This is a genomic window from Microbacterium sp. Au-Mic1, assembly GCF_021341785.1.
Lineage (GTDB): Bacteria > Actinomycetota > Actinomycetes > Actinomycetales > Microbacteriaceae > Microbacterium.
The window spans coordinates 226,893-282,954 of sequence record NZ_JAJTTF010000002.1; the positions used below are offsets into that span (position 1 = coordinate 226,893).

General features: G+C 70.2%; 56 protein-coding genes, 2 tRNA genes and 1 pseudogene (1 of these 59 running past the window's edge). 33 read left to right on the forward strand and 26 right to left on the reverse strand.

Translation table 11 applies throughout. From position 1 onward, the window contains the following. Together mnmA and LXM50_RS03595 are read left to right on the forward strand one after the other, a co-directional pair. Positions 1-302, forward strand: partial view of a tRNA 2-thiouridine(34) synthase MnmA gene (gene mnmA, locus LXM50_RS03590; protein ID WP_233309897.1) — the end only. The gene continues 796 nt to the left of window position 1, outside the view; the window shows 302 of its 1,098 coding nt (coding positions 797-1,098); its start codon lies off the left edge, out of view; it ends in the stop codon at positions 300-302. A 101-nt stretch (positions 303-403) separates the two neighbouring features. Next, positions 404-1,675 (forward strand): ATP-binding protein, encoded by a 1,272-nt coding sequence (locus LXM50_RS03595; RefSeq protein ID WP_233309898.1) that lies wholly within the window; start codon positions 404-406, stop codon positions 1,673-1,675. Between the two features lie 30 nt (positions 1,676-1,705). On the opposite strand, the gene LXM50_RS03600 is transcribed toward LXM50_RS03595, so the two are convergent. Together LXM50_RS03600 and LXM50_RS03605 are read right to left on the reverse strand one after the other, a co-directional pair. Then, positions 1,706-2,350, reverse strand: a complete 645-nt coding sequence (locus LXM50_RS03600; protein WP_233309900.1) for a response regulator transcription factor — start codon at positions 2,348-2,350, stop codon at positions 1,706-1,708. Next, a complete protein-coding gene (locus LXM50_RS03605; protein ID WP_233309902.1) occupies positions 2,331-3,665 on the reverse strand; it encodes a histidine kinase in 1,335 nt (444 codons plus the stop codon). The genes LXM50_RS03600 and LXM50_RS03605 overlap by 20 nt, the downstream gene beginning before the upstream one ends. Before the next feature lie 124 nt (positions 3,666-3,789). On the opposite strand from LXM50_RS03605, the gene LXM50_RS03610 reads away from it, so the two are divergent. From LXM50_RS03610 to LXM50_RS03635, 6 genes are all read left to right on the forward strand, one after another. After that, positions 3,790-4,536 carry an ABC transporter ATP-binding protein gene (locus LXM50_RS03610; RefSeq protein ID WP_233309904.1) on the forward strand — a complete coding sequence of 249 codons (747 nt, stop codon included), beginning with the start codon at positions 3,790-3,792 and terminating at the stop codon, positions 4,534-4,536. Continuing rightward, positions 4,533-5,903: a hypothetical protein gene (locus LXM50_RS03615; protein WP_233309906.1), complete on the forward strand. Its 1,371-nt coding sequence runs from the start codon at positions 4,533-4,535 to the stop codon at positions 5,901-5,903. The genes LXM50_RS03610 and LXM50_RS03615 overlap by 4 nt, the downstream gene beginning before the upstream one ends. Before the next feature lie 46 nt (positions 5,904-5,949). Next, entirely contained in the window at positions 5,950-8,265 is a 2,316-nt protein-coding gene (gene ligA, locus LXM50_RS03620; RefSeq protein WP_233309908.1) for an NAD-dependent DNA ligase LigA, read from the forward strand. Between the two features lie 132 nt (positions 8,266-8,397). Beyond that, positions 8,398-8,769 carry a cupin domain-containing protein gene (locus LXM50_RS03625; protein WP_233309909.1) on the forward strand — a complete coding sequence of 124 codons (372 nt, stop codon included), beginning with the start codon at positions 8,398-8,400 and terminating at the stop codon, positions 8,767-8,769. Then, the gene (locus LXM50_RS03630; protein WP_233309910.1) at positions 8,766-9,515 is read left to right on the forward strand and encodes an ABC transporter permease; all 750 of its coding nucleotides are present in this window, start codon (positions 8,766-8,768) and stop codon (positions 9,513-9,515) included. Before LXM50_RS03625 ends, LXM50_RS03630 begins: the two co-directional genes overlap by 4 nt. Before the next feature lie 52 nt (positions 9,516-9,567). Then, the gene (locus tag LXM50_RS03635; RefSeq protein ID WP_233309911.1) at positions 9,568-9,981 is read left to right on the forward strand and encodes a nuclear transport factor 2 family protein; all 414 of its coding nucleotides are present in this window, start codon (positions 9,568-9,570) and stop codon (positions 9,979-9,981) included. Between the two features lie 65 nt (positions 9,982-10,046). Here LXM50_RS03635 and LXM50_RS03640 read toward each other — a convergent pair whose 3' ends face one another. The 6 genes from LXM50_RS03640 to LXM50_RS03665 all read right to left on the reverse strand — a co-directional run bounded on the left by LXM50_RS03640 (position 10,047) and on the right by LXM50_RS03665 (position 17,993). Further along, positions 10,047-11,966, reverse strand: a complete 1,920-nt coding sequence (locus LXM50_RS03640) for a DEAD/DEAH box helicase (RefSeq protein ID WP_233310084.1) — start codon at positions 11,964-11,966, stop codon at positions 10,047-10,049. A 144-nt stretch (positions 11,967-12,110) separates the two neighbouring features. After that, entirely contained in the window at positions 12,111-13,811 is a 1,701-nt protein-coding gene (locus tag LXM50_RS03645; RefSeq protein ID WP_233309912.1) for a long-chain-fatty-acid--CoA ligase, read from the reverse strand. Positions 13,812-13,887: 76 nt separating this feature from the next. Then, positions 13,888-14,688 carry an ABC transporter permease gene (locus LXM50_RS03650; protein WP_233309913.1) on the reverse strand — a complete coding sequence of 267 codons (801 nt, stop codon included), beginning with the start codon at positions 14,686-14,688 and terminating at the stop codon, positions 13,888-13,890. A gap of 8 nt (positions 14,689-14,696) precedes the next feature. Next, entirely contained in the window at positions 14,697-15,623 is a 927-nt protein-coding gene (locus LXM50_RS03655) for an ABC transporter permease (protein WP_233309914.1), read from the reverse strand. Between the two features lie 64 nt (positions 15,624-15,687). Next, positions 15,688-16,863 carry an ABC transporter substrate-binding protein gene (locus LXM50_RS03660; protein ID WP_233309915.1) on the reverse strand — a complete coding sequence of 392 codons (1,176 nt, stop codon included), beginning with the start codon at positions 16,861-16,863 and terminating at the stop codon, positions 15,688-15,690. Between the two features lie 47 nt (positions 16,864-16,910). Beyond that, positions 16,911-17,993, reverse strand: a complete 1,083-nt coding sequence (locus LXM50_RS03665) for an ABC transporter ATP-binding protein (RefSeq protein WP_233309916.1) — start codon at positions 17,991-17,993, stop codon at positions 16,911-16,913. 120 nt (positions 17,994-18,113) lie between these two features. Between LXM50_RS03665 and LXM50_RS03670 the strand changes: the two genes are divergently transcribed. The 5 genes from LXM50_RS03670 (at position 18,114) to gatB (ending at position 23,111) form a co-directional block, all read left to right on the forward strand. Beyond that, the gene (locus LXM50_RS03670) at positions 18,114-18,890 is read left to right on the forward strand and encodes a FadR/GntR family transcriptional regulator (RefSeq protein ID WP_233309917.1); all 777 of its coding nucleotides are present in this window, start codon (positions 18,114-18,116) and stop codon (positions 18,888-18,890) included. Positions 18,891-18,919: 29 nt separating this feature from the next. Beyond that, positions 18,920-19,717, forward strand: coding sequence for a hypothetical protein (locus tag LXM50_RS03675; protein ID WP_233309918.1), 798 nt, complete (start codon positions 18,920-18,922; stop codon positions 19,715-19,717). A gap of 69 nt (positions 19,718-19,786) precedes the next feature. Further along, positions 19,787-20,086 (forward strand): Asp-tRNA(Asn)/Glu-tRNA(Gln) amidotransferase subunit GatC, encoded by a 300-nt coding sequence (gene gatC / locus LXM50_RS03680; protein ID WP_233309919.1) that lies wholly within the window; start codon positions 19,787-19,789, stop codon positions 20,084-20,086. Then, the gene (gatA, locus tag LXM50_RS03685; RefSeq protein WP_233309920.1) at positions 20,083-21,597 is read left to right on the forward strand and encodes an Asp-tRNA(Asn)/Glu-tRNA(Gln) amidotransferase subunit GatA; all 1,515 of its coding nucleotides are present in this window, start codon (positions 20,083-20,085) and stop codon (positions 21,595-21,597) included. Before gatC ends, gatA begins: the two co-directional genes overlap by 4 nt. Then, on the forward strand, positions 21,597-23,111 hold the full coding sequence (gene gatB / locus LXM50_RS03690) for an Asp-tRNA(Asn)/Glu-tRNA(Gln) amidotransferase subunit GatB (RefSeq protein WP_233309921.1): 1,515 nt from the start codon (positions 21,597-21,599) through the stop codon (positions 23,109-23,111). Before gatA ends, gatB begins: the two co-directional genes overlap by 1 nt. Positions 23,112-23,153: 42 nt before the next feature. Here the strand turns inward: gatB and LXM50_RS03695 are convergent, their stop codons facing one another. Both LXM50_RS03695 and LXM50_RS03700 read right to left on the reverse strand, forming a co-directional pair. Then, on the reverse strand, positions 23,154-23,771 hold the full coding sequence (locus LXM50_RS03695; protein WP_233309922.1) for a TetR/AcrR family transcriptional regulator: 618 nt from the start codon (positions 23,769-23,771) through the stop codon (positions 23,154-23,156). Between the two features lie 67 nt (positions 23,772-23,838). Next, complete coding sequence (locus LXM50_RS03700; protein ID WP_233309923.1) at positions 23,839-24,213, reverse strand: SPW repeat protein; 375 nt, start codon at positions 24,211-24,213, stop codon at positions 23,839-23,841. A gap of 124 nt (positions 24,214-24,337) precedes the next feature. Here LXM50_RS03700 and dinB point away from each other — a divergent pair, with 124 nt between their 5' ends. The 3 genes from dinB (at position 24,338) to LXM50_RS03715 (ending at position 26,565) form a co-directional block, all read left to right on the forward strand. Beyond that, positions 24,338-25,591 carry a DNA polymerase IV gene (gene dinB / locus LXM50_RS03705; RefSeq protein ID WP_233309924.1) on the forward strand — a complete coding sequence of 418 codons (1,254 nt, stop codon included), beginning with the start codon at positions 24,338-24,340 and terminating at the stop codon, positions 25,589-25,591. A 76-nt stretch (positions 25,592-25,667) separates the two neighbouring features. Next, complete coding sequence (locus LXM50_RS03710) at positions 25,668-26,000, forward strand: hypothetical protein (RefSeq protein WP_233309925.1); 333 nt, start codon at positions 25,668-25,670, stop codon at positions 25,998-26,000. After that, positions 25,984-26,565, forward strand: a complete 582-nt coding sequence (locus LXM50_RS03715) for a hypothetical protein (protein ID WP_233309926.1) — start codon at positions 25,984-25,986, stop codon at positions 26,563-26,565. Before LXM50_RS03710 ends, LXM50_RS03715 begins: the two co-directional genes overlap by 17 nt. Before the next feature lie 4 nt (positions 26,566-26,569). Here the strand turns inward: LXM50_RS03715 and LXM50_RS03720 are convergent, their stop codons facing one another. The 5 genes and pseudogenes from LXM50_RS03720 to LXM50_RS03740 form a co-directional block, all read right to left on the reverse strand. Continuing rightward, a complete protein-coding gene (locus LXM50_RS03720; RefSeq protein WP_233309927.1) occupies positions 26,570-27,043 on the reverse strand; it encodes a DUF2017 family protein in 474 nt (157 codons plus the stop codon). Positions 27,044-27,048: 5 nt separating this feature from the next. Beyond that, positions 27,049-27,345: an ATP-dependent Clp protease adapter ClpS gene (gene clpS, locus LXM50_RS03725; protein WP_233309928.1), complete on the reverse strand. Its 297-nt coding sequence runs from the start codon at positions 27,343-27,345 to the stop codon at positions 27,049-27,051. Beyond that, entirely contained in the window at positions 27,342-27,689 is a 348-nt protein-coding gene (locus tag LXM50_RS03730; RefSeq protein WP_233310085.1) for a metallopeptidase family protein, read from the reverse strand. Before LXM50_RS03730 ends, clpS begins: the two co-directional genes overlap by 4 nt. A 114-nt stretch (positions 27,690-27,803) precedes the next feature. Beyond that, positions 27,804-28,202: pseudogene (locus LXM50_RS03735) on the reverse strand (GNAT family N-acetyltransferase); the annotation flags it as partial. Positions 28,203-28,275: 73 nt separating this feature from the next. Beyond that, complete coding sequence (locus LXM50_RS03740; protein ID WP_233309929.1) at positions 28,276-28,872, reverse strand: TetR/AcrR family transcriptional regulator C-terminal domain-containing protein; 597 nt, start codon at positions 28,870-28,872, stop codon at positions 28,276-28,278. A 169-nt stretch (positions 28,873-29,041) separates the two neighbouring features. Between LXM50_RS03740 and pdhA the strand changes: the two genes are divergently transcribed. The 4 genes from pdhA to LXM50_RS03760 all read left to right on the forward strand — a co-directional run bounded on the left by pdhA (position 29,042) and on the right by LXM50_RS03760 (position 33,246). After that, on the forward strand, positions 29,042-30,169 hold the full coding sequence (pdhA, locus tag LXM50_RS03745) for a pyruvate dehydrogenase (acetyl-transferring) E1 component subunit alpha (RefSeq protein ID WP_233309930.1): 1,128 nt from the start codon (positions 29,042-29,044) through the stop codon (positions 30,167-30,169). Next, positions 30,166-31,158: an alpha-ketoacid dehydrogenase subunit beta gene (locus tag LXM50_RS03750; RefSeq protein ID WP_233309931.1), complete on the forward strand. Its 993-nt coding sequence runs from the start codon at positions 30,166-30,168 to the stop codon at positions 31,156-31,158. The genes pdhA and LXM50_RS03750 overlap by 4 nt, the downstream gene beginning before the upstream one ends. 11 nt (positions 31,159-31,169) lie before the next feature. Next, complete coding sequence (locus tag LXM50_RS03755; RefSeq protein ID WP_233309932.1) at positions 31,170-32,438, forward strand: dihydrolipoamide acetyltransferase family protein; 1,269 nt, start codon at positions 31,170-31,172, stop codon at positions 32,436-32,438. A 178-nt stretch (positions 32,439-32,616) separates the two neighbouring features. Next, a complete protein-coding gene (locus tag LXM50_RS03760; RefSeq protein ID WP_233309933.1) occupies positions 32,617-33,246 on the forward strand; it encodes a LysE family translocator in 630 nt (209 codons plus the stop codon). 19 nt (positions 33,247-33,265) lie between these two features. Here LXM50_RS03760 and LXM50_RS03765 read toward each other — a convergent pair whose 3' ends face one another. The 3 genes from LXM50_RS03765 to orn form a co-directional block, all read right to left on the reverse strand. Next, positions 33,266-34,642, reverse strand: a complete 1,377-nt coding sequence (locus LXM50_RS03765; protein WP_233309934.1) for a PLP-dependent aminotransferase family protein — start codon at positions 34,640-34,642, stop codon at positions 33,266-33,268. 112 nt (positions 34,643-34,754) lie between these two features. After that, positions 34,755-34,830: transfer RNA gene (locus LXM50_RS03770), tRNA-His, on the reverse strand. 36 nt (positions 34,831-34,866) lie between these two features. Beyond that, entirely contained in the window at positions 34,867-35,493 is a 627-nt protein-coding gene (orn, locus tag LXM50_RS03775) for an oligoribonuclease (RefSeq protein ID WP_233309935.1), read from the reverse strand. 45 nt (positions 35,494-35,538) lie between these two features. Here orn and LXM50_RS03780 point away from each other — a divergent pair. Beyond that, positions 35,539-35,611 (forward strand) — tRNA-Arg (locus LXM50_RS03780). An 8-nt stretch (positions 35,612-35,619) separates the two neighbouring features. Here LXM50_RS03780 and LXM50_RS03785 read toward each other — a convergent pair. Together LXM50_RS03785 and LXM50_RS03790 are read right to left on the reverse strand one after the other, a co-directional pair. Then, positions 35,620-36,324, reverse strand: a complete 705-nt coding sequence (locus tag LXM50_RS03785; RefSeq protein ID WP_233309936.1) for a phosphatase PAP2 family protein — start codon at positions 36,322-36,324, stop codon at positions 35,620-35,622. 148 nt (positions 36,325-36,472) lie between these two features. Then, positions 36,473-36,736: a hypothetical protein gene (locus tag LXM50_RS03790; RefSeq protein WP_233309937.1), complete on the reverse strand. Its 264-nt coding sequence runs from the start codon at positions 36,734-36,736 to the stop codon at positions 36,473-36,475. 93 nt (positions 36,737-36,829) lie between these two features. Here LXM50_RS03790 and LXM50_RS03795 point away from each other — a divergent pair, with 93 nt between their 5' ends. The 5 genes from LXM50_RS03795 to LXM50_RS03815 all read left to right on the forward strand — a co-directional run bounded on the left by LXM50_RS03795 (position 36,830) and on the right by LXM50_RS03815 (position 41,025). Continuing rightward, a complete protein-coding gene (locus tag LXM50_RS03795) occupies positions 36,830-37,456 on the forward strand; it encodes a LysE family transporter (RefSeq protein WP_233309938.1) in 627 nt (208 codons plus the stop codon). A 151-nt stretch (positions 37,457-37,607) separates the two neighbouring features. Further along, positions 37,608-38,105, forward strand: a complete 498-nt coding sequence (locus tag LXM50_RS03800) for a single-stranded DNA-binding protein (protein ID WP_233309939.1) — start codon at positions 37,608-37,610, stop codon at positions 38,103-38,105. 68 nt (positions 38,106-38,173) lie between these two features. Then, complete coding sequence (locus LXM50_RS03805; protein ID WP_233309940.1) at positions 38,174-38,683, forward strand: hypothetical protein; 510 nt, start codon at positions 38,174-38,176, stop codon at positions 38,681-38,683. A gap of 124 nt (positions 38,684-38,807) precedes the next feature. After that, a complete protein-coding gene (gene ettA, locus LXM50_RS03810; RefSeq protein ID WP_233309941.1) occupies positions 38,808-40,487 on the forward strand; it encodes an energy-dependent translational throttle protein EttA in 1,680 nt (559 codons plus the stop codon). Between the two features lie 76 nt (positions 40,488-40,563). Next, complete coding sequence (locus tag LXM50_RS03815; protein WP_233310086.1) at positions 40,564-41,025, forward strand: thioesterase family protein; 462 nt, start codon at positions 40,564-40,566, stop codon at positions 41,023-41,025. Between the two features lie 66 nt (positions 41,026-41,091). Here the strand turns inward: LXM50_RS03815 and LXM50_RS03820 are convergent, their stop codons facing one another. After that, positions 41,092-41,976, reverse strand: coding sequence for an acyl-CoA thioesterase II (locus tag LXM50_RS03820; protein WP_233309942.1), 885 nt, complete (start codon positions 41,974-41,976; stop codon positions 41,092-41,094). Positions 41,977-42,041: 65 nt separating this feature from the next. Here LXM50_RS03820 and LXM50_RS03825 point away from each other — a divergent pair, with 65 nt between their 5' ends. After that, the gene (locus LXM50_RS03825) at positions 42,042-42,707 is read left to right on the forward strand and encodes a hypothetical protein (RefSeq protein ID WP_233309943.1); all 666 of its coding nucleotides are present in this window, start codon (positions 42,042-42,044) and stop codon (positions 42,705-42,707) included. A 45-nt stretch (positions 42,708-42,752) separates the two neighbouring features. Here the strand turns inward: LXM50_RS03825 and LXM50_RS03830 are convergent, their stop codons facing one another. The 5 genes from LXM50_RS03830 to pepN form a co-directional block, all read right to left on the reverse strand. Beyond that, positions 42,753-43,256 (reverse strand): OsmC family protein, encoded by a 504-nt coding sequence (locus LXM50_RS03830; RefSeq protein WP_233309944.1) that lies wholly within the window; start codon positions 43,254-43,256, stop codon positions 42,753-42,755. A 50-nt stretch (positions 43,257-43,306) separates the two neighbouring features. Beyond that, positions 43,307-44,977: an FAD-binding dehydrogenase gene (locus LXM50_RS03835; RefSeq protein ID WP_233309945.1), complete on the reverse strand. Its 1,671-nt coding sequence runs from the start codon at positions 44,975-44,977 to the stop codon at positions 43,307-43,309. Between the two features lie 37 nt (positions 44,978-45,014). Next, positions 45,015-45,452: a globin gene (locus LXM50_RS03840; protein WP_233309946.1), complete on the reverse strand. Its 438-nt coding sequence runs from the start codon at positions 45,450-45,452 to the stop codon at positions 45,015-45,017. Then, the gene (locus LXM50_RS03845) at positions 45,449-46,669 is read right to left on the reverse strand and encodes a mechanosensitive ion channel family protein (RefSeq protein ID WP_374107796.1); all 1,221 of its coding nucleotides are present in this window, start codon (positions 46,667-46,669) and stop codon (positions 45,449-45,451) included. The genes LXM50_RS03840 and LXM50_RS03845 overlap by 4 nt, the downstream gene beginning before the upstream one ends. A 159-nt stretch (positions 46,670-46,828) precedes the next feature. Next, the gene (gene pepN / locus LXM50_RS03850) at positions 46,829-49,441 is read right to left on the reverse strand and encodes an aminopeptidase N (RefSeq protein WP_233309947.1); all 2,613 of its coding nucleotides are present in this window, start codon (positions 49,439-49,441) and stop codon (positions 46,829-46,831) included. A 196-nt stretch (positions 49,442-49,637) separates the two neighbouring features. Here pepN and LXM50_RS03855 point away from each other — a divergent pair, with 196 nt between their 5' ends. The 6 genes from LXM50_RS03855 to LXM50_RS03880 all read left to right on the forward strand — a co-directional run bounded on the left by LXM50_RS03855 (position 49,638) and on the right by LXM50_RS03880 (position 56,060). Continuing rightward, positions 49,638-50,813, forward strand: coding sequence for a ferrochelatase (locus LXM50_RS03855; RefSeq protein ID WP_233309948.1), 1,176 nt, complete (start codon positions 49,638-49,640; stop codon positions 50,811-50,813). 62 nt (positions 50,814-50,875) lie between these two features. Beyond that, positions 50,876-51,361 carry a ribose-5-phosphate isomerase gene (locus tag LXM50_RS03860; protein WP_233309949.1) on the forward strand — a complete coding sequence of 162 codons (486 nt, stop codon included), beginning with the start codon at positions 50,876-50,878 and terminating at the stop codon, positions 51,359-51,361. Then, on the forward strand, positions 51,361-52,377 hold the full coding sequence (locus LXM50_RS03865; protein WP_233309950.1) for an Fpg/Nei family DNA glycosylase: 1,017 nt from the start codon (positions 51,361-51,363) through the stop codon (positions 52,375-52,377). The genes LXM50_RS03860 and LXM50_RS03865 overlap by 1 nt, the downstream gene beginning before the upstream one ends. A gap of 53 nt (positions 52,378-52,430) precedes the next feature. Further along, on the forward strand, positions 52,431-53,081 hold the full coding sequence (locus tag LXM50_RS03870) for an FMN-binding negative transcriptional regulator (RefSeq protein WP_233309951.1): 651 nt from the start codon (positions 52,431-52,433) through the stop codon (positions 53,079-53,081). After that, positions 53,078-54,586 carry an amidohydrolase gene (locus LXM50_RS03875; RefSeq protein ID WP_233309952.1) on the forward strand — a complete coding sequence of 503 codons (1,509 nt, stop codon included), beginning with the start codon at positions 53,078-53,080 and terminating at the stop codon, positions 54,584-54,586. Before LXM50_RS03870 ends, LXM50_RS03875 begins: the two co-directional genes overlap by 4 nt. Before the next feature lie 109 nt (positions 54,587-54,695). Continuing rightward, on the forward strand, positions 54,696-56,060 hold the full coding sequence (locus LXM50_RS03880; protein ID WP_233309953.1) for a sensor histidine kinase: 1,365 nt from the start codon (positions 54,696-54,698) through the stop codon (positions 56,058-56,060). The last annotated feature ends 2 nt before the right edge of the window (positions 56,061-56,062 follow it).

The following is a 56,062-nucleotide window of genomic DNA, read 5'->3' on the forward strand; positions in this document are numbered from 1 at the left end:
CGAACACCGTCGTGGTCGGCCCGAAGGAAGCACTCGCGATCGCCGAGATCTCGGGCGAGCGGCGCTCCTGGGCAGGAGCTGCGCCGGTCGCGGAGGAGTTCCTCTGCGAGGTGCAGATCCGGGCGCACGCGGATCCGGTGCCTGCGCGCGCGTTCGTCGCGGAGGATGCGATCCGGGTCGTTCCCGACGAGCCGCTCGACGGCGTGGCGCCCGGTCAGAGCGCCGTGCTGTATGTCGGAACACGGGTGCTCGGCCAGTTCACCATCGATCGCACGGTGTCGGCGGTGCCTGCCGGGGTGTGAGCCCGCTGTCGTCGTCGACGACGTCGGTCGTCGGCGATGTCATCTGTGATCGGCGTGCGCGGGACTCTGTGATGGGTGCACTGCCCGACGGAGGAGCCGCCATGACGAGGACGTACATCCGCGATTTCCATGGGGATGATCTGGACCAGATCGTCCGGTTGTGGGGGCAGGTCACGCGCGAGAACGAGTGGCCGATCTACTCGCTCGCCGAGGTGATCGCCTCGTGCCAGCAGGACCACGCGGTGGTCGCGGTCCAGGGTGATCTGCTCGTCGGGGCCGCCGTCGGCCGCGGCGCGCACGCGCAGGGATGGATCGTGTTCTTCGGGACGGTCGAGGACGCCGGATCCGAGGTGAGTTCGTCGCTCCTGCACGCGCTGGAGCGCAGGATGGCGCCGCTCGGTCTCGCGAAGCTGTCGGTGCTCATCCCCGAGGCTGAAGGGCTCGGCGCCTTCACCGAGAACGGGTTCCACGTGCACCACTCCGTGCGCTACCTCGAGCGCGCGATGCCGATCCAGCGGCGCGAGATCGACGCGCTCAAGGAGGTCGGCGGACGCATCCTCCCGCCGCACCTGTGGGATCGTGTGGCGGGGATGACGCATGAGAAGACGCTGCTCGAGGAGCGTCTGGTGACGCCGCTCGCCCAGCCGGAGCTCGCCGAGCGGTTCGGGGTGGTGCCCCCGCGCGCGGTCATGCTGTTCGGCCCGCCGGGAACCGGCAAGACCACGTTCGCGCGCGCCGTGGCCTCACGGCTGGATTGGCCCTTCGTCGAGCTGTTCCCATCGCGGCTGGCCGATGGCGGCGCCGGCCTCGCGAGCGGGCTGCGCTCGTCGTTCGAGACGATCGACGAGCTCGAGCACGCGGTGGTCTTCATCGACGAGGTCGAGGAGATCGCCTCCCGCCGCGGCGGCACGCCGCCGTCGCCCACGCAGGGCGTCACGAACGAACTGCTGAAGCTCGTCGCCGACTTCCGTGACAGGGAGGGACGGATCCTCATCTGCGCGACGAACTTCGTGCGCGCGCTCGACGCGGCGTTCCTCCGGCACGGGCGCTTCGACTACGTGATCCCGATCGGCCTGCCCGATTCCGATGCCCGCCGCGCGATCTGGGCGCGGTACATCCCGGCCGAGTCCGCCGGCGACGTGGATCTGGACAGGCTGGTCACGACGAGCGAGGGCCTGACCCCGGCCGACATCGAGTACGCGGCGCGGCGTGCGTCCCAGGAGGCGCTGGCGCGGGCGCTCCAGGACGGCGCGACGGCCTCGGCACTCGACACGGACGACTACGCGCGGGCTCTGGAGAGCACGCGTGCAACCGTGTCAGCGGACGAGATCGCCGAGTTCAGGGCGGACATCGAGACCATCGCCCGGCTCTGAGATCGCGCGCGGCGGTGTGCTCCGCGGCCGTCATCCCTGCAGGAACAGCAGGATCGCCCGAACCCGGCGGTTCTCCTCCGTGGGCGCGAGTCCCAGTCCGGTGAAGATGTTTCCGACGTGTTTGCGGACGGCGGCATCGCTCAGATGCAGCGCCCGGGCGATATCGCCGTTCGACGCGCCCTGCGCCATGAGCGCGAGCACTTCGCGTTCGCGCGGTGTGAGCGCGCCCAGGAGGCCCGGCTCGTCGCGACGGAGCAGATGGCGGGCGACTTCGGGGTCGATCACCGTGCCGCCCGAGGCGATCGTGTCGAGTGCGTGTGCGAAGTCGGAGATCCGGTTCACCCTGTCCTTGAGCAGATAGCCGATCCCGCCTTCGGGAAGGGTGAGCAGCTCGCGCGCATAGCGGTCGGCGATGTACTGCGACAGCACCAGGATCGGCTGGGACGGACGGGACGCCCGGATCCGGAGCGCGGCACGCAGGCCGTCATCGGAGCCGCCAGGCGGCATCCGTACGTCGGTGATGATCAGATCGGGGACAGGATCGGCCGCGCGGTACCGGGTGAGCAGCTCGTCGGCGGACGACGCCGTCGCGAACACGTCGTGATCGAGTCGCACGAGCAGCGCGGTCAGCGCCTCGCGCAGCAGGGCGGAGTCCTCAGCGAAGAGGATTCGCATCGGGCACCTCCTCGGGTCGGCCGGAGTCGTCCTCGGATCCTCCGCCGAGACCGCGCGGCATCGTCAGCACAAGTGTTGTGGGCCCGCCGGGCGGCGAGGCGATCACGAGGTCGCCGTCGAGCGCCGCCGCGCGCGCGACGAGGCCCGAGAGCCCTGTGCCGCGTGCCGGATCGGCTTCACCCCGGCCATCGTCGCGCACTCGGATCTCGAGCAGCTCCGGATCCGTGTGAGCGACCACGAGGACGTGGGTCGCGTCCGTGTGCTTCACCACGTTGGTGAGCGCTTCGCGTACGACCGCGTAGGCCGCGGCTTCGACGCTCGGGGCGGCGCGGCCCAGCCGATCGAGGCGCAGGACCACCCGCAATGGCGCGCGACCTGCCAGCTCCTCGAGCGCGGCACCGAGGCCTCGGTCGGTGAGCACCGCGGGATGGATCCCGCGCACCGACTCCCTCAGAGAGGCGGATGCCCGCTCCACCTGATCCTGCGCGGCGGTCAGCGCCACACGACCGGGTTCGGCCTCGGGGCCGAGCGCGGCGAGCTCCAGTTCCAGCATTCCGAGACGACCGGCGAGCAGCACCAGCTCCTGCTGGACGCCGTCGTGCAGATCCCTCTCGATGCGTCGACGCTCTTCCTCGTGGGCCGTCACCACGGCGGCGCGGGAGCGCGTGAGGCGCTCGATCCGCTGCGCGATCTCGGCGCCGCGCGGGGCGAGCAGCCAGCGCACCGCGAAGCCCTGAGCGGTGGCGAGGAGGAGATTCAGATAGGCCGCCGCGATCAGGACGACGAGGAGGGCGAGCGGCGGGAGCCACCAGGTCGCGCCGTCCAACTGGATCCTGGCATCGCCGAAGAGCCGGATGTCGACGTCACCGCGGACGAGGGCGACGATGAGGACGCCCACGACGACGATGAGCGCCATCGCCTCGAAGAACAGGACGATCAGCGCCGCCACCCCCGCGACCAGATCCACGAGCAGCACCGCCGCCTCCCGCCAGGTGGCGGGCTCGGTCAGCCGGATGTTCAGCCAATTGTGCCTCTGGTCCGGAGCGACGCGCACATGCCCGGACGGGATCCGCGCGAACCCCAGCAGCGGCAGTCGTCGCCGCTCCAGCATCCCGCAGAGAATGCCCCACAGCGGCAGTAGCAGGAGGGTGAGCGGCAAGAGCACCAGCAGCAGAAGGCCGAGCACGGCTGAGGCGAGCAGGAACAGCAGGGCGCGCCACGGCCACGGCGACAGCAGGAGACGCCAGGGTGCGCTCATGAGGGACTGAGCGACGGTCTCCGGACGACATCGGGGCACCGTGGGATCCGTGCTCATCCGGTCAGTCTATGGACGGCCTCGGAGGGCGACCGCGACGCAACGGAAAGAGTAGACCTGGAGCTACCCCGATCGTCGTCCGTGCGCTGCTGCGCGCTCCAGCTGCCACCGGTGGACTGGAGTCATGACATGGATCCTGCAGGCCCGAAACGTGACGAAGAGCTATCAGACCGGTCGAGAGCGCACCCCGGTACTGCGCGGGATCGACGTCGACGTCGCGGCGGGCGAGATGGTCAGCATCGTGGGGGCGAGCGGATCCGGCAAATCGACGCTCCTCTACTGTCTTGCGGGTCTCGAGCAGGTGGAGGGCGGCGAGGTGCTGCTCGGCGGGGTCGCCCTGCACACCGCCTCCACCGCCCGGCGTGCGCAATTGCGACGCGACCGTATCGGTTTCGTCTTCCAGGCGTACAACCTCATCCCGTCGCTGTCCGTGCGCGAGAACGTGGCGTTGCCGGCACGGCTCGCCCGACGTGCGAGGCCCGACATCGCCGGTGCCCTGGCCGCGGTGGGGCTCGCCGCGCAGGGCGGAATGCGCCCGGGACAGCTCTCCGGAGGGCAACAGCAGCGCGTTGCAGTGGCCCGGGTGCTTGCGGCCCGACCGTCGGTGCTTTTCGCGGACGAGCCGACCGGCGCACTCGACACGACATCCGGCGGCGTCGTTCTGGATCTGTTGCGCGGCTACGCGAACGGCGACCGCTCGGTGGTGCTGGTCACTCACGACCTGGATGCCGCGGCCCGCGCAGATCGCACGGTCGTACTGCGGGACGGGCTGGTCGTCGCGGAGCTCATCCGACCCACCGCGGCGCAGATCCTCGCGGCACAGCACGCCGCACCCTCATCGCCGGTGTCTCCTGCGGGGGTGGGCGCATGATCGGGCTGTGGGCGGGGGAGCTGCGCGCGGATTGGCGCTCCTGGGCGGGGCTCGTGCTCGTGACGGCCGTCGCGGGCGCGTCGCTCGGGATCGGTGCGTCGTTCCTGGAGACGGGGATGCACGCAGGGGGACGTCTCGGGACAGGGATCAGCGGCGTCTCATCGATGATCCTGGTCTTCAGCGGGGTGAGCGCGATCGGGGTGACCTCGGCGGTGGCGCGGCTCGCCGTGGAGTTGGGGAGGGCCGGATACGCGCGCTGGCAGCTGAGTGGAGTGACGCCGCGGCAGGTCGCCGTCGTGGTGCTCTGCCACGTGATCGCGCTGAGCCTGATCGGTGCGGGGCTCGGGTTCGCCGCGACCCTGGTGGGCGCACCGGTCGCGCTGCGCCTGGCCTTCGACGGCGCCTCGGGCGGGTTCGCCGAGACATCGGCTGTGGTCGGCCCGGTCACGGCGCTGTTCATCGGGTGCGGGGTGCTCCTGATCGCCCTGCTCGGTGGCCTGCCCGCCGCGCGCCGGGCTGCGCTCACCCCGGCGCTGGAGGCACTGCGGGAGCCGGAGCCGCGCACGCGGGGGATGCGGTGGTGGCGCTGGATGCTGTTCGGGCTGATGGTCGTCGGCACCGCCGCGGCGGTGCGGTCGTGGCTGTCGTCGGGTGCAGTGGCGATGCCGGACGATCGGAACACGCTGATCTCCCAGACGCCGCTCGTCGCCCCTTTGCTGACGCTCGTGATCGTCGCGGGCGGGCCCGTGCTCTACGCGCCGCTACTGCGGGGATGGACGGCGCTGCTGCCTGCGCGGGCGTCCTCGTCGTGGTACCTCGCGCGGCACGAGGCGCGGTACCACCTCGGTCGCAGCACGGCATCGATCACCCCGTTGTTCACTGGAGCGGCGATGCTGGGCGGCCTCTATACGGTGACGACCGTCTGGGGCGCGGCGGCGCGGGCCGCGGGGGAGACGTTCGGCGGTCTCGAGTTCGGGCAGGTCGTGGTGCTGCTCGGCGGACCACTGCTGCTGGCAGGCGTGGGGACTGCAGTCGTGATCTTCATGAGCAACCGGACCCAGGCGCGGGAACAGGCACTGCTCTCGGCGAGCGGAGCGACCGACGCGGTCATCGTACGTGCGGCCGTGCTGCAGGCGCTCATCCACGTCGTCACCGCAGTGCTGCTCGCGCTCACGGTGATCGCGGTGTCGGCCGTGCTCACCGTCGTGTTGCTCGCCCCGTTCTACGAGGTCGTGCCGTATCAGCTCGACCTCGGCGGTGTCGGGGTGCTCGTCGGCGTAGGGACGCTGCTCACCGAAGCGGCGGTGCTGATCCCCGTGCTGGCCCGGATGCGCGTCTCGGTCGCCACGCTGCTGAGCGCCGTGTGAGTCGCGCCGCTCGGGCGACGTCGGCACCCCCTCCTAGACTGGCCAGGTGCCGGAGAACATCTCGCTGGAAGCCGCCCGTGTCGAGGCCGAGGAGCTGACCACCCGCATCCTGGAGGCGAAGGACGCGTACTACGGGCGTGACACGTCTCTCGTGGACGACGCCACCTACGACGGCTGGATGCACCGGCTCGAGGAGATCGAACGCCTGCATCCGGAGCTGCAGGGGCAGGACTCGCCGACCCAGATGGTGGGAGCCGCCGAGGCCACGGGGCTGCAGACCATCGAGCACGCCGAGCGCATGCTCAGCCTCGACAACGTCTTCTCGATCGAGGAGCTGCGGGACTGGGCCGCGAAGACCCGGGCCGCCGCGGGCCGCGACGTGGCCTGGCTCACGGAGCTCAAGATCGACGGACTCGCGATCAACCTGCGCTATGAGAACGGCGTGCTCACCTCTGCGGCCACGCGCGGTGACGGCCGGGTCGGCGAGATCGTGACCGAGAACGCCCTGCGCGTCGCAGGCATCCCCGAGCGGCTCAGCGGATCCGGACACCCGGCGATCGTCGAGGTGCGCGGCGAGGTGTTCATCCCGGTCGCCGCGTTCGAGCGGCTGAACGCCGCGCAGGCCGCCTTCCGCGACCGCGCCTACACCGAGGCCCTGGAACGGTGGGAAGCACGTGGCGGCGCCAAGAAGCCGTTCGACGAGGAGAAGGCGCGCACCGCAGCGGCGCGGCGGTTCCCGTCGTTCGCGAACCCGCGCAACGCCGCGAGCGGGGGCCTGCGTCAGCAGCTGGACAAGAAGGACGGCATGGAGCTCGAGGCGGGGCTGCTCCGCGTCGACTCGCTCGCGCTGTACGTGCACGGCATCGGCGCCTGGCCGGATCCGCCCGTCGCCGCGCAGAGCGAGATCTATGGACTCGTCGCGAGCTGGGGCCTGCCCACGAGCCCGCACACGAGGGTGTGCGCCACGATCGACGAGGTCGCAGAGTTCGTCGCGTACTTCGGGGAGCACCGGCACGACATCGAGCACGAGCTCGACGGCATCGTCGTGAAGGTCGACGAACTCGACCTCCACGACGAGCTCGGCGCCACGAGCCGCGCGCCGCGCTGGGCGATCGCATACAAGTACCCGCCGGAGGAGGTGCAGACCACACTGCTCGACATCGTGGTCTCGGTCGGCCGCACCGGCCGCGCCACGCCATTCGCGGTCATGGCACCCGCCCAAGTCGCCGGCAGTGTCGTCCGCCAGGCCACGCTGCACAACAAGGACGTGGTGAAGGCCAAGGGCGTGCTCATCGGCGACACGGTGGTGCTGCGCAAGGCCGGCGACGTGATCCCCGAGGTGCTCGGCCCGGTGGTCGAGCGGCGGGACGGCTCCGAGCGCGAGTTCGTGATGCCGGAGCGCTGCCCCGAGTGCGGGTCGATCCTGGCTCCGGCCAAGGAGGGCGACATCGACCTGCGGTGTCCGAACACGCGATCGTGCCCCGCGCAGGTGCGCGGCCGCGTCGAGCACATCGGTTCGCGCGGGGCTCTCGACATCGAGGCGCTCGGCGAAGTCACCGCAGCCGCGCTCACGCAGCCGAGCCACCCCGCGGTGCCGCCGCTCGAGACCGAAGCGGGCCTGTTCACCCTCACGCTCGAGCAGCTCGTGCCCATCGAGGTCGTCGTGCGCGACGCGGAGACGGGACTCCCGAAGGAGGACGAGGACGGGATCGTGAAGACCCGTGCTCCGTTCCGGCGCAACCCCACGGCCGCGGAGAAGAAGGAGGGCGTCAACGCCGCCCAGCCGTCCTCCCAGGCGGTCAAGCTGCTCGCCGAGCTCGAGAAGGCGAAGACCAAGGACCTGTGGCGTCTGCTGGTCGCGCTGAACATCCGCCACGTCGGGCCGGTCGCCGCACGTGCGCTGGCGCAGTGGTTCGGATCCCTGGATGCGATCCGCGCCGCGTCCCGTGAGGAGCTCGCCGCGGTCGAGGGCGTCGGCGGGATCATCGCCGACTCGCTCTTGGACTGGTTCACCGTCGACTGGCACCAGGACATCGTGCAGCGCTGGGCCGACGCGGGTGTGCAATGGGCGACGCCGGGACATCCTGGACCCGGGGCCGCAGCCGCGGAGGGCGGTGTGCTCGACGGTCTCACGATCGTCGCGACAGGATCCCTCGACGGCTACACCCGTGAGGGGGCGCAGGAGGCGATCATCAAGGCCGGGGGCAAAGCCGCGTCGAGCGTCTCGAAGAAGACCGACTTCGTGGCCGCGGGACCCGGCGCCGGCTCCAAGCTCGCCAAGGCGGAGGAACTCGGACTGCGGATCCTTGACGCGGCGCAGTTCCACCTGCTCGTGACGGAGGGGCCGGACGCGCTCGAGTGATGCCGGCCTCGGCAGAGAGGACCGCGCCGTCGACATCGTCGGACCCACCGGGTTTCGCGCCGCGGGTCCGTCTCCGCGCCACGAGGAGAGGGATCCGCTCCCCGTCGCCCGGTTCCGTTTAGGCTCCTGAACATGGCAGACGATGTGCGCAACGTGCTGGCCGCGCTCTCGACGATCGAGGCGCCGTGGCAGCCGCACCGACTCGTGAGCGTCAACGACTACGACGTGAAGGTGGTGAAGCTGCACGGCGAGTTCGTGTGGCACAGCCACCCCGACACCGACGAACTGTTCCTGGTTCTCCGTGGCCGTCTGACGATCCAGCTGCGTGATCGCGATGTGGTGCTGAACCCGAATGACGTCTTCGTCGTGCCGCGGGGCGTCGAGCACTGCCCCAAGGCCGAGGAGGAAGTGCAGGCGATCCTGTTCGAGCCGCAGGGAACGGTCAACTCCGGCGATGCCGGAGGCGCCATGACCTCTGCGCTTCGGGAGCTCAGCGGGTCGTGATCGCTTCCGTCGATCTGATCCCGACCCTGATCGGCGTCGGCATCCTCGTCGCCGTGGCGACCGGCGCGCTCCTGTTGTTCCGGGTGCGAGGATCGTGGGCGCCCGCCGCCGCGATCGCGCGCGGTGTCGTGCAGCTGGCGATCATCAGCCTGATCCTCGGCGGGATCATCACGCAGCCCGCGTTGATCGCGGTCGCGCTCCTGGTGATGTTCGGCGTGGCGGTCTCCGTCGCGACGCAGCGGATCGGGTGGAGCAGGCATGGGGCGCTCGTGATGTCGACCTCGATCGCGGCGGGCATCGCGGTGGCGGGCGCCGCGGTGTTCGGATCCGGTGCGCTCGCACCCACTCCGCGGTACGCGCTGGCGATCGGCGCGATCATCATCGGGAACACGATGAACATCGCCACGCTCACCGGGAGGCTGCTCCGCAGGACGGTCATCGACCACTGGGATGAGGTCGAGGGGTGGCTCGCGTTGGGGGCCACACCGCGTCGGTCCACGCTCGACCTCGCGCGCGGCGCCGTGCGCGAGGCGCTGATCCCTTCGATCGACCAGACCAAGACGACCGGCCTCGTCGTGCTCCCGGGCGCATTCGTCGGGGCGATCTTCGGCGGCCTCTCACCGCTCGAGGCCGGCCGTTTCCAGATCATCGTGCTCGCAGCCATCATGGCGGCCGGAGCGGTCACCGCCGTTCTCGTCGCGACCTGGCTCGGCCCGATGCGGACGAAGCCGGTCATCGCCGTCTGATGGGACGAACGATGCTCTTCCCCCGATGCGAGCCGAGGGGTTGAATACCGCCATGGACGAGCGCGAGGAGTTCCTGCACTGGTTCCGCACGACCTGGCAGTCAGCGGAGAACGCCTTGCATTCGGGTGATCCCGGTCCGCGGTTCGCAACGTGGTCGGAGATCGAGCCGGTAACCCTGTTCGGCGCCTGGGTCAGCGCGTCCGGGAGCGAAGAGGTGCGGCAGATGTTCCGAAGGCTGGGGGAGTCCTTCTCGGATGCGACCTCCAGCAGTGTCGAGCTGCTCGCCGCTGAGGTGTCCGGCGATCTGGCGTACACCGCCCATCGCGAGATCACTTCCACGACCGTCGATGGGCGTCCGCGCGGCTATGTGCTGCGTGTGACCCAGGTGTACCGGAGGGAAGACGGCGCATGGAAGGTCGTGCACCGGCACGGTGACGAGGAGATCACCCCCGACGCCGCCCGCTGAACGCTCGGGCGCCCGTGCGTGACACGGTGCGCCCGAGCCTCAGCGAGCCCGGGATGCGAACGGGCTCAGTCCTTGTGGCGCGGCTTGCGCGGGGGACGGTCGTCGCTGCGACGGTCGTCCCGCGGGCTGTCGTCGCGGCGCGGCCGGTCGTTGTAGCCACGGTCGCCGGATCCACCGTCGTACGAACGGCGTGGCCGATCGCCGTAGCCGCGGTCGTCCCGGCCGCGGTCATCGCGTCGCGGGCCCCGGTTCGGGCGGCCGGAATCGCGCTGGATCTCGATGAGCCGGCCCGAGATGCGGGTGTCGCGCAGCCGGTCCAGGACCGAGGCATCCAGGTTCGACGGGAGCTCGACGATGGAGAAGTCGGGACGGATCGTGATCGCGCCGAAGTCGTCACGACCGAGCCCGCCCTCGTTCGCGAGCGCGCCGACGATCTGCCGCGGCTCGACGCGGTGACGGCGGCCGACCTCGATCCGGTACGGGGTGTAGTCGCCCCGGCTGCGCCGCTCCGGGCGGGATCCGCGGTCGTCGCGGTCCCGGGAGTCGCGGCCGCCCGAGCGCTCCGCACGGTCGGCGCGCGGGGGACGGTTGTCGGCGGCGACCGCTGCCGACAGCGGGTCGTTCTCCGGATCCAGCAGCAGCGGCGTCTCGCCCTGGGCGACGATCGCGAGCGCGGCGGCGACGTCGCCCTCGGGCACGTCGTGGTTGCGCACGTAGTGGGCGATGATGTCGCGGAAGCCTTCGATGCGCCCGGTCTCCTCGAGCGCGGCAGTGATCGCGTCGTCGAAGCGCGCCAGGCGCGTGCTGTTCACGTCCTCGGTCGTCGGGAGCTGCATCTGCGCGGGCTGCTGGCGGGTCGCGCGCTCGATGTGCTTGAGCAGGTAGCGCTCCCGCGGCGTGATGAAGCTGATCGCATCACCCGAGCGGCCCGCGCGGCCCGTGCGGCCGATGCGGTGCACGTACGACTCGGTGTCGGTGGGGATGTCGAAGTTCACGACGTGGCTGATCCGCTCCACATCGAGGCCGCGCGCGGCGACGTCGGTGGCGACCAGGATGTCGAGCTTGCCGTCCTTGAGCTGGCCGACGGTGCGCTCGCGCTGCGGTTGCGGGATGTCGCCGTTGATCGCGGCGGCGGAGTAGCCACGGGCGCGCAGCTTCTCGGCGAGCGTCTCGGTCTCGTTCTTGGTGCGGACGAACACGATCATGCCCTCGAAGTTCTCGACCTCGAGGATCCGGGTGAGCGCATCGACCTTCTGCGCATAGGACACGACCAGGTAGCGCTGGGTGATGTTCGCGTTGGTCGTCGTCTTGCCCTTGACCGAGATCTCCTCGGGGTCGTGCAGGTACTGCTGCGCGAGCCGGCGGATCGTGGGCGGCATGGTCGCGGAGAACAGGGCGACCTGCTTGTCCGCAGGCGTCTGCGCGAGGATCTGCTCCACGTCCTCCGCGAAGCCCATCTTGAGCATCTCGTCGGCCTCGTCCAGCACGAGGTTCTTCAGCTCCGAGAGGTCGAGCGTGCCCTTGGCGAGGTGATCCATGATGCGGCCCGGGGTGCCGACGACGATGTGCACGCCGCGGCGCAGCGCGGACAGCTGCACGCCGTAGCCCTGTCCGCCGTAGACCGGCAGCAGGTGCACGCCGGGCATCTTCGCGGCATAGGACTCGAACGCCTCGGCGACCTGCAGCGCGAGCTCGCGGGTCGGGGCCAGTACGAGGGCCTGCGGCTTCTGCTGCTGCAGGTCCAGGTTCTCCAGGATCGGAAGCGCGAACGCCGCGGTCTTGCCCGTGCCGGTCTGCGCCGTGCCCAGCACGTCGCGGCCGCCGAGCAGCAGCGGGATCGTCTCGCGCTGGATCGCCGATGGCGTCTCGTATCCGAGCGCCTTGATCGCGGCGAGGACGGGGCCGCTGATCCCGAGATCCTCGAAGCCCGGTCCGGCGGGCGCTTCCGTTTCGGTCGCTCCGTCGCCCTCCGCAGTGGTGTCGATGGGGGTCTCGGTCGGCGTCGCGTCGTCTCGGGTCACAACTCAGAGTACCGTCCCCCGCCTGGGGGAACGCAGTTCAGAGCGCGCAAATGGCTCGATCCGCCGGCGGAATCGAGCCATTTGCGCGCTTCGAAACCGGGGGATGGGTCAGTTTCCGGACGTCAGCGCGACCAGGCGCTCCTTGACCTGGCGCCGAAGCACCTTGCCGATGAGCGAGGTCGGCAGCTCGTCGACGACGAAGATCCGGCGGGGCACCTTGTACGGCGTGAGGATGCCGCGGGCGAACTCGCGGATCGCCTCGACGTCGACGTCCGTGCTCGGATCCACCACGATCGCCGCGACGACCTCCTCGCCGGAGTGTTCGCTGGGGAGGCCCACGACCGCCGCGTCGATGACATCGGGATGCTGGCGCAGCGCGCCCTCCACCTCGGTGGGGGCGACGTTGAAGCCTCCCGTGATGATGAGCTCCTTGATCCGATCGACGATGCGCACGAATCCGTCTTCGTCGATCGTGACGATGTCGCCGGTCCGGAACCAGCCGTCCACGAACACGGCCTCGGTCTCCTCGGGTTTGCCGTAGTAGCCCGAGAACACCTGCGGGCCGCGGACGACGAGCTCCCCGGGCTGCCCGTGCTCGACGTCGTTCGTCGGCTCATCGGGATCCACGACCCGGCACTCGGTGCCGGGCAGGGGCAGGCCCACCGTGCCGGGGACGCGGTTGTCCGCGACGGGATTCGCCATGAGCACGGGGGAGCACTCGCTCAGGCCGTAGCCCTCGACGAGGTAGCCGCCCGTGGCCTGCTCGAACGGGACGACGAGCTCGTGCGGAAGCGCCATCGCGCCCGAGATGGCGACCTCGATGCCGGCGAGCGATACGCCCTTCGCGGTGGCGGCCTTCAGCAGGCGGTCCGCGATCGGCGGCACGAGGGGCAGGAACGTCGCCGGGTGCTTCTTGACCACGTCGAGCACCAGATCCGGGTCGAACTTCGGGAAGAGCACGAGCCGGGCGCCCATCGACATCGCGAACGTGAGGCACAGCGTCAGCCCGTAGGCGTGGAACATCGGCAGCACGGCGTAGACGACGCAGCCGTCGCCCCGGGTGATCGAGGGCACCCACGCCTGCGCCTGTGCGGCGTTGGCGAGCAGGTTGCGGTGGGTCAGCGCGGCACCCTTCGGCGTCCCCGTGGTGCCGGACGTGTACTGGATGATCGCCAGATCGTCGGTCGCCGGACGCGGATGAGGCGAGGGCAGCGGGGCGTATCCGACCACCGACTCCCAGGTCACCGTGCCGCGGACCTTCGCGGTGAGGGCGTCGCGCGACTCGCGCGCCTTCGCGACGGGCAGTCGCAGCGCAAGGCGGGTGAGTCCGGGCATGGCACGGGTCACGTCGACGGAGATGAGGTTCGTCACGGCGAGGTCTGCGGGGAACTCCTGGACGGATGCGACGACCTTGTTCCAGACGATCGCGTGCGTGGCGCCGTGGTCCTCGAACTGCTTGCGCAGCTCCCGCGGCGTGTACAGCGGGTTGTGCTCGACGACGACCGCGCCGAGGCGCAGCACGGCGTAGAACGCGACGATGTGCTGCGGGCAGTTCGGCAGCACGATCGCGACCGGATCCCCGGCCTTGACGCCGAGCGCCTTCAGCCCCGCCGCGGCGCGTTCGATGGACGACTGCAGGTCGCGGTACGAGGTGGTCCGGCCGAAGAACTGCAGTGCGGGGGCATCCGGATAGTCGCGCGCGGACGCCTCCACGATGTCGACGAGGGATCCGGCGACCTCCGCGAGATCCTCCGGCACCCCCTCGGCGTAGCTGGCGGTCCAGGGGCGCGGAGGAACGAACGTCGTCACGTGCTCAGCCTATGCCGCCGCCGGTGGAGGCACGTTCCCGGGCGGCGCAACCCGCTCCGCGCCGCCCGGGACTTCCTCACCGGCGTTGCTGCTCGCTGCCGGAGAGCTTCTGCGCCAGAGCGATCGGCACGATCGAGACGACGATCAGCACCACGGCGATCACGGAGACGATCGGCGCCTGGTTGGGGCGGGCGACGTTGTCGATGATGAACATCGGCAGGGTGCGCACCCCGGACCCGGCGGTGAAGGTGGTCACCACGATCTCGTCGAAGGACAGCGCGAAGGCGAGGAGGCCTCCGGTGAGCAGGGCGGAGCGCAGCTGCGGGAAGGTGACGAGGCGGAACGTCGTCCATATCCCGGCGCCGAGATCGGCCGAGGCCTCCTCGAACGACGTGCCCATCCGGCGCAGCCGGGCGACGGCATTGTTGAACACCGTGACGATGCAGAACGTGGTGTGCGCGATGATCACGGTCCAGATCGACAGCGGCACGCCGAGGATCGTCCGGAACAGGTTGTTCAGCGCGATGCCGGTGATGATGCCCGGCAGCGCGATCGGCAGGATGACGAGCAGGTTCACCGTCGTGCGGCCGAAGAACGAGAATCGCTGCAGGGCGAAGGACAGCATCGTGCCGAGGATGAGCGCGAGGGCCGAGGAGATCAGCGCGACCAGCGCGCTGGTGCCGACGGCTTCGAGCGCGCCGTCGCTGCGGAACGCCCGGCCCCACCACTCCAGGGTGAATCCAGGAGGCGGCCAGGTGAGCGAGGACGACGTGGAGAACGAGTTGATCAGCACGACCAGCAGCGGCACGTACACGACGACGAGGATCACGGCGGTGATGACGCCGAGGGTGACCCTGGTTCCGAGAGAGATGCGCACGGTGACTCCTACAGGTTGTCCAAGGCGCCGGTGCGGCGCACGAGGAACAAGTAGCCGAAGATGATGACGATCGGGATGAGCGCGATCGCGCTCGCGAGCGGCAGGTTGTTGGCCGCGCCGATGTCCTGATAGACCAGTGTGCCGAGCATCTGCGCGCCACCGCCGACGATGCCGATCGTGATGTAGTCCCCGAGGGACAACGAGAAGCTGAAGATGGTGCCGGCGATGATCGCGGGCAGCGCCATGGGCCACACGACCAGCCGCAACGTCGCCCAGCTCCGCCCGCCCAGATCGCCGGAGGCCTCGAGCAGCGAGCTCGGCACGCGCTCCAGCCCCGCATAGATGGGCAGGATCACATACGGCAGCCACAGGTAGGACAGCGTGATGATCGTCGCGGCGATGCCGTATCCGGGCGTGTGACCGCCGAGCGGGCGCAGCAGCCAGTCGAGGATGCCGTCGCTGGAGAGCACGGAGCGCCAGGCGAACGCCTTCACGAGGTACGAGGCCCAGAGCGGCGTGAGCACCAGCACCACGAGGGTGCGCTGCAGCGCCGGGGAGGCCACCATCGCCATGAAATAGGCGATCGGCAGCGCGAGGGCGACGTCGATCGCGGTGACGGCGAGGGCGATGCCGACCGTGCGCAGGGTGATGCCCTGGTAGAACGCGTCGGTGACGACCGTCACCACGTTGTCGAGGGTGAACTCGGTGCGGATCTGCCCCGTGTAGGTGTCGGTCGTCCAGAACGCGGTGACCAGCAGCAGCGCGAGCGCGACGACGTACACCGCCCCGAGCCAGAACAGGGGAGCCGACAGCAGGAGGGCGAGCCGAGCGCGTGGATGCGCGGAGAGATAGACGGATCCGCGTCGCGCCGCAGAACGACGCGGTGACGGGATCGAGGTGCGCGGCGGCGTCTTCGCCGGTGCGATGGTGGTCATGACGGGCCTTTCGAATCCCGGTCCCGGTCGCCCGGAGCACGAGGCCCCGGGCGACCGGATCCGATCAGTTCCTGATCTGCTGCCAGGCCGTGGTCCAGCCGGCGTAGTCGATGCACTTCACGTCGGTGCGACCGTCCAGGCACTTCGCGATCGGGGTGGTCCAGTACCAGATCTTCTTCGCGTAGTCGGCGTCACCCGCGTGGTAGGACGCGCAGTCGTCACGGAAGTCGCAGGCCTTCTCGCTCGAGGGCGCCTCGCCGAAGTAGGCCGTGGCGGCCGCGTTCGCCTTCGGGCTGGAGATGTAGTCCAGCCAGGCGTAGGCGCAGTTCGGGTTCTTCGCCTTGGACGAGATCATCCAGGTGTCGCTCCAGCCCGTGGCCCCCTCGCTGGGCAGCACGACCGCCGTCTTGGCGCCCTCGCCCTCGAGCGTGTTCTGGATCACCTGCCAGGTGGTGCCGGCGACGCTGTCGCCGGACTGGAACGACTGCACCTCCTTGAGGTAGTCGCCCCAGTACTCGCTGATGTTCGGACGCTGTTCCTTGAGCAGGGAAACGGCGGCGTCGAACTGCTTCTGGTCGAGCGCGTAGGGGTTGGTGATCTTCAGCTCGGGCTTGTGGGCCATGAGGTAGACCGCCGCATCGGCGATGTAGATGGGGGAGTCGTAGGCGGTGATCTTGCCCTTGTGCTCCGAGGCTTTGTCGAAGACGACGTCCCACGAGGCGGGCGCGGTGGGGAACGTGTCGGTGTTGTACAGCAGCAGGTTGGCGCCGTAGCCGTGCGGGACGCCGTAGTGCTTTCCGTCCACGGTGTTCCAGGCGCGATCCTTGAGGAACGGGAAGATGCCGTCGTAGTTCTTCAGCAGCTTGGTGTTGACCTCGGCCACGTCGCCCGAGGCGACCAGCCGCAGCGAGGCGTCGCCCGAAGCGGAGACGACGTCGTAGTCACCCGTCTTCATGAGGTTGAGCGCCTCATCCGAGGTGCCGAAGGTCTTCGCCTCGACCTTGCACCCGGTGGCCTTGGTGAAGTCGGAGACCCAGTCGACGTTCGGGTCGTTCGAGCCGTCCTCCACGTAGCCGGGCCAGGCCAGGATCTTGACCGCTCCCTCGGTCTTGCCGAGCTTGTCGATCGGGCCGGCGGCGCCGCCGCCACCGGATCCGGCCGTGCCGCAGCCGGTGAGCGCGGCGATCACGGCCGAGGCCAGGCCGATGGCCGCGAAGGCCTTGAACGTGTTCTTTCGCATGGGATACTCCTTCGTTCTTCTGCGTGCGTGGGTGCGAGGGATGCCGGTCAGCGGGCGCCGACCGTGCGGATGGTGCGGGAGGGGGTGTCGTTCTGCTCGGCGATCGGCGCGTCGCCGAGGGGGACGACGTCCGCATCGCGCCAGGAGACGAAGACACGGTCGCCGTGGTCGCCGTGTGCGTGCCCGCCGACGTTCTGCTCCAGGACCGTGATCCGGGGCCCCTGATCGAGGTCAACGACGAGGCGCACACCGGAGCCGAGGTAGATGGCCTCGGCGACGACGCCGGGAGCCGAGCGGAAGCCTGGCTCGGCCGAGGGGGCGGGAGCGGCCAGGAGCTTCTCGGGGCGCAGCGAATGGTGACCGGTGCGGCCGAGCACGAGCTCGCTGGTGACGTCGTCGAACAGGTTGGAGGTGCCCACGAAGTCGGCGACGAACCGTGAGACGGGCCTCTCGTAGAGCTCGAACGGGGTGCCGAGCTGCTCGATCCGACCTGCGCTGAAGACCGCGATGCGGTCCGACAGGGTCAGCGCCTCCTCCTGGTCGTGGGTGACGAAGATGAAGGTGATGCCGAGGTCGCGCTGGATCTGCTTGAGCTCGACCTGCATCTGCTCCCGCAGCTTCAGGTCCAGCGCACCCAGCGGCTCGTCCAGCAGCAGCACCTTCGGCTCGACGACCGTGGCGCGGGCGAGCGCGACGCGCTGACGCTGACCGCCGGAGAGCTGGCTGGGCTTGCGGTCCGCGACGTGCTCGAGGCGCACACTGGCGAGCGCCCTGCGGGCGCGCTCGCGACGTTCCCTGGTGCGCACGCCGCGCACCCGCAGGCCGTACGCGACGTTGTCGAGCACGGTCATGTGCGGGAACAGCGCGTAGTCCTGGAACACGGTGTTCACATCCCGGTCGAACGGCGCCTTGGTTGTCACGTCCTCCCCGAACAGCTCCACGGTTCCCGCCGTGGGCTGCTCGAAGCCGGCGATGAGGCGCAGCACGGTCGTCTTGCCGGATCCGGACGGCCCGAGCATGGAGAAGAACTCTCCCTCGGCGATCTCCAGATCCACGCCGTCGACGGCGGTGACGGATCCGAAGGCACGGGTGAGTCCGGTGAGTCTGATCGCGACGGGCTTGTCGGCCATCACATCTCCTTCGATGCGAGGACTAATCCTCTGTTAGTAGATGTTTGGAATCATATGGGAACGGAGGATTTTGTCAACACCCGTGTTACCGTCGTGTCAGGAGCCCGGGAGGAGAGCGGCGTGGCACAGGTGTCGGCAGGTGTGGACCCCGCGCGGTCGGCCGTCTTCGCGCCGTTGTCGGACATCGGTCGAGCCGAGATCGTGGAGCGCCGGCTGCAGGATGCGATCACCTCGGGTGTGCTGCACGACGGAGAGCGGCTGCCGAGCGAGTCGCAGCTGGGGCGCCGGCTCGGCGTCGCCGTGGTCACCGCCAGGGAGGCGCTGGAGGCGCTGCGCGATGCCGGCCTGATCGAGACGAGGCGCGGGCGTGACGGCGGGAGCTTCGTCACGTTCGACCCCGACACCGCTCGCCGCTTCACCGATGAGCGCATCAGGGCGATCAGCCGCGTGGAGCTGCGGGATGCCTCCACCCACTACGCCGCGATCGCGGGGATGGCTGCGGAGCTCGCCGCCGACCGCGCCGGCGAGGACGACGTGCGGGGATTGCGCGAGCTCGAAGAGCAGGAGGATCTCTCGACGATGGGCGGGGCGCGCCGCGCCGTCGCCCGGTTCCAGCTGGAGGTCGCCGCGCTCAGCCAGTCGCCGAGGCTCGTGCGCGAGGAGCTCCGTCTGCAGGCCGAGATCGGTTCGCTGATCTGGCTGGGCCTGCGCGAGGAGGACAATCGGATCCGCAGCCGCGCCGCCCGACGTGCGGAGCTGGACGCGATCGCCGCCGCCGACACGGAGGCGGCCAGGGCGATCGCCGTGCGCCGCATCGCCGGTGGCGTCGAATGGCTGCTGGACGAGAAGTCCCGGCTCGAAGCCGCGGCAGAGGCCGCCGCGTCCGCGCGGGCATGACATCGGAACACACGAAGAAGGAGCGCGAGATGACCGGCACTGTCGCCGAGCATGACGCACGCATCGCTGAGCGCATCGAGACCACGTTCGAGCCTCTGGCCGCGCTCGTGGAGGGGTGGCGCACCGCCGTGCAGGATGAGTTCCGCGATTTCGCGGCGCAGGGCATCGCCCCGGCTGCCGCGGCGCTGGATCCCTTCATGGACGCGCTGGCGAGACCCGCTCTGGAGGCGCCCGGAGGACTCGTCACGGGGGCCGGCTTCGTCGCGACCCCGGGAGTCCTCGCCGATGCGCCCTGGCATCTGGCGTGGTGGCTGCGCGAGATCCACGGCCTCGACCGCGGTGATCGCGGTGGCGTGCGCCGGCTGGAAGCGGTGAACGATCCGGATTCGGATCAGTTCCGGGACTACCGGCAGCTGGAATGGTGGAGAGTGCCGGAGCGCACCGGCGAGCGTCACGTCACCGGGCCCTACGTCGACTACCTGTGCACCGACGACTACACGGTCACGGTGACGACACCCGTCACGCACGACGGCCGGATGGTCGGCGTGGTCGGCATCGACGTGCACGTGTCACGGCTGGAGCGCGTGATCCTGCCGATCCTGCGGGAGGCGGCGGGCACCGGCACGGTCGTGAACGGATCGGGTCGAGTGGTCGCCTCGAGCGACTCCCATCGCGTCACGGGGACGCTGCTGCGCGGGGACGACGTGCAGAGCGCGCTCACCGCCCTGCGCGAGGGCTCGCGGTCTGCGGCCGACGCATTCGGCGCGGAGGGGGCGCGGGTGGTGCGGTGCGGTGACACCGGTCTCGTCCTCGTGCTGCAGGGCTGACGCCGAGCGCGACGAGAGGTCGCCGTCCCTGCGGCGGGGCGGTCGACGCCCGCTGACTAGACTGTTCGGGTGTCTGAAATCACCCCTGATCTCGTACGCCATCTCGGCGTGCTCGCGCGCATCCAGCTCTCCGATGACGAGGTGACGCAGCTGACCGGTCAGCTGGACGCCATCGTCGACAACATCGCGAAGGTTTCGGAGGTGGCGACTCCTGACGTCGAGCCCACGAGTCACCCGATCGCGATGCACAACGTCTTCCGCAAGGATGTCGTGGGCCAGACCCTCACCACCGCCCAGGCGCTGCAGAACGCGCCCGATGCGGACGGCGACCGCTTCCGCGTGACCGCGATCCTGGGAGAAGAGCAGTGAGCGAGATCATCCGCTGGACCGCCGCCGAACTGGGCGCCAAGCTCTCCGCCGGGGAGGTGTCGAGCGTCGAGGCGACGCAGGCGCACCTCGACCGGATCGCCGCCGTCGACGGCGACGTGCACGCCTTCCTGCACATCAACGAGCACGCGCTCGACGCTGCGGCCGACATCGACCGCCGCCGGGCCGCAGGGGAGACCCTGGGCGAGCTCGCCGGTGTTCCGCTCGCCATCAAGGACGTGCTCGTCACCACCGATCAGCCTTCCACGAGCGGCTCGCGGATCCTCGAGGGGTACCGCTCGCCGTTCGACGCCACCGTCGTCGCTCGCTCCCGCGCCGCCGGCCTCATCGGTATCGGCAAGACCAACATGGACGAGTTCGCGATGGGATCGTCCACCGAGCACTCCGCCTACGGCCCCACCCACAACCCCTGGGATCTGGACCGGATCCCCGGCGGCTCCGGAGGCGGCTCGGCCGCGGCGGTCGCGGCCTTCGAAGCGCCCCTCGCCCTGGGCTCCGACACGGGCGGATCCATCCGCCAGCCGGCGCACGTCACGGGCACGGTCGGCATCAAGCCCACCTACGGCGGCGTCAGCCGATACGGCGCGATCGCACTCGCGTCGAGCCTGGACCAGGTCGGCCCCGTCAGCCGCACCGTGCTGGATGCGGGCCTGTTGCACGACGTGATCGGCGGGCACGACCCGAAGGACTCCACCTCCCTTCCCGACGTCTGGCCGTCGTTCGCCGCCGCGGCGCGCGAGGGCGCGACCAGACAGGTGCTCAAGGGGCTCAAGGTGGGCGTGATCAAGGAGCTGCCCGACTCGGGCTTCCAGACGGGAGTCGCGAGCTCGTTCCACGCCGCGCTCGCGCAGATGGAGGCGCAGGGTGCGGAGGTCGTCGAGATCTCCGCCCCGCACTTCGAGTACGGCGTCGCCGCCTACTACCTGATCCTGCCCGCCGAGGCGTCCAGCAACCTGGCGAAGTTCGACTCGGTCCGGTTCGGCCTGCGCGTCACCCCCGACGGCGGCGGCACGGTCGAGGACGTCATGTCGCTCACGCGTGAGGTCGGCTTCGGCCCCGAGGTGAAGCGTCGCATCATCCTCGGCACCTACGCGCTGTCGGCCGGCTACTACGACGCCTACTACGGCAGCGCGCAGAAGGTGCGCACGCTCATCCAGCGCGACTTCGACGCGGCGTTCGCGCAGGTCGATGTCATCGCGACGCCGTCCGCGCCGACCACGGCGTTCAAGCTCGGCGAGAAGATCGACGACCCGCTGCAGATGTACCTCAACGACCTCACCACGATCCCGGCGAACCTCGCCGGCGTGCCCGGGATCTCGATCCCCTCGGGCCTGGCGGAGGAGGACGGTCTGCCCGTCGGCATCCAGTTCCTCGCACCCGCCCGCGAGGACGCCCGCCTGTACCGGGTCGGCGCCGCGCTGGAGGCACTGCTCGTCGACGCGTGGGGCGGGCCGCTGCTCGACCGCGCACCCGTTCTGGGAGGAACCCGCTGATGGCCGCCGTGAAGCTCATGGACTTCGACAAGGCGCTCGAGCTGTTCGAGCCGGTGCTCGGCTTCGAGGTGCACGTCGAGCTGAACACCGAGACCAAGATGTTCTCCGACGCCCCGAACCCGGCGAACGAGCGCAACCACGATGCCGCGCCGAACACGCTCATCGCGCCCGTGGATCTGGGCCTTCCCGGGTCCCTCCCGGTCGTGAACGAGACGGCCGTGCGCTCCTCGATCAGCCTGGGCCTCGCGCTCGGCTGCTCGATCGCGGAGTCCTGCCGGTTCGCCCGGAAGAACTACTTCTACCCCGACCTCGGCAAGAACTACCAGATCTCGCAGTACGACGAGCCGATCGCGTTCGAGGGATCCGTCGAGGTCGAGCTCGAAGACGGCACGCTCGTGACGATCCCGATCGAGCGCGCCCACATGGAGGAGGACGCCGGCAAGCTCACGCACATGGGCGGTGCGACGGGTCGCATCCAGGGCGCCGAGTACTCGCTCGTGGACTACAACCGCGCCGGTGTACCGCTCGTCGAGATCGTCACCAAGCCGATCTTCGGCGCGGAGCACCGCGCCCCTGAGATCGCGAAGGCGTATGTGGCGACGATCCGCGACATCGTGCGTGGACTCGGCATCTCCGAGGCGCGCCTGGAGCGCGGAAACCTGCGCTGCGACGCGAACGTCTCCCTGCGCCCCCGCGGCCAGGAGAAGCTCGGCACCCGCACCGAGACGAAGAACGTGAACTCGATGCGCTCAGTGGAGCGTGCCGTCCGCTACGAGATCCAGCGCCAGGCGGCGATCCTCGCCGACGGCGGCACGATCACGCAGGAGACGCGGCACTGGCACGAGGACACCGGCACCACCTCGCCGGGCCGTCCGAAGTCGGATGCGGATGACTACCGGTACTTCCCGGAGCCCGACCTGCTTCCCGTGCGCCCGGCCGGGGAACTGGTCGAGGAGCTTCGTGCGGCGCTGCCCGAGCAGCCGGTCGCACGCCGCCGCCGGCTCAAGTCCGCCTGGGGCTTCGGCGACATCGAGTTCCAGGGTGTGGTGAACGCAGGCCTGCTCGATGAGGTCGAGGCGACCATCGTGGCGGGCACGACCGCAGACGCTGCGCGGAAATGGTGGACCGGCGAGATCAGCCGCATCGCGAACGAGCGCGAGGTCGACGCGGCATCGCTCATCGACCCGGCGTCCGTCGCCGCGCTTCAGCAGCTCGTGGACGCGGGCACGCTGACGGACAAGCTCGCGCGCCAGGTGCTCGAGGGAGTCATCGCCGGCGAGGGTACTCCGCAGCAGGTCGTCGACGCGCGCGGGCTCGCCGTCGTCTCCGATGACGGTGCGCTCATCGCGGCGATCGACGAGGCCCTCGCCGCGCAGCCCGACGTGCTGGCGAAGATCAAGGACGGCAAGGTCCAGGCCGCCGGTGCGGTGATCGGCGCCGTCATGAAGGCCATGAAGGGTCAGGCCGACGCCGCGCGCGTCCGCGAGCTCATCCTGGAGCGCGCCGCGCAGTAGCGTAGCGACGACTCGCTCCTCGCGCGTTCAAGGGCGCCGCACTCAGAGTGCGGCGCCCTTGAACGTCGCCTGAAGGCCCGCGGCGAGCACGCGGGCGATCGCCCGCAGGCTGGCCGGCTCGTGCAGCCGGCGCCGCTGCTCCTCCGAGCTCTCGCCCGAGACGGCCTCCAGGGGCCGAGCGGTGATCGTCGCCGACCAGGCATCGGCGGCGGCACGGACGGCGCCTCGATCCGTTCCGGCGGGCAGGCAGGCCGTCAGAGCGCGTTCGACCGTGTCGTGCAGCGCGCGGCGGTAACGGGCGAGCGCGTTCGCGACCTCGGGGCGCACGTGGGATTCGTGCCAGAGGATCTCGCGCAGCACGTCCGATGCCTCCCTGTCGTGCAGAACACGCTCGCCCACGTTCATGAGCGTCTGCACCGGGTCTCCGCGGACGGCGAGCGGATCCGCGTCGAGGGCGGCGGTGCCGAGACGCTCCTCGATGAGCGCCGCGAGGATGTCGGGTTTCGCCGGGAAGTAGTAGAAGAGCAGTCCCTTGGGCACCGCGGCGGCGTGCGCGATCCGTGCCGTCGATGTGCCGTCGAAGCCGTGGCGGGCGAACAGGGACTCAGCGGCGTCGAGGATCCGCGTACGCGCGTCGCCGGAATCGGCGTTCTCGGTCACGGCGTCTCCTCACGACGGTGCGGGAGCGGGATCTCCCCGCGTCCCGCACCCTGTGCGACCCTGCGGGTCACGCGTGAGCCGCCGTGGGGCCGCCGTGCGACGCGCGGTGAGCCTTCTCGGCGGGCACGAGGGCCCAGAGTCCTGCGGCGGCACAGACGGCTCCGCAGATCCACGAGGTCCACGCGGCCCCCGCATCTCCGGCATAGGAACCGATCCATGGGGAGATGAAGAGCAGCGCGCCGATCGCGGCGAGGATCCACTCCATCGACACGAGACCGGGAGCTGCGAGGCTCCATACCCCGGCAGCGATCATCAGAGCGCCCAGAACGATCATCATGGTCATCGACATGCCCATGCCGGGCGTCATCATGATGCCCGCCACGACCGCGACCAGTCCGGCGGCGACGGCCACCCAGTCCTGCCAGCGTGTCCACTTCTTCATAGAACTCATCCTCCTTGCAGTCAGATGGCTCCCGAATGGGGGTCGCCACGATTCTACCGCGCTGATTGACCGACCGGTCAAAGTGGGGGAATCCGATGTCGGCGGCCTCCGCGAGAATGGATCCATGGGACGAGGTGACGGATCGGGACGCATCGTCTCGGCGCCCGGCGCCGACGACAGCGGGACGGCGATCCTGCACGTCGATATGGACGCGTTCTACGCCGCTGTCGAGGTCCTGCACGATCCATCGCTGCGCGGGCTCCCGCTGATCATCGGCGCTCCCGACGGTCGCTCCGTGGTCTCCAGCGCCTCCTACGAGGCGCGTCGCTACGGCGTGCGCTCGGCGATGCCGGTCTCGCAGGCGATCCGACTGTGCCCGACCGCGCGGATCGTGCCGCCGGACTTCACCAGGTACCGTGACGTCTCGCAGCAGGTCATGACGATCTTCGAGCAGGTCACGCCGCTCGTCGAACCGCTCTCCATCGACGAGGCCTTCCTCGACGTACGCGGCGTGCGGCGGCTCTGGGGGAGCCCCGGGCGGATCGGCGCGATGATCCGCCACCGGGTGCAGGACGAGGTCGGCATCAGCTGCAGCGTGGGGGTCGCCGCGACCAAGCACGTCGCCAAGATGGCGTCGACCATGGCCAAGCCCGACGGCCTGCTCATCGTCGCCGCCGCCGAGACGCTCGACTTCCTCGCCACCAAGCCCGTGCGCGCGATGTGGGGGGTGGGGCCGAAGACGGCGGAATCGCTGGAGTCGCGCGGCATCCGGCTGATCCGCGACATCCGGGTCACGCCCGCCTCGGCGCTCGAGCGGGCGGTCGGACCCGCCCTCGCGCACCGCCTGCGGGAGCTCGCGGAGGGACGGGACCCGCGGGCCATCGAGACGAACCGCGTCGAGAAGAGCGTCGGGCACGAGGAGACGTTTGACATCGACGTCTCCGATCGTGAGGCGCTGCGATCCGAACTGCTGCGGCTGGCCGACCGTGTCGCCGCGCGGCTGCGCAGGGCGGGCTGGGAGGCCGGCACGGTCGCGATCAAGGTCCGCTTCTCGGACTTCACCACGGTGAGCCGCTCGCAGACCCTTCCTGAGCCGACCTCGGTCGGCCAGCGCATCGGCGAGGTGGCGCGCACGCTGTTCGAGGCGATCGACCGGCGCGATCCGGTGCGGCTGGTTGGAGTGCGCGCGGAGCGCCTCACCGATGCCGGCGGGGCGCTCGGCCTGTGGGACGACGACGCGGAGTGGCGTCGGGTGGAGGACGCGCTCGACAGCGCGCAGGCGAAGTTCGGATCCGGGATGGTCACGCGCGCCCGCCATCTCGGCGCACGGGCCGGACGAGGGGCGGCGCCGCATCCGCGCGCGCACGGGCTGGACTGATCCGGCGTGATGCCGGGGGCGACGTCCTGCGCGGCGGCCGGTGGTCGAGGTCGTCGGGGTGGACTAGCGTGGACGCATGCCGCACATCGCACTCGAGCTTGGCAAGAACTCCGCGTCCTTCGGCGTCAAGAGCGCCTACGGCGAGACGCAGGAGGTGGACGGCGCTTCGTTCACCCCGGTCGCCCTGACCTTCTCCGCCTTCGGCGGAGGTTCCGGCGGTGCCGAGGGCACGGCCGAGGGCGAGGGCGGCGGTGGCGGCGGGATCGCGATCCCGCTCGGCGTGTACGTGCGGCGCGAGGAGGGGCTGCGGTTCGAGCCGAACCTCGTCTCCCTGCTGGCCGTGGCGGTGCCCTTCGTCTGGGTGGCCGGGCGCGCGATCTCCCGCATCATCCGTGCCCTCAAGAAGTGACGATCCGGTCGCACTCGCGCTGAGCCAGGCGGTCTCCCGGATCGCTGACGCGGTGCGCGCCGTTCAGGCGTCGAATCCGGTGGTGCTCGTGGACGGACGCAGCGGCGCGGGGAAGTCCACCCTCGCCCGACTGCTCGCGGAGCACTGGCCGCTGCGCACGGATCCGCAGCTGATCGCGCTCGACTCGATCTATCCCGGCTGGGACGGCATGGACGCCGGCGCCGAGCGGGCCTATGAGCAGATCCTGCGTCCGCATGGTCGTGATCTCGTCGGAACATGGCAGCGCTACGACTGGGAAGCCGGGGAGTATGCGGAGAGCTACGCGGTCGATCCCTCGCGGGGGGTGATCCTGGAAGGCTGCGGAGCTCTCACTCCGCGAGCGGCCCGGATCGCCGACGTGCGCGTGTGGGTCGAGTCACCCGAGGTCAGTCGCAAGCGCCGCGCACTGGACCGCGACGGCGAGCTGTTCCGCCCGCACTGGGACCGCTGGGCGAAGCAGGAGGTCGCTCACATCCGCCGGGACGATCCGATCGGCTACGCCACACTGGTGGTCTCGATTCCGTAGGTGGTCAGACCTCGTCGAGCTCGTCCGCGGCCTCCACCAGCAGGTCGAGCCGATAGCCCAGCCATTCGTATACGCCGAGCCGAGGATCCTCCGGGTCGGACGCGGGCTCGTCCTCGATCCCGAGCCGCGAGGCGATGACGAGACGCAGGGCCGCGAGCGTGCGCAACCACGGGTCCACCTCGGGGGCGCTGATCACCAGCTCGTCCGGCAGGCCCGGCTTCTCGCCGAGAGATGCGAGACCGGCCTGCACCACACGGGCGTCGGCGGCGCGCCGGTCGAGCAGGTCGGCGCGGGTGGCATCCGCGAACTCCGCCGATGCATCGGCGTCCTCCGGGTACGCCGCGGGGGTGAGGCGGTTCAGGGCGGCGTCCTCGCCGACCCCGGTCTCTCGGAGCAGATCGAGGAACTGGGAGACGAGCTCCGTGAGGTTCTGGGCCTCGATCGACGGCATCGGCAGACGGATCCCGGATCCGGTCATCCCGCTCACTCTCCGGCCCGGCGCACGGTCGCCCACAGCCCGTAGTCGTGCATCGCCTGTGCGTGCACCTCCATGGTCTCGCGCGGGCCGACGGCCACCACGGCGTGACCCTCGTTGTGCACCGCGAGCATGAGGCGGGTCGCGCGATCCTTGGCATAGCCGAAGTACGTGCGGAATACCCGCACCACGTAGCTCATGAGGTTGACCGGATCATCCCAGACCACGAGCTCCCAGGGCACGGCAGGCGCGGCCCGGAGGTCGACCTGCTCGTCGAGGTCGGGGGTGAGGAGAGGAGCGCTCATGCCCACCCCAGCTCGTGCAGCTGCGCGTCGTCGATCCCGTAGTAGTGGGCGATCTCGTGCACGAGGGTGGTGTGCACCTCGTCGCGGAGCTCCTGCTCGTCGGCGCACTGCGCGAGGTGGGGCTCGCGGTAGACGATGATCCGGTCGGGAAGTTCGCCCATGCCGTAGTTGCCGCGCTCCGTGACAGCGAGGCCGTCATAGAGACCGAGCAGGTCGAGCGACCCGTCCTCCGGGCGGTCCTCGACGACGAAGACCAGGTTCTCGAGACCCTCGACCATCTCGTCCGGCAGACGATCCAGCTCATCCGCGACGAGTTCCTCGAAGGCCTCCGGATCCATCTCCATGCCACCGGCGAGATCGAACGTCATGTGCACGCGTCGTCCCAGATCGTTCAGCCCGATCCGCTCCTCGGTGTCGAGGAGCGCGCGATAGAACGGATGGTCGGGCGAGTCCTCCTCCGTGAATCCGAGCGACGCGTAGAACGGCGCGTTCCACGGCACATCGGCGAAGGTGCGCAGCGTGACCGCGCGATAGCCGCGGTCGGCCGCCTCGTCGAGAGCCGCCTCGACCAGCTCGCGTCCGTGGCCGCGGCGCGCGTGCGAGGGCAGCACGGAGAGCTGTTCGAGGTGCGCGTGTCCGTCTTCCTCGAGCACGTGCACGAAGCCCACCGGAGCCCCGTCCTCCTCCTCCGCGATGACGAGGACGAAGCCGGGCTCCGCAGCCCGTGCGGCGCCCGAGGGGGCGTCGCCCGTGAGCGCGGCGCCGAACAGGGGGGTGAAGACGGCGTCGGCCTCGTCCTCGATCCCAGCCAGCGTCGCGAGGTCGGCATCGGTCGCGGTGCGCACGAAGGAGGCCATGGTTCGATGCTATCCGGCTTCCTGGAGCGGTCGGCCGCGACGGTGGAACTCGCGGATCCGCGCCGCGGAACCGTCAGTGCGCCGAGGGGGCGAGGCCGAGGCTGTGCAGCGCGACGCGCGCGTGTTCGGCGGCCGTCGCGGCATCAGGTGCGGGGATGAGGCCCAGCAGGCGCCGGCGGTGCGGCTCCCCGAGGAGCAGAGAGAAGAGCGCGGCGGCCGTGCCTGCGTCCGCACCGGGGACAAGCTCGGCCAGTGCGCGGATGTACGCCTCAGGGCCCTCGTCGTAGAACCTGCGGGCAAGTTCGGGAAAGGCTCGCGCCTCGACGACCATGAGCCGGTGCAGGCCGATCGCTTCGTCGGAGTGCAGGGCCTCGACGATCCGGATGGAGAGTTCCTCGAGGCTCTCGCCGTCCACGGGGTCGGGGACCGTGCGGTCGCGGAGGCGCTCGACGCTCGCGAGGAAGACGTCGGTGCGGTCGCCGAGGTGCGCATAGATCGTGCGCTTGGTCACTCGGGCCGCGGTCGCGATCTCATCGACCGACACCTGCGCGAGACCCCGCTCGGAGAACAGGCGGATCGCCGCGTCCAGCACGTCATCGAGCCGCTGCGCACGCTCGGCCATGGTCGGACGGCCGCGCTTGCGTGGCGCGGAGTCCTTCTCGGTGCTCATCGCGTTCCCTTCCCCGACCGTTCTGTGGCACCATTCTATAATGATACGAAGTGCGTTTCATTAACGAGTCGGGTCGGTCGATACGTGGCCAACGCCGACCGACTGCCCGCATCCGCAAGCCGTTCGCGCGTGTCGCGGATGCCGTATCTCCCGCACGAGAGGAGCTCCCATGTCCACCAGTTCGAAGGCCCCGCGCCGACCATCTCGGCGTCCCGGAACCGATGAGCCCGGCGCGCCGGCGCAGCAGAGCGATCGGTCGCTCGCGCCGGAGCGGATGCTGGCGTTCTACCGGCAGATGGTGCTGATCCGCCGGTTCGAGGAGAGGGCTGCACGCGCCTACACCGAGGCGGAGGTCGGCGGATACTGCCACCTGAATCTGGGCGAGGAGGCGACCGTCACAGGGGTGACTGCCGCTCTCGACGCCGGCGACTACGTCTATGCGAACTACCGCGAGCACGGCTACGCCCTGGCCCGCGGCATCGCGCCCGGCCGGCTGATGGCGGAGCTGTACGGCCGCCAGGACGGGGTGTCCCGCGGCTGGGGCGGATCGATGCACATGTTCGACCTCGATGCGCGCTTCATGGGCGGGTACGGGATCGTCGGCGGCCAGGTGCCGCTCGCTACGGGGACCGCGCTGGCGATCGACTACCGCAGCGGGCCGGAGGCGGTGGTCTGCCTCATGGGCGACGGCACGACGAACATCGGTGCCTTCCACGAATCGCTCAACATCGCAGCCCTCTGGGGTCTGCCGATCGTCTACCTCGTGAACAACAACGGCCTCGGCATGGGCACCGCAGTCGAGCAGTCCTCCGCTGAGCCGGAGCTGTACAAACGCGCCGCGTCGTACCGGATGCCGTCTGCCCGCGTCGACGGCAACGATCCGGTGGCCGTCTTCCAGGCCATGCGGATCGCGCTGTCCAGTGCGAGGGAGGGGAGGCCGTACCTCGTCGAGGCCATGACCGGCCGCATGAAGGGGCACTCCGTGGTCGACCCCGCGCGATACCGGAGCCGCGAGGAAGCGGAGGCCGTGAAGGCCGCGGACCCGGTTGCGGCCTTTGCTGTTCGGCTGCGCGGGCAGGGCGTCCTGACCGACGACCTCATCGTCTCGATCGACGCCGAGGTGATGTCCGTCGTGGCCGAGGCGGTGGCATTCGCGGAGGAGAGCCCGCGCCCGGACGTCTCCACGCTGTTCGACTACACCTATGCGACCCCGGTGCCGAACGATGCCCGGCTCCTGCCCGGCGCGGCACTGTATCCCGCGGCTCCCCGCCCGGTCCTGGCGGGGGCATCCGTATGAGCGTCATCAGTTACCGTCAAGCCCTGCACGACGCCTTGCGCGAGGAGATGCTGCGAGACGACGAGGTCTTCCTGATCGGGGAGGAGATCGGCGTGTTCGAGGGGTCCTACAAGATCACCGCCGGGATGCTCGCGGAGTTCGGGCCGAGACGCGTCCGCGACACCCCGATCGCCGAGGAGGGATTCACCGGCGCTGCGATCGGTGCGGCGATGGTCGGGCTGAGGCCCGTCGTCGAGATCATGACGATCAACTTCTCCCTGCTGGCCCTGGATCAGATCGTCAACAACGCGGCCAAGATCTACGGGATGTTCGGCGGGCAGGCCCGCGTTCCGATGGTCATCCGCACCCCTGGCGGCGGCGGGCAGCAGCTCGGCGCGACCCATTCCCAGAACGTCGAGCTCTACTACGCCTTCGTGCCGGGCATGAAGGTCGTCGCGCCGTCCACCCCGGTGGATGCGAAGGCCCTTCTGCTCGCGGCGATCCGCGATGACGATCCGGTTCTCGTGCTCGAGAACCTCGCGCTCTACAACACCACCGGCGAGGTCCCGGACGACATCGAGCCTGCAGAGATCGGTCGTGCGAGGATCTCCCGCGAAGGCGCCGACATCACCGTCGTGTCGTACTCGCGGATGGCGACCGTCGCCCTCAGTGCGGCGGAGCAGCTCGCGGCGGAAGGCGTCGATGTCGAGGTGATCGACATCAGGAGCCTGCGCCCGCTCGATCGACCGACGATCATCGCCTCGGTGCAGAAGACGGGCTGCGCCGTGGTCCTGGAGGACGACTGGCTCACCTACGGGATCGGGGCGGAGATCGCCGCGACGATCTCAGACGGCGCGTTCGACTGGCTCGATGCGCCCGTGCGTCGCGTGGCGATGGCGGAGGTGCCGATGCCCTATGCGAAATCTCTGGAGACGGCTGCGCTGCCCTCCCTCGAAGACGCGATGAACGCGATCCGCGAAACGTTGGACGCCGTCGCCCGGCGTCGCTGAAAGGAATCACCATGATCGACATCCTGATGCCTCGTCTCTCGGACACGATGACCGAGGGGGCGATCGCCGCCTGGCGCCGGCGGCCCGGAGATGCGGTGGCCGCGGGCGATGTGCTCGTGGAGATCGAGACGGACAAGGCCGTGATGGAGCAAGAGTCCTACGAGTCCGGGACCCTCGCGGAGATCCTGGTCGACGTGGGCGAGACCGTCGCGATCGGCACGCCCATCGCACGGCTCGACGACGGGAGCGGGAGCGCTCCAGAACGCTCCGCCCGCTCGGCCGCTTCGCCGACCCCCGATGCCCCGGCGGCAGCGCTGATCGCCGACCCTCCGGCGGCTGCTCCTGCGGCCATCGCGCCGAATGCACGGCCGGAACCGCCACGCGAGGCCGCCGAGCGCCTGATCGCGACGCCGCTGGTCCGCAGACTCGCGAGGGAGCGCGGGACCGACCTCTCTGCCATCATGGGCAGCGGTCCCGGCGGGCGCATTGTCCGCGCCGATCTCGACGCTCTTCCGAGGGGAAGGGCAGCCCCGCTCGCCCCGTCGGTGTGGGCTGTCACGACCTCCGAAGACGGTCGCGGATCCGCCGCCGTGCCGTTCGATGCCATCCGGCACACGGTGGCCTCGCGGCTGACCGAGAGCGCGACGAGCACTCCGACGTTCACTGCGACCGCCTCGGCCGATGTCGACGACCTGCTCGCGCTCCGTGCGCAGATCAACGCGGCGATCGCCGACACGGATGCGACGAGGAAGGTCACGCTGAACGACCTCTTCGTCCGGGCTGTCGGTCTCGCACTCCGTGCCCATCCGGGGGTGAACGCGTCGTACTCTCCGGAGGGTCGCGGGCAGACGCTCGTGCACGCCCGGGTGAACGTCGGCGTTGCGGTGGCGTCGCCCGCGGGGCTCGTGGTCCCCGTCGTGCGTGATGCCGATCGCGCAGCGGTGTCCGTCATCGCCAGCGCGACGAAGGAGCTCATCGGGAAGGCATCGGAGCGCCGCCTCACCGCGGAGGAGCTGTCTGAGGGGACCTTCACGATCAGCAATCTCGGGATGTACGGTGTCGAGCACTTCACAGCGATCATCAACCCTCCGCAGGGCGCGATCCTGGCGATCGGCGGCGCCCAGGACGAGCTCGTGATGATCGAGGGGGCGGTCGTGACTCGCACCCGGGTGCGATACACGCTCACGGCGGACCACAGGATCATCGACGGGGCATTGGCGGCGCAGTTCCTCGCGACGCTCACCGGGCTGATCCAGAACCCGATCCGCATCGTGGCTTAGCGGCACGTGCTGAGCGGCCCCGCCCTGTTTCGCGTGGCGGGTCGCTACCCGTGGCGGGCCCGCATGGTGCACGATCGCCGGGATCACGAGCAAGGAGACGAAGCGCCGAAATTTGGACCTCGACAGTCGTGCATTCTTGGATCTTCTGCCCGGTCCAGAAAGCCCCCAGGCTGAGGACATGGATACGAGCTTCCTGGTGACTTCGATCGTGATCACGGCGACCCCGGGCAGCGGGGCCTTGTTCACGATCGCCGCGGGGCTGTCCCGGGGCGTCCGCGCGGGGATCATCGCTGCGGTCGGGTGCACGCTGGGCATCGTGCCGCACCTCGCGCTGGCACTGTCCGGCGCCGCGGCCGTGATGGCGGCGAATCCCGTGCTGTTCGACGTCATCCGATGGGCGGGCGTGGCGTATCTCCTCTACATGGCCTGGGGGATGTGGCGGGACGATCGTGGACTCGCGGCGTCCAGCGAGACGAAGGACGGCTCCGCGGCATCGGGGATGTCGTTCGGGCGGGTGATCCGTGACGCGGTCCTCGTCAACCTGCTGAACCCGAAGCTCACGATCTTCTTCTTCGTGTTCCTGCCGATGTTCGTGGACGTCGACGCCTCCGACAGCGTGCTGCGGATGGCGGGTCTCGGTGCCGCATTCATGGGCATCACCTTCGTCATCTTCACGGCGTATGGCGCGGGCGCCGCGCGGGTGCGGGATTTCGTGCGGGTGCGCCCCACGGTGAACCGACTCCTCGGACGTGGCTTCGCGCTGACCTTCGTCGTACTCGCGGTGCTCCTCGCGATCACGTCCCAGTGAGAGGAGCGACCCGCAGGGATCAGAGAATGCGACCGAGCGTCGCGATCGCGGCTGTGAGCCGCGCGCTCGTGTGAGGGCCGTAGCCGATCACGAGGCCCGGAGCGCCGGGGGAGAAACGGTAGTCCGAGAGGGGTTTGACGGCGATCCCCTCGGACGCGGCCCGCCGCGCGACGTCGGCATCGTCGGCGCCCTCCGGCAGCATCACCTGGATGTGGAGTCCGGCGGCGATGCCCTCGACGTGGCAGCCTGGCAGGTGGTCGCGGATCGCTGCGACCGCAGCGTCGCGGCGCTGCCGGTGCCGCAAGCGGAGGCGCCGCACCTGGCGCTCGAGCACGCCGCTGCCGATGAGTTCGGCGAGGATGAGCTGGGGCAGCGCGGGAGAGCCGAGATCCGTCGCCCAGCGTCTGCGGATGAGATCGTCGGACCAGCTCACGGGAGCGATCATCCAGCCGATCCGCAGGGCCGGGGCGAGCACCTTGGACAGGCTCGAGATGTGCAGGATCCGCTCCGGCGCACTCGCCTGCAGAGCGGGGACGGGGGCGCGATCGTAGCGATACTCCGAGTCGTAGTCGTCCTCGATGATCACGCCGTCCGTGCGGTCCGCCCATGCGATGAGCTCCCGCCGGCGCGCGGGGGAGAGCACGACTCCGGTGGGGAACTGATGCGCGGGGGTGGTCAGCACGGTCTGTGCGCCGCTCGCCTCGAGCGCTGCGACGTCGATGCCCTCACTGTCCACGGAAATGGGGCGCAGCTCGTCCAGCCAGTAGTCGAGGATGCGACGATTCCCGTCCGCGCTGGGATCTTCGACCCCGCACGCCGTCAGGCCCCGCTCGCGCATGGTCTGAGCGATCAGGCTGAGGGCGCCCGTCACACCCGCCGTGACGATGATGCGCTCCGGCGACGCATGTATGCCGCGACGGCGGGCCAGCCATCCGGCCAGGGCCTCGCGGAGCGCAGGTACGCCCTGCGGATCCGCGTACCCGAGCTCGCGAGCGGTTGCGGTCGCGAGCACCCGGCGCTCGGCCTGCAGCCAGGCGGCGCGGGGGAACGCGCTCAGGTCCGGTGCTCCCTCGGAGATATGGAGCGACTCCACGGCCTCGCGAGGTTCGGGGAGCCGGAGCGGCTGCGCGGCCGGTGGAACCACCTGGGTGATCCGTGTGCCTGCTCCCCGGTTTGTGACGAGCAGGCCCTCCTCGGTCAGACGCCGGTAAGCCTCGACGACCACGCCGCGGGAGAACGACAGTTCCTCGGCGAGCTCTCGACTCGGCGGCACCCGTGCGCCAGCGCTCAGGGTGGTGTCCGCGACGGCCGCGCGGATCTGCGCGGTGAGCCACGTGGTGCGTCCGCGGGACGGCGCGTCGCGCGGGTCCAGTCGGAGGAAATCGGATCCGGTCATCTGACTGGGGAGCCTATCGGGCGTGTCGCGCCGCTCGCGACCTGCTCGTCCCGACGGACGAGGTGCCGGATGCGGAAGAGGCTCGGATCCACACGGATCCGAGCCTCTTCGATGGGGTGGCTAACGGGGCTTGAACCCGCGACCCCCGCGACCACAACGCGGTGCTCTACCAACTGAGCTATAGCCACCATGTGCCTGCCGGAGCGGGCAACCTGACAAGTGTATTACAGGTTTGGGGCGAACTCTGACACGACGGCGTCCGACGTCGCCTGGACCTCTTCGGTGGTCGGTCCGGGCTGGTCGATGAACACCGCTCGGCGGTAGTACTCCAGCTCGCGGATCGACTCCAGGATGTCCGCAAGGGCGCGGTGCCCGCCGTCCTTGGAGGGCGCGTGGAAGAACACCCGCGGATACCAGCGGCGCGACAGCTCCTTGATGCTGGACACGTCGACGTTGCGGTAGTGCAGGTACTGATCGACCTCGGGCATGTACTTCGCGAGGAACATCCGGTCGGTGCCGATCGTGTTGCCGGCCAGGGGCGCCTTGCGCTCCTGCGGTACGAACCTGCGGATGTACGCGAGCGTCTGCTGCTGCGCCTCGGCGAGGGTCACGCCGCCGGGGATCTCCTCGAACAGGCCCGACGTGCGGTGCATGTTCGTGACGAAGTCGTTCATCTGCCCCAGGGCGGCATCACTCGCGCGGATGACCACCTGGAAGCCCGGGTCCACGATGCGCAGTTCGAAGTCGGTGATCACCACGGCGATCTCCACGAGCTCATCGATGGCGAGATCGAGCCCCGTCATCTCGCAGTCGATCCAGACCAGACGATCGTTCTCGGACGAAGAAACCATGCGGCCATCCTACTGAGCGGCGCCGACGCGCTAGCCTGGACGGGCGCCTCCGTAGCTCAGTGGATAGAGCAACGGCCTTCTAATCCGTCGGTCGCAGGTTCGAATCCTGCCGGGGGCACCTCTGCGTCAGGCTGCCGGACTCGCCGTCCGACGATGCACCCGCGAGGCGATCACGTCGACGATGAGCCAGCGGACAGCGGCAGCGGTGGCCAGCGCCCAGACGATCGAGCCGAGCACGTCGGTGGGGAAGTGCAGCCCGTCGCTGACGACGGCGAGGCCGATCACGGCCGTCGCGACGATGCCGAGGACGATCGGAAGCCACGCATACCGGGTGTCGCGGAGCAGGAACCAGAAGGCGATCGCCAGGGCGACCACGTAGGCGGTATGGCCGCTCGGGAACGATCCGTCGGTCTGCAGCGGGGAGAACGGGTGAGCGAGCAGCGATGCATCCGGGCGCGGCCGGTCCACGAGGATCTTGACGGCGGCGACGGGCAGCCAGGTGAACGCGACGGTGAGTCCGAACAGGATCGCCGTGCGCAGTGAGCGGGAGACGGCCCAGACGATGCCCGCGATCACCAGGGTGACGGCCACGGCGGGCAGCGGTTCGATCGCCTTGTAGATGAAGCTGGAGAGCGCGCCCCACGCACCGGTGTGCGTCTTGTTCAGGGCGGCGACCAGACCCTGATCGGCTTGGGTGGCCTTCATCGCGAAGCCGAGCGCCACGACGGCCATCGCACCGACCACGGCGATGATCACCGCGATCAGGGGCCGCTGTGCGGTGCGCTCGATACCGGTGAGCGGCCGGGTGCGGTTGCGTCGAAGCTCGGTCATGTGCGGGGTCTCCCTCGTCGCGTTCCTCACGATGACGGCACCGGAGGCGGGCATCCGCAGTTCGCGTGTGCCGGATCCATGTTCCGATGCGTCGCCTAAGGATTGGCCAAGAAACGCGTGCGGCTCCGCCGCCGCTCCGCGACGGAGGTCAGAACCGCAGGGCGGCGACGGCGTCGTCGGCGCTCCAGAAGTCCCCGACGACACGGAAGGTTCCGGACGCGAGGTGAAGCCGTTCGGCGCGATAGCGCAGCCCGAGGTCGTGCGGCATGATGCGCAGGTGTCCGCGGATCGAGCCGCGGCCGTCCCGCACCCGCCAGAGGCGCTCTCCGGCGGGTTGCAGAGTCTCGACGGAGTGGCGGAGAACGGGTGCCGCCCAGCGGATGGTCGGTGCGGGGGTGATGTTCGTGGTCATGGTTCCTCCTTCTCCTTCGAACATAAGGACGGCCTCCGACATTCGGCGGACACGCCGGGATGGGGGCGACCGGAAAGTCCCTACACTGTGCTGGTGACTGTGACTGTGTGGCTTTCGCTGGTGGTGGCGTGCCTGGTGATCAGCCTCACGCCGGGCGCCGGCGCGATCAACACCATGACCAACTCGCTCAACGAGGGATGGCGGCGCTCGATCTGGGGCATCATCGGACAGCAGCTCGCACTGGTCGTGCACGTCGCGATCGTCGCCGCGGGCGTGGGACTTCTGGTGGCGCGCGTGCCATGGCTGTTCGAGACGGTCCGGTACCTCGGCGCCGCATACCTGGTGTACCTGGGGATCCGGCTCATCCTGGCCCGCGTGCCCGAGGCCGCGGCGGATCCCGAGCTGCTGCGCTCGCCCGAAGGGCGATGGCGGATGCTGCGCCGCGGGTTCTGGGTGAATCTGCTCAACCCCAAGGCCATCGTGTTCTTCCTCGCGTTCGTGCCGCAGTTCATCCGCTTGGACCGGGATCCGTGGCCGCAGTACCTGATCCTCATCGGGACCACCGTCGTGATCGACGTGGTCGTGATGTGGTTCGTCTTCGCCGCGACGGCGCAGAGCTTCCGCCGGCTCACCTCCAGTGCGCGGGGCCAGCGAACGCTCAACACCGTCTTCGGGGCGCTGTTCATCGCGGTGGCCGCGCTGCTGCTGTTCGTTCACTGAGCCGAGCGCGCCCGATCCTCCTCCACAAGCGCTCGCCTCGATCGACTCCGCACCGACTGCGCGAAATCGGCTCCACGGGGATCGCCGACGAGCCACGCTGTCTGCAGGATCGGAGCCGACACGGGCTTCGCGAGAGCAGAGGAGAGCAATCATGGCCGACACGATCACCGTGCTGGGGAACGTCGCGACCGACCCGGAACGAGGCGCCACCGCGACCGGCATCCCCACCCTGACCTTCCGGATGGCCACCAACCACCGCCGCCCGGACGGTGCCGGTGGCTGGATCGATGCCGGGACGAACTGGTTCGAGGTCAGGGCCTACCGGGCCCTGGCGGAGAACGCGGAGGCCTCGCTCACCAAGGGGGATGCGGTCGTGGTCGTCGGTCGGCTGAAGCTGCGCGAATGGGAGGGCAAGGACGGCAAGCGCATCAGTGTGGAGATCGAAGCCGATTGCGTGGGTCCGGACCTGCGACGCGGACGCAGCGTCTATCACCGTACGTCGCATCAGACGACGCCCCCGAGCGAGGGCGGTGCCGCCGATCGCGAGGGTACGGCGCTCGCTGCCGTCGGCGCCGGTGCGCAGGACGCGCCGGGAGCCGACTCATGGGGGAGCGCGGGGAGCGCGGGGAGCGAGGAGACGCCGTACTGAGCCGAGCGCGAGTCGGGACCGTCGGCGCGGAACGCGGGTCGCGGCGACGGGCCGCCTAGACTCTGAGCGTGCGTGGATCCCAGGCTGCGGCCGCTCGAACACTCGTGATCCGCCCGCTCGCGCTCTTGGCCGTGGCTGCGACGCTCGTCCTGACCGGTTGCACGAGCGGGGTGCCGACGCCGTCCGCGTCCTCGGCCACCGCCGTGGCGAAGGACGGCGCGACGGCGTCACCGTCCGTGGCGCCGGTACTGCACCCGGACGGCTCGGCCGAGGACAACCTTCCGCTGTTCGCCGGCGTCGTCGCACAGGTCTGGGCCGGGTCGAGCCGCGCCTCGGGTTCGGCGTACATCGACGCTCTCGCCGCCGCCGGGTTCGCCCGGACCGACATGCAGGTCACCGCGGACGAGTCGACCGTGGGCAATCCCGCGGAGAGCATCCAGTTCTCCGTGCGCTGGGGGAAGGACCGCTGCCTGGTCGGGCAGGTCGGGCCGTCCACCGGGGATCCGGTGACCGCGGTGCTGCCGCAGGTGGAGGGCGGACGCTGCCTGATCGGCAAGACCGTGGCCGTCGCGCCCTAGCCCTTCACGCGGAGAGAAGCGCACCGCCCCGGGTAGGCTGGAGTGTCGATCCCGCGGCATACGGCCCGGAGAGCGACCCGCAGCCTTTCGCAACCGTCGTCACCACGACAGAAGGAGCGCCCTCGTGGCCGAATACATCTACTCCATGGTCCGCGCCCGCAAGGCGGTCGGCGACAAGCTCATTCTCGACGACGTCACGATGGCGTTCCTGCCCGGAGCGAAGATCGGCATGGTCGGTCCCAACGGCGCCGGAAAGTCCACCATCCTCAAGATCATGGCGGGGCTCGACACCCCCTCCAACGGCGAGGCCAAGCTCAGCCCCGGCTTCAGCGTGGGAATCCTGATGCAGGAGCCCGAGCTCGACGAGACGAAGACCGTCCTGGAGAACATCCAGGAGGGCGTCGCGATCAAGGCCAAGCTCGACCGCTTCAACGAGATCTCCGCGCAGATGGCCGACCCCGACGCCGACTTCGACACGCTGCTCGCCGAGATGGGCGTCCTGCAGGAGGAGATCGACGCGGCCGACGGATGGGACCTCGACTCCCAGCTCGAGCAAGCCATGGATGCGCTGCGCACCCCGCCGGCCGACGAGCCGGTCACCAAGCTCTCCGGCGGCGAGAAGCGTCGCGTCGCGCTCGCGAAGCTCCTGCTCCAGAAGCCTGATCTGCTCCTGCTCGATGAGCCCACCAACCACCTCGACGCCGAGAGCGTGCTGTGGCTGGAGAAGCACCTGCAGGCCTACAAGGGCGCGGTGATCGCGATCACCCACGACCGGTACTTCCTCGACAACATGGCCGAGTGGATCGCCGAGGTCGATCGCGGCCGCCTGATCGGCTACGAGGGCAACTACTCCACCTATCTGGAGAAGAAGGCCGAGCGGCTCGACATCCAGGGCAAGAAGGACGCCAAGCTCGCCAAGCGCCTCAAGGACGAGCTGGAGTGGGTCCGGTCGAGCGCCAAGGGGCGCCAGACCAAGTCGAAGGCGCGTCTGGCCCGCTACGAGGAGATGGCCTCGGAGGCCGAGCGGACACGGAAGCTCGATTTCGAGGAGATCCAGATCCCCGCGGGTCCGCGTCTCGGCAGCGTCGTCATCGAGGCGAAGAAGCTGCAGAAGGGCTTCGGCGACCGCTCGCTCATCGATGGTCTGAGCTTCAGCCTGCCGCCGAACGGCATCGTCGGCGTGATCGGCCCGAACGGTGTCGGCAAGACCACGCTGTTCAAGACGATCGTGGGCCTGGAGCCGCTGGACGGCGGCGACCTCAAGGTCGGCGAGACGGTCAAGATCAGCTACGTCGACCAGTCCCGCGCGAACATCGACCCTGACAAGACCCTGTGGGAGGTCGTCTCCGACGGCCTGGACATCATGATGGTCGGCAAGGTCGAGATCCCGTCCCGGGCGTACGTCTCCAAGTTCGGCTTCAAGGGTCCGGACCAGCAGAAGAAGGCCGGGATCCTCTCCGGCGGCGAGCGCAACCGGCTGAACCTGGCGCTGACCCTCAAGGAGGGCGGAAACCTGCTCCTGCTCGACGAGCCCACCAACGACCTCGATGTGGAGACCCTGGGCTCGCTGGAGAACGCGCTGCTGGAGTTCCCCGGCTGCGCCGTCGTGATCACGCACGACCGGTGGTTCCTGGACCGGATCGCGACACACATCCTGGCGTACGAGGGCACGGATGAGAACCCGGACCAGTGGTACTGGTTCGAGGGCAACTTCGAGTCCTACGAGGCGAACAAGATCGAGCGCCTCGGCGCGGATGCGGCCAACCCGCACCGCTCGACGCACCGCAGGCTGACGCGTGACTGACGCTTCGACGGGTTCAGCGCGCGGCAGCGGCTCTCCCGACGCTGCGGCTCCTGACGGGGCCGCGGCGGGGGAGCGTCTGCACATTCCGATCCACCTGCGCTGGGGCGATCTGGACGCTTTCAACCACGTCAACAACACCTCGATGCTGAAGCTGCTCGAGGAGGCGCGGGTGCGGGCCTTCTGGCGCCCCGGCGAGGGCGAGCACGGCCCGAGCACGGCCGTGCTGAGTTCGGGGCTCGACGCCGGCGTGATCACGCTCGTCGCGCGGCAGGAGATCGAGTACCTCGCTCCTGTGCCCTACCAACGACACCCGCTCGAGGTGCAGATGTGGTTCGGGAAGCTCGGCGGATCCAGCATCGAGGTCTGCTACGAGGTGTACAACGACGCGGCGTTCGAGGAGCGCGTGCTGTACGCGCGCTCGACCGCGATCATCGTGCTCGTGGACGCGGCCACCGGTCGTCCCACCCGGATCGCACCTGAGATGCGCGAGGCATGGGCGCCCTTCTCCGGACCGTCGATCGTCTACGCACACCGCTGAGCGGCGCCCGCGCGCTGCTGAGCAGTGCTGCACACATTCCGGCCCGGTGACACCGGCCGCAGGCCATCAGGCCTCGGGCACCCGGATCGTGATCTCCTGGGCGACGCTGGCGACGAGCCCGCCACTGCGGTCGTAGATCCGCCCCGTCGCGAGGCCGCGGCCTCCCCGGGCGTTCGGCGACTCCTGCACGTACAGCAGCCAGTCGTCCACACGGCCCGGACGGTGCCACCACATGGCGTGATCCAGGCTCGCGACCTTCAGGCCCGGTAGGTTCCAGCTGAGTCCGTGCGCGCGGAGGATCGACTCCTGGATCGACATGTCGCTGAGGTACGCCAGCGCCGCGCGGTGCAGGGCAGGATCGTCGGGGAAGGGCGCGCGCATGCGCATCCAGACCGCCTGGTGCGCGGAGTCCTCCGCGCCCGCTGCGCCGAACAGCGGTCCTTCCACGTGACGCATGTCCACGGGCCGATCGGTGAGCATGCGCCGGGACAGCGGGTGGATCCCGTCCGACAGTGCCTCGTCTGGCTCGAGATCCTCGGGATCGGGGATGCCCTCGGGCATCGGCTCCGCGTGCTCGATGCCCGGGTTCTCGTCCTGGAACGATGCGATCATCGAGAAGATCGGCACCCCGTTCTGATAGGCCTGCGCCCGCCGGGTCGAGAAGGAGCGGCCGTCGTGGATCCGGTCCACGGCGAACGTGAGTCCCTGAGAGGCGTCCCCGGCACGGAGGAAGTATCCGTGCATGGAGTGCGGGACGCGGCCTTCCGGCATCGTCCGCTCGGCTGCGATGATCGACTGGCCGAGCACCTGCCCGCCGTAGATCCGCCCCGTGGGCATCGGGTGCGACACGCCGGTGAAGATGTCCTCGGTCGTGCGGGCGTCCGAGGAGTCGAGATCGAGGATCCCCAGCAGCATCTCGACAGACCGGCGGGCGTGCTCGTCGTGCGTCATGGGTTCCTTTCCGCGGCGCGACACACCGGGGGGACCGGCCGCGACCGGTTGCTAGTTTAGAGGGCGTGCCCACGCCGCTGATCCTCGCCGATGCCGATACCGCGCGCGATGCGCTCACCTTCGTCTCCCGGGCCGCGCGAGCCGGCGACGAGGGGGTGCGGTTGCAGGCCGACGGCGGCGTGCTCGCCATGACGGCGGCCGCGCTCGTCCCTCAGACCCTGTTCGATGCGACGCCGACGATCCTCGCGATGCGGATCGTACGGGCGGATCCCGAGCTGCGCTGCGACATCGTGATCGATGAGCTCACCGCCACCGACGATCCGCGTTCGCTCGCCCTGCCCGACGTCGGACGCAGCCCCGCCTGGGCAGGTGTCGCCCCGCCCCGGGGAAGCTGGGCACCGATGGGAACCCTCGGCGCCGATGTCATCGCGCAGCGCGCGCAGTGGGGGATCTCCGCCGTCGCCCACGGCTCCCCGGCCGGCGCGGGGGAGGACGCGGTCCGCGCGCTGCGCGCTGCCATCTGGGGCGAGCCGGACGAGGACCTCCTCGGCCTGCCTCGCGGTATCGCGTTCGCCGCCCACGCCTTCGGCTTCATCTCCGGCGCCGAGCAGGTGCCGATCACCACGTCCGGCCGTTGGACGCGTCTCGCGTTCGCGCGCGGCCACGTGCTCAGCCGCGGTCCCGCCGCGGTGGGGCTGACCCCGGTGCGCGCGACCGGCGCCGCCGGCTGAGGCGCCGCCGGAGGTCAGCGGAGGCTCCCGTTCGCGTCGGGGCGGTCAGCGTCGCACGACGGTGATCGTCGGAGGGGACGCCAGGCTCTGCCCGACCACGCAGTACCGCTCGGTCGACGCCGCGATCCGTGCCAGACGCCCGTCGTCGGCGTCGCTGTCGATCGTGATCGTCACGGCGATGTCGCGGACCCCGACCGGCGCCTCGCGGTCCAGACCGAGGGTGCCGCGCGCGTCCCAGTGGCACTCCGCCGCGAGCTCGACGTTCTGCACGGCCACGCCCATCGCGGTGGTGACGGCTCGAAAGGTCACGCCGACGCAGCCCAGCAGCGCCTGCATGAGCAGGTCCGCGGAGCACGCGTCGGATCCGTCGCCCCCGGTCGCGGGATGCTGTCCGGCGCGGACCGGCCCCGCCCATCCATCGATCGTCGCGGTGATGCCCGGGTCGCGGTAGTCGCCTGTCGCGCCGGAGATCACCCGTGCGCGGGCGGGATCCTGCCGGTAGCTCTCCTTGAGCGGGGCCTGGCGTGCGCGCAGCTCTTCCGCGTCCATGCCGCGATCCTGGCACTCCCGATGGGCGAGGTCCAGACTCCCAACCGAGGTCAGACCGCCTGACCCGCCGCGCGGCCCGCCTGTCGCCCCGAGAACAGGCACCCGCCGAGGAAGGTTCCCTCCAGCGCCCGATAGCCGTGCACGCCGCCGCCGCCGAAGCCGCTCGCCTCGCCGGCGGCGTAGAGTCCGGGAACGACCGCGCCCTGGGCGTCGAGAGCGCGGCCGTCCAGGTCCGTCTCGATGCCGCCGAGGGACTTGCGGGTGATCACCCGCAGCCGCAGCGCGATCAGCGGCCCGGCGGAGGGATCCTGCAATCGATGCGGGGCGGCGGTGCGGATCAGCCGGTCTCCGCGGTAGGCGCGGGCGGAGCGCAGCATCGCGATCTGCGCGTCCTTGGTGAAGTCGTTGCCGATCTCGCGGTCGCGCGCGACGACCTCCTCGCGCACCCGCTCCGGCTCCAGGGCGTCCCCACCGGGGAGCTCCTGCATCCGCGCGATGAGCCGGCCGAGATCGTCCTCGACGATGAAGTCCTCGCCCTTGTCCAAGAACGCCTGCACGGGGTCGGTCGGACCCTTCGCGAGCCGTGAGCGCACGAGGAGCGGCACGTCCTTGCCCGTGAGGTCGGGGTTCTGCTCGCTGCCGGACAGCGCGAACTCCTTCTCCACGATCTGCCGCGTCGTCACGAACCACGAGTGGTCGTGCCCCGTCGTGCGCAGGTGCGCGAGGGTGCCGAGCGTGTCGAAGCCCGGGTACAGCGGCACCGGCAGGCGCCGTCCCGTGGCGTCCAGCCACAGCGAGGACGGACCGGGCAGGATCCGGATGCCGTGGCCGGGCCAGACCGGATCCCAGTTGCGGATGCCCTCCACGTAGTGCCACATGCGGTCGCCGTTGATCAGCCGCGCGCCCGCCGCGGATGCCACGGCCTGCATGGATCCGTCCACGTAGGCGGGCACTCCCGTGAGCATGTCGGCAGGCGGCGTGCCCAGGCGCTCGGGCCAGGCCGCGCGGACGAGGTCGTGGTTGCCGCCGATGCCGCCCGAGGTCACGATCGTCGCCGCAGCGGTGATCTCGAAGGCGCCGACCGGCTGACGATCGCTCTGCTCGCCGCGGGCTGCGCCGGTCGACGCCAGGATCTCGCCCTGCGCACCCGTGACGACCCCGTCCTGGGCGGTGAGGGCGGTGACGCGATGCCGGGGGAGCACCGTCAGGCGCCCTGTCCGCTCCGCCTGCTCGAGCGCCGTCTGGAACGGCGCGACCACGCCCGGCCCGGTGCCCCAGGTGATGTGGAAGCGCGGCACCGAGTTGCCGGGGCCGAGCGCTCCGTAGCCGCCGCGCTCGGCCCAGCCCACCACGGGGAAGAAGCCGACGCCGCGTTCCCGCAGCCACGCGCGCTTCTCACCGCTCGCGAACTGCAGGTACGCCTCCGCCCAGCGCCGCGGCCATGCGTCCTCATCGCGATCGAAGCCGGCGTTGCCGAACCAGTCCTGTCGGGCGAGCTCGTAGGAGTCCGTGATGCCCATGCGGCGCTGTTCGGGGGAGTCGACGAGGAAGAGCCCGCCGAAGGACCACCATGCCTGCCCGCCCAGGTTCGTGCGCGGCTCCTGATCCAGGACGATCACGCGTCTGCCCGCGGCAGCGGCCTCTGCGGCCGCGACGAGGCCGGACAGGCCCCAGCCGATGACGAGGACGTCGGTCGAGTGGGTGGTCGTGGTCGCGGTCATGAGATCTCCATCGAACTCGGTGAGCGGTGGACGTCGCCTACAGGACGGGGCGTCCGTCGGGGGTCGGTGCGCCGGCCGCGCCGGCGCGGCTCGGTTCGAACGTGTTCACCATCGCATGCGCGGCGCGTTCGAGATAGTCCCACAGGGTCGCCTCGTGGATGGGAGAGAGCCCGGCGTCGTCCACCGCCGTGCGCATGCAGCGCAGCCAGCGGTCGCGGGCGTCGGGATCGACGTGGAACGGCATGTGCCGCATCCGCAGCCGCGGGTGTCCTCGTTGGTCGCCGTAGGTCGTGGGTCCGCCCCAGTACTGCTCCAGGAACATGCGGAGGCGTTCCTCGGCCGGGCCGAGATCCTCCTCCGGGTACATCGGCTTGAGTACCGGATCGAGAGCCACTTCGCGGTAGAACACCTCGACGAGACGCTGGAATGTCGCGTGGCCGCCGACCTCGTCGTAGAAGGACACGGGCTCGGTCATAGGTCGTCTCCGGGGTTCTGCGGATCCTGCGGGTTCTGCGCCTCGGGGAGCGGGGGGAGGGGGAGGCTCTGCGGGGAGGACGGCGGGGTCTTGGGCTTCTCGGCCTTCTTCGGCGCGGAGGAGGTCGTCGGAGCGGGCTTGGTGCGCGGTGGCGGGGTGACCGTGGCCGGCTTGTCCGCGTCGGTCTTCTTCTTCCGCCAGAATCCGCGCTCGGGAACCGGCGGAGTCGTGACGGGATTGGGGCGGGTGCGCGGTGGGTTCGCACCGTGGACGCGGCGGGCGCCTTCGGGGCCGGCGAGCTGCACGGTGGCCATGCTGGGGACCGTCAGATCCAGGCCGATCATGGTGTCGCGCAGTCGCATCCGCAGCTCGCGCGCGACGTCGTCCATCGCATTCGTGCGGGTCTTCATCACCACGCGGATCACGAGTGCGTCGCCCTCGATGGACTCCAGGCCCCAGATCTCGGGCTTCTCGACGATGCGGGTGCGCCACTTCGGATCCTTGGCGAGCCCCTGTGCGGCGGCGAGCAGCGCGTCCTCGACAGCGGGGACGTCCGCGTCCGCGGGCACCCCGAGGTCGATGATCGCGCGCGCCCACCCCTGCGACATGTTGCCGATCCGGGTGATCTCGCCGTTGCGGACGTACCAGAGCGTTCCGTTCGCGTCGCGCACCTGCGTGATGCGCACGCTGACGTACTCGACGACGCCCGACGCGAGACCGAGGTCCACCACGTCGCCGATGCCGACCTGGTCCTCGGCGACCAGGAACATGCCGTTCAGCACGTCTTTGACGATGTTCTGCGCGCCGAAGCCGAGCCCCGCACCGACCGCCGCCGTCAGCAGGGTCAGGGATCCCAGGAGGGTGGGTTCGATGATGTTCACGATCAGCACCACCGCGACCACGACGAGGATCACGTTGACGATGTTCTGCAGGATCGTGCCGAGCGTCCGCGTGCGCTGCACCAGCCGCATGTCCGCGAGCGGCGAGCGTTCGAGCGCGCGCGTGTCGGTGACCTCCGCCTTCGACTTGGCGCCCGCGACGATCCGACGCACGATCCGCCGGATGACGAAGCGGAGCGCGTAGGCGATCACGGCGCACACGACGATCGTCACGGCGCTCCAGAGCGCCTTCATTCCGATGTCGCCGAGGACGGTGAGGATCTGGGCCCACACGTCGGCGACCTTGGCAGCCTGGTTCTCGAAGGGGACGATGTTCATCGCTCACGATCCTATGACCGGGGCCCTTGGCGGGTTCTGAACGGCGACGCCGCTTCCCAGGGCGCCGCACGCCGGATGGGCTCGAGACGACGCGGAGCGAGCGCGAGACGTCGAAGGGCCGGAGGGAGCAGATTCCCTCCGGCCCTTCGACGTCGTGCGTCAGCTCTGCGCGTCGGCGGTCACGACCTCGACGGACTCGGCGTCGCGGGCCTGGGCGGCCAGCGCCCGCTCCACGTCGGCGAGATTCTCGAACACGAGGCGGCGCAGTGCAGGGGCGGCGTCCTGATGGGCGGAGAGCCAGGCGCGGGTCGCATCGCGCAGGGCGGTGTTCGCGAGCGCCTTCGGGTACAGGCCCACGATCAGGTAGTTCGCGACCTGGAAGGTGCGCCCCTCCCAGATCGAGAGCAGCGCGTCGAAGTACTGCGCGACGAACGGCTCGAGCAGCGCGACCCCGGCCGGGTGCGTGAAGCCGAGTGCCGCCGAGCGGACGAGCGTGTTGGACAGGTCATCATGCTCGACGAGCGAAGACCACGCGGCCTGCTTGTCCTCGGGCGTCGGCAGCGCGGCCCGCGCCTGGGCGGCGAACTCCCCGCCCTTGGCGGTGTTGTCGCTCTCCAGCGCGGCATCGATCGCGGCGCCGTCGACGGCGCCCACCATGGCGAGCCCGACGAGCAGCTGCCACGAGAGGTCGGTGTCGATCGCGAGTCCCTCGAGCGTCAGCACGCCGTCGCGCAGGCGACGGACGACATCGGCGTGCTCGGGAGTGGTGAGCGAGTTCGCGAAGGCGGTGACGAACTGGAGCTGGCTGTCGGAACCTGCCTCGGCGCCCTGGGCGAGGGCCCACAGACCGTCAGCCACGCGGGTGCGGGCAGCGTCCCGGTGCTCCGGCATGACGTACAGCGCGGCCGCGGTCTGCAGCTGGCTGAGCGTGGTGCGCACCGTGGTCGACTCGGTCTCGCGGCCGATGTTGCCGAGCACGAGGTCGATGTAGTCGCTCGCGGCGCTCTCGGCGTCGCGGGTCTGGTCCCAGGCCGCGCCCCACACGAGCGAGCGGGCGAGGGGGTCGCTGATGTCGGCGAGGTGCGCGACGGCGGTCGCGAGGGAACGCTCGTCGAGACGGATCTTCGCGTAGGCGAGGTCCTCGTCGTTGAGCAGCACGAGGTCGGGGCGCTTCAGGCCCTGCAGCTCGGGGATCTCGGTGCGGTCGCCGTCGACGTCCACCTCGACGTGGTGCGTGCGCACGAGAGCGCCCGACGCATCGAGGTTGTAGAAGCCGATGCCCAGGCGGTGCGGGCGGATCGTCGGGTAGTCGGCGGGCGCGGTCTGGGTGACCGCGAAGCGCGAGATCGAGCCGTCGCCGGCCTCGGCGATGACCGGCGCGAGCGTGTTGACGCCCGCGGTCTCCAGCCACTTCTTCGACCAGACGGTGAGATCGCGACCGCTGGTGCGCTCCAGCTCGACCAGGAGGTCGCTGAGCTCGGTGTTCTGCCATGAGTGCTTCTTGAAGTACTCCGAGACGCCGGCGAAGAACGCCTCGATGCCCACCCACGCGGCGAGCTGCTTGAGGACGGATCCGCCCTTGGCGTAGGTGATGCCGTCGAAGTTCACCTGCACGTCGTCGAGGTCGTTTATCTCGGCGACGACGGGGTGCGTGGAGGGCAGCTGGTCCTGACGGTAGGCCCAGGTCTTCTCCATGGCGTTGAAGGTGGTCCAGGCCTCGGTCCACTCGGTAGCCTCGGCGGTCGCGATCGTCGACGCCCACTCGGCGAACGACTCGTTCAGCCACAGGTCGTTCCACCACTTCATGGTGACGAGGTCGCCGAACCACATGTGCGCGAGTTCGTGCAGGATCGTCACGACGCGACGCTCCTTGACGGCGTCGGTCACCTTGCTGCGGAACACGTAGGTCTCGGTGAACGTCACCGCGCCCGCGTTCTCCATGGCGCCCGCGTTGAACTCCGGTACGAAGAGCTGGTCGTACTTCGCGAACGGGTACGGGACCCCGAACTTCTCCTCGTAGTAGGCGAAGCCCTCGCGGGTCTTGTCGAAGATGTAGTCGGCGTCGAGGTGCTCCCACAGGCTCTTGCGTCCGTAGACGCCGAGGGGGATCACGTTGCCGGACGCGCTGGTCAGCTCGGAGAATGTCTCCTCGTACGGGCCGGCGATGATCGCGGTGATGTACGACGAGATCCGCGGAGTGGGCTCGAAGCCCCAGGTCGCGACGGCACCAGTCTGGTCGGATCCGGATCCGTTCGACGCGTCGTGGTGGATCGGCTCCGGGGTGGGGGAGTTCGAGACGACCTTCCACGCGGCGGGCGCGGTGATCGTGAACTGGAACGTCGCCTTGAGGTCGGGCTGCTCGAACACGGCGAAGACACGACGCGAGTCGGGCACCTCGAACTGCGAATAGAGGTAGACCTCGTCGTCGACGGGATCCACGAAGCGGTGCAGGCCCTCGCCGGTGTTCGTGTACTCGCAGTCGGCGTCCACGACGAGCACGTTCGAACTCGCCAGGCCGTCGAGCGCGATGCGCGAGTCGGCGTATGCCGAGGTCGGGTCGATCTGCTCGCCGTTCAGGGTGATCTCGCGCACCTCGCGCGCGATCAGGTCGATGAAGGTCGAGGACCCCTCGGTCGCGGTGAAGCGCACCACGCTGCGGGATCCGAACACCTCCGCGCCCTTGGTCAGGTCGAGCGCGATCTCGTACGACTCGGTGTCGACGATCGCGCGGCGCTCCTGCGCCTCGATGCGGGTGAGGTTCTCTCCAGGCACTGCTCAGACTCCCAGGGGGTGAGGGGTTCGGCCGCAAGGTCCGCGCTGCTGGCGCCGGCGGCAACCGTCCCAGCCTACGCCAGAGCGCGTGTCGCCTGTTCTCGCGTGCTCGTGCCGCCTCGACGCTGGTGCCGCGGCGGCGCTCGGCAGCGGCAAAGGAACTTCAGGGGAAGATGGGAGGGTGAGTGCTCGAAACGTGACCGCAGCAACCGTTCCCTTCGCTTCCGCCCCTGCCGCGAGCGGGCCCGAGTTCGTCGAGACCCCCGTCGCCTACGACGGGATCCTGCTCGCGGGTTTCGGCGGGCCCGAGGGCCAGGACGACGTGATCCCGTTCCTGCGCAACGTCACGCGCGGCCGCGGGATCCCGGATGAGCGGCTCGAGGAGGTCGCGCATCACTACCGGCACTTCGGCGGGGTGAGCCCGATCAACGCGCAGAACCGCGCGCTCAAGGCCGCGCTGGAGGCGGAGCTCGCACGCCGCGGGATCGACCTTCCGGTGTACTGGGGCAACCGCAACTGGGCGCCGTACCTGTCCGATGCCGTGACCGCGGCGTCGGAGAGCGGCGACACGACGCTGCTGGCGTTCGCCACCAGCGCGTACAGCTCGTTCTCCAGCTGCCGGCAGTACCGCGAGGACTTCGCCCGTGTGCTGGAGGAGACGGGGCTGGGCGAGACGGTGACGATCGACAAGATCCGCCCGTTCTACGACCACCCCGGGTTCGTCGCGTCGTTCGTGGAGGGCGTGCGCGACGCGATCGCCGCCTTCACCGCCGACGGCGCCGAGGCCGAGGCGATCCAGGTCCTGTTCACCACGCACAGCGTGCCGACCGACGATGCGCTGCGCTCCGGTCCGCGCGACGTCGACTGGGGCCCGGGCGGAGCGTACGCCGCGCAGCATGAGGCCGTCGCGGCGTGGGTCATGAGCCGCGTGGCGGAGCTGCTGCCCGCCGCCGCGGACGTGCCCTGGGAGCTCGTGTACCAGTCGCGTTCCGGCCCCGCCTCGCAGCCGTGGCTCGAGCCGGACATCTGCGATGTGATCGAGGAGCTGCCCGCGCGCGGTCGCACCGCGGTCGCCGTGGTCCCGCTCGGCTTCGTGAGCGACCACATGGAGGTGCTCTGGGATCTCGACACCGAGGCCAAGGACGCGGCCGCCGAGGCGGGCCTCGCGTTCGTGCGCACGCCGACACCGGGGGTATCGGACTCCTTCGTGGCGGGGATCGTCGACCTCATCCAGGAGCGACTCGAGGGTCGCCCCGCGGCGGACCGCGCGCACGTCACGGCACTCGGTCCCGCGTTCGACGTGTGCCGCCCCGGGTGCTGCGAGAACATCCGCGCAGGCTTCAAGCCGGCGGCGGCCGGCATCGCGCCCTGACCCCTCCGCGGGGGTGCGTCACGCCGCCCCGCGGCGGTCGCACCGCTCCGTAGGATTGAGGCATGCGCATCCACATCGCCACCGATCACGCCGGTCTCGAGTTCTCCACGCAGCTGCAGCATCATCTCGCCGAGGCGGGGCACGAGGTCGTCGACCACGGGCCGATCGAGTACGACGCCCTGGACGACTACCCGGCGTTCTGCATCCGGGCGGCGCAGGCGACCATCGCCGACCAGCGCGCGGGCGTCGAGGCGCTCGGGATCGTCTTCGGCGGATCCGGCAACGGCGAGCAGATCGCGGCGAACAAGGTCGAGGGGATCCGCGCCGCCCTGGTGTGGAGCATCGCGACGGCCGAGCTCGCCCGCGAGCACAACGACGCGAATGTGATCGCCATCGGGGCGCGCCAGCACAGCTTCGACGAGGTCACGACGTTCATCGACCGCTTCATCGCGACGCCGTTCTCGCAGGACGAGCGGCACGTGCGCCGGATCGGGCAGATCGCGGACTTCGAGCGCGACGGCTCGCTGCTGCCGGACCCGCGCGCCTGATGCCCGAGGGCCATTCCGTCCACCGGATCGCGCGGCAGTTCGCGCGCAACTTCGTCGGCAAGCCCGTCTCCGCGTCCAGTCCGCAGGGGCGGTTCGCAGAGGGCGCCGCGCTGCTCGACGGTCGTGCGGTGGAGCGCGTCCAGGCGGTCGGCAAGCAGATGTTCCTCGAGACCGAGGGGGATCTGTGGCTGCGTGTGCACCTCGGCCTCTACGGCGCCTGGGACTTCTCCGGCGAGATCCTCGTGGATCCGACGATCGCCTCGGCGAACGGGCGGATGGGCCAGACGAATCAGCGCGGCACCGATCTGGACGCGTCATCCACGCACGACGCCCCGATCCTCGACGACGCGGGCGAGAACTCGCTGGCGTCCATCGGCGCCCCGCGCAAGACCCGGGTGCACGTGCGCATGTCCGAGGCCACGAAGGGGCTCGCGGACGAGGGCGCCGAGTGGCCGCCGCCCGTGGTGGGACAGGTGCGCCTGCGCCTGATGACCGACTCCACGTGCGCCGATCTCCGCGGGCCGACCGCCTGTGTGCTGCAGACGCCGGACGAGATGCTCGCCACCGTCGCGAAGCTCGGGCCGGACCCGCTGGTGGGGGACGTGGGTGAGGGCGAGGAGCGGTTCGTCGCCGCGGTGCGGCGCAGGGCGGTGCCGATCGCTCTCCTCCTCATGGATCAGGGAGTGGTCAGCGGGATCGGCAACGTGTACCGCGCGGAGCTGCTGTTCCGTGCCCAGCTCAACCCGCACACTCCAGGACGGGACGTGCCCGAGGCGACCGTGCGGGCGCTCTGGCGGGACTGGGTGCGCCTTCTCGCGATCGGCGTGGAGACGGGTCAGATGATGACCATGGACGACCTCACGCCCGACCAGTACCGCGCCGCGATGGCGCATCGTGACGACCGGCACTGGGTGTACCACCGCACCGGCCTGCCCTGCCGCGTCTGCGGAACCGACATCGTTCTCGAGGAGATCGGCGCCCGAAAGCTGTACTGGTGCCCGCGCTGCCAGGCGTGACGGATCCCCGATCCCTGAAGCTCCCGACAGGCGCGCGACCCTAGGCTGAAACCATGCGCCAGAACCCGAGCTTCGCCATGACGGACGTCGCCGAACTGCGGCGGATCATCGCCGCCAACCCGTGGGCGACGCTCGTGGGCCGAGACGAGAACGGCATGACGGCGTCGCACTACGCGGTGCTGCTCGATCCGGATCGCGACGATCTCACGGTCGTCGCGCATGTCGGCCGTCCGGACGACATCGTGCTGGGGCTCGGCTCCCAGGAGCTGATGGTCGTCTTCCAGGGCCCGCACGGCTACATCTCGCCCGGCTGGTACGGCGATGCGGCCGCGGTCCCGACGTGGAACTATGTCGCGGTGCACCTGTCCGGTGTGCCGGAGGTCATGGATTCCGAGGAGAACCTGCGTGTGCTGGTACAGCTCGTCGACCATTTCGAGAGCAGGCTCGCGGATCCGCGCGGCATGTGGGCCCCGCCGAACGACGAGGCCTTCGTGCGCCGGCTCGAGGCGGGCACCGTCGGCTTCCGCCTGACCCCGACCCGGGTCACGGCCAAGCGCAAGCTCAGCCAGAACAAGCCCGACGACGTGATCCAGAACGTGATCCTCGAGCTTCAGGGCGACGGCGCGTACGCGAATCCGGTGCTGGCCGCCGAGATGCAGCGCGCGCACGACGCCCGGCTCGCCGCGCGGGCGGGCGCGCGATGACGGGGCCGGACGTCGGCGCGCACATCGACGCGATCCGCGCGGTGCGCATCGCCACGGCGGATCGGCGGCTGCTCGCCGTGGACGGCCCGGTGGATGTGCTGATCCAGGACGGCCGGGTCGCGGATATCGCACCGACTGGAGCGCTGCCGTTGCGAGGGCGGGTGCTCGACAGCGACGGAGCGTGGATCGTGCCCGGCCTGTGGGATCACCACGTGCACACCGTGCAGTGGGCGCTCGCGGCGCAGCGGGAGGACCTCTCGGGCACGGCGAGCGCGGTGGAGGCGGCGGCGCAGATGTCGCGCGCGCCGGTGCTCAGCGACGGCCGCCGCGTCGGATCCGGCTTCCGCGACGTGCGCTGGCGGGATCGGCCGAGCCTGTCGCTGCTCGACGAGCGCACGGCGGAGATCCCGACCTACCTCATCAACGCCGACGTGCACAGCGTCTGGCTCAACTCGGCCGCCCTCCGCCGCGAGGGGTTCACGACGGGCCCGGAGGGGATGCTGCGCGAGGAGGACGCGTTCGAGATCTCCCGCCGGTTGAACGCCGCGGATCCGGTCGTCGCCGACGAGGCGGTCGCGGCCGCCGCCCGGCGTGCCGCGAGCCGTGGTGTGGTCGGTCTGGTGGACTTCGACATGGCCTGGAACGCCGAGGCCTGGGCGCGACGCCTCGCGCACGGCTTCGACACGCACCGCGTCGAGTTCGCGGTCTATCCGCACGATCTCGACCGCGCGATCGCCGAGGGCCTGAGCAGCGGCGAGGCGATGGATCCGGACCCGCTCGGGCTCGTGCACGTGGGGCCGCTGAAGATCATCTCCGACGGTTCGCTCGGCACCCGCACCGCTGCATGCAGCCACGGATACGCCGACGACCCGCACAACCACGGCGTGCTCACGGTGCCCCCGGCCGAGCTGCAGGACCTGCTGCTGCGCGCCACCGGGGCGGGGCTGGAGATCGCTTTGCACGCGATCGGCGACCTCGCGGTCACCGCCGCTCTCGACGCGTTCGCCACGACCGGTGCCCAGGGCACGATCGAGCACGCCCAGCTCGTGCGCCACGGCGACCTGGCGCGGTTCGGGCGGTTGGGCGTCGCCGCGAGCGTGCAACCGCAGCACGCCCTCGACGACCGGGACGCGGCGGACGTGCTCTGGGCCGGGCAGACGGCGATCGGCTATCCGCTGGCCTCGCTCCACCGGGCGGGTGCGACGCTGCGCTTCGGATCCGATGCGCCGGTGGCCGCCCTCGATCCCTGGCACGCGATCTCGGCGGCGGTCTTCCGGACCGACGACGACCGCGCTCCGTGGCATCCGGAGGAGCGGGTCGACCTCGAGACCGCCCTCGCCGCGAGCGCCCGTGGCGGCACCGGCGGCGACGCCGGCATCCGTCCAGGCGCTGTCGCGGATCTGGCGCTCCTCGGCGCCGATCCGGCGACCGCCGACGCGAGCGGGCTGCGGGCGATGCCGGTGGCGGCGACCGTTCTCGGCGGGCGGGTGACGTACGGGGGCTGACCCCCGTACGGATCCGGCAGGGCGCACCCTGGTCGGGGGCGATCAGGACGGGCATCGTGGAAGTCGGTGCCGATCGGGCGCCCCGAGGCATGAAACAGGAGATTTCTCGATGACCACCGCGACCCGCCCTCTCGACTCGCGCCACCCGGCGCCGCCGGCCGCGTCCCGACGCGGATACGGACGTGCGTGGGCTGCCGCGCCCGGAAACGCGCTCTTCCTCGTGCTGCTGTCCGTGCCGCTCGCGATCCTCGCGATGGGGGTGACCTGGACGGTCTTCGGCGTCGGCATCGGATCCTTCGTCCTGGTGATCGGCGTGCCGATCCTGGTGGGTTCGCTCTACATCGCCCGTGGCTTCGCGGAGGCCGAGCGCGCGCTGCTGCGGCTGACCGATCACCCCGCGATCTCCGCGCCCGACTGGCGTCGCGGCACGAAGGGCACGGGCTTCTGGGCTCGTCTGACGCAGCCGCTGCGCAACGCGCACTACTGGATGGCGCTGCTGTCGAGCCTGCTCGTGCGGCCGATCGTCGCGATCGTCACCTTCGCCGTCGCCACGATCTGGGTGGCGATGGCGCTCGGCGGCCCGACCTACTGGTTCTGGTCGTCTTTCATCCCCGACGGCAACGCCGAGAGCGTCTGGGTTCCGTGGGCGGTGCAGCACATCTTCGGTGGGATCGACCCGTCCCCGGATCCGCATCGGTGGGCGTCGATGCTCTACCTGGCCGTCGGGCTCGTCTTCCTCGGCACGCTCCCTCTGGTGCTCAGCGGCCTCGTGCGCGCGCACGGGGCGGTCGCCGCCGCATTGACCGGGCGATGGGAGTCGGACGATCTCGCGGCCCAGATCCAGGGGCTGGACGCCTCCCGCGGTGCGGCCGTGCAGGCGGAGGACGCCGGGCTGCGCCGCCTCGAGCGTGATCTGCACGACGGCCCGCAGCAGCGCCTGGTGCGACTGCAGATGGATCTTGCCGCGCTCGAGCGGCGCGCGGCGGAGGGCGATGCGGCAGCGGTCGCGGCGCTTGCGCAGGAGTCCCGCGGGCACGCCCAGGCCGCGCTCGACGAGCTCAGGGCGCTGGCCGGCGGCGTTGCGCCGCCGCTGCTGCAGGACCGGGGGATCGCCGAGGCGATCACCGGACTCGCAGCCGCCAGCGCGCTGCCGGTGCGGGCCGAGATCTCCCCGTCCATCACGGCGGCGCTGAGCCCGGAGGCCGCGCGCAATCTGTACTTCGTGGTCGCGGAGCTGCTGACCAACGCCGTCAAGCACGGGGGAGCGGGCAGTGCATCGGTGACCGCGGTCCGTGAAGGACCGGTGGTGCGCGTCACCGTGCTGGACGACGGCCGCGGCGGCGCTGTCGCGAGGTCCGGAGGGGGACTCGAGGGCCTCGCCCAGCGGGTGCAGGGGCTGCGCGGGACGATGCACATCGACAGCCCGGACGGCGGCCCCACCATCGTGACCGTGACGGTGCCGGTATCCGCGTGAGC

Coding starts and splice junctions, on each gene's coding strand:
- LXM50_RS03595 (WP_233309898.1), top strand. CDS start 404: ATGACGAGGACGTACATCCGCGATTTCCATGGGGATGATCTGGACCAG.
- LXM50_RS03600 (WP_233309900.1), bottom strand. CDS start 2,350: ATGCGAATCCTCTTCGCTGAGGACTCCGCCCTGCTGCGCGAGGCGCTG.
- LXM50_RS03605 (WP_233309902.1), bottom strand. CDS start 3,665: ATGAGCACGGATCCCACGGTGCCCCGATGTCGTCCGGAGACCGTCGCT.
- LXM50_RS03610 (WP_233309904.1), top strand. CDS start 3,790: ATGACATGGATCCTGCAGGCCCGAAACGTGACGAAGAGCTATCAGACC.
- LXM50_RS03615 (WP_233309906.1), top strand. CDS start 4,533: ATGATCGGGCTGTGGGCGGGGGAGCTGCGCGCGGATTGGCGCTCCTGG.
- LXM50_RS03625 (WP_233309909.1), top strand. CDS start 8,398: ATGGCAGACGATGTGCGCAACGTGCTGGCCGCGCTCTCGACGATCGAG.
- LXM50_RS03635 (WP_233309911.1), top strand. CDS start 9,568: ATGGACGAGCGCGAGGAGTTCCTGCACTGGTTCCGCACGACCTGGCAG.
- LXM50_RS03655 (WP_233309914.1), bottom strand. CDS start 15,623: ATGACCACCATCGCACCGGCGAAGACGCCGCCGCGCACCTCGATCCCG.
- LXM50_RS03660 (WP_233309915.1), bottom strand. CDS start 16,863: ATGCGAAAGAACACGTTCAAGGCCTTCGCGGCCATCGGCCTGGCCTCG.
- LXM50_RS03665 (WP_233309916.1), bottom strand. CDS start 17,993: ATGGCCGACAAGCCCGTCGCGATCAGACTCACCGGACTCACCCGTGCC.
- LXM50_RS03675 (WP_233309918.1), top strand. CDS start 18,920: ATGACCGGCACTGTCGCCGAGCATGACGCACGCATCGCTGAGCGCATC.
- gatB (WP_233309921.1), top strand. CDS start 21,597: ATGGCCGCCGTGAAGCTCATGGACTTCGACAAGGCGCTCGAGCTGTTC.
- LXM50_RS03700 (WP_233309923.1), bottom strand. CDS start 24,213: ATGAAGAAGTGGACACGCTGGCAGGACTGGGTGGCCGTCGCCGCCGGA.
- dinB (WP_233309924.1), top strand. CDS start 24,338: ATGGGACGAGGTGACGGATCGGGACGCATCGTCTCGGCGCCCGGCGCC.
- LXM50_RS03710 (WP_233309925.1), top strand. CDS start 25,668: ATGCCGCACATCGCACTCGAGCTTGGCAAGAACTCCGCGTCCTTCGGC.
- LXM50_RS03720 (WP_233309927.1), bottom strand. CDS start 27,043: ATGACCGGATCCGGGATCCGTCTGCCGATGCCGTCGATCGAGGCCCAG.
- clpS (WP_233309928.1), bottom strand. CDS start 27,345: ATGAGCGCTCCTCTCCTCACCCCCGACCTCGACGAGCAGGTCGACCTC.
- LXM50_RS03730 (WP_233310085.1), bottom strand. CDS start 27,689: ATGGAGATGGATCCGGAGGCCTTCGAGGAACTCGTCGCGGATGAGCTG.
- LXM50_RS03740 (WP_233309929.1), bottom strand. CDS start 28,872: ATGAGCACCGAGAAGGACTCCGCGCCACGCAAGCGCGGCCGTCCGACC.
- pdhA (WP_233309930.1), top strand. CDS start 29,042: ATGTCCACCAGTTCGAAGGCCCCGCGCCGACCATCTCGGCGTCCCGGA.
- LXM50_RS03750 (WP_233309931.1), top strand. CDS start 30,166: ATGAGCGTCATCAGTTACCGTCAAGCCCTGCACGACGCCTTGCGCGAG.
- LXM50_RS03755 (WP_233309932.1), top strand. CDS start 31,170: ATGATCGACATCCTGATGCCTCGTCTCTCGGACACGATGACCGAGGGG.
- LXM50_RS03760 (WP_233309933.1), top strand. CDS start 32,617: ATGGATACGAGCTTCCTGGTGACTTCGATCGTGATCACGGCGACCCCG.
- LXM50_RS03765 (WP_233309934.1), bottom strand. CDS start 34,642: ATGACCGGATCCGATTTCCTCCGACTGGACCCGCGCGACGCGCCGTCC.
- orn (WP_233309935.1), bottom strand. CDS start 35,493: ATGGTTTCTTCGTCCGAGAACGATCGTCTGGTCTGGATCGACTGCGAG.
- LXM50_RS03785 (WP_233309936.1), bottom strand. CDS start 36,324: ATGACCGAGCTTCGACGCAACCGCACCCGGCCGCTCACCGGTATCGAG.
- LXM50_RS03790 (WP_233309937.1), bottom strand. CDS start 36,736: ATGACCACGAACATCACCCCCGCACCGACCATCCGCTGGGCGGCACCC.
- LXM50_RS03800 (WP_233309939.1), top strand. CDS start 37,608: ATGGCCGACACGATCACCGTGCTGGGGAACGTCGCGACCGACCCGGAA.
- LXM50_RS03820 (WP_233309942.1), bottom strand. CDS start 41,976: ATGACGCACGACGAGCACGCCCGCCGGTCTGTCGAGATGCTGCTGGGG.
- LXM50_RS03830 (WP_233309944.1), bottom strand. CDS start 43,256: ATGGACGCGGAAGAGCTGCGCGCACGCCAGGCCCCGCTCAAGGAGAGC.
- LXM50_RS03835 (WP_233309945.1), bottom strand. CDS start 44,977: ATGACCGCGACCACGACCACCCACTCGACCGACGTCCTCGTCATCGGC.
- LXM50_RS03840 (WP_233309946.1), bottom strand. CDS start 45,452: ATGACCGAGCCCGTGTCCTTCTACGACGAGGTCGGCGGCCACGCGACA.
- LXM50_RS03845 (WP_374107796.1), bottom strand. CDS start 46,669: ATGAACATCGTCCCCTTCGAGAACCAGGCTGCCAAGGTCGCCGACGTG.
- LXM50_RS03860 (WP_233309949.1), top strand. CDS start 50,876: ATGCGCATCCACATCGCCACCGATCACGCCGGTCTCGAGTTCTCCACG.
- LXM50_RS03865 (WP_233309950.1), top strand. CDS start 51,361: ATGCCCGAGGGCCATTCCGTCCACCGGATCGCGCGGCAGTTCGCGCGC.
- LXM50_RS03870 (WP_233309951.1), top strand. CDS start 52,431: ATGCGCCAGAACCCGAGCTTCGCCATGACGGACGTCGCCGAACTGCGG.
- LXM50_RS03875 (WP_233309952.1), top strand. CDS start 53,078: ATGACGGGGCCGGACGTCGGCGCGCACATCGACGCGATCCGCGCGGTG.
- LXM50_RS03880 (WP_233309953.1), top strand. CDS start 54,696: ATGACCACCGCGACCCGCCCTCTCGACTCGCGCCACCCGGCGCCGCCG.